General features: G+C 63.1%; 60 protein-coding genes and 1 pseudogene (1 of these 61 only partly in view). 15 read left to right on the top strand and 46 right to left on the bottom strand.

What is annotated here, in order from left to right; all coding sequences use genetic code 11:
• On the bottom strand, positions 1 to 841 hold the 5' portion of the coding sequence (locus tag GC162_10615) for an AAA family ATPase (protein ID MBI1369092.1). It extends 662 nt beyond the left edge of the window; 841 of the gene's 1,503 nt are visible here — the first part of the coding sequence; it begins with the start codon at positions 839 to 841; its stop codon lies beyond the left edge, outside the window.
• A 1,184-nt stretch (positions 842 to 2,025) separates the two neighbouring features.
• Here GC162_10615 and GC162_10610 point away from each other — a divergent pair.
• Positions 2,026 to 2,895: a site-specific DNA-methyltransferase gene (locus GC162_10610; protein MBI1369091.1), complete on the top strand. Its 870-nt coding sequence runs from the start codon at positions 2,026 to 2,028 to the stop codon at positions 2,893 to 2,895.
• Here the strand turns inward: GC162_10610 and GC162_10605 are convergent.
• Positions 2,888 to 3,916, bottom strand: a complete 1,029-nt coding sequence (locus GC162_10605) for a hypothetical protein (protein ID MBI1369090.1) — start codon at positions 3,914 to 3,916, stop codon at positions 2,888 to 2,890. The two genes, GC162_10610 and GC162_10605, sit on opposite strands and share 8 nt — an antisense overlap.
• Entirely contained in the window at positions 3,916 to 4,146 is a 231-nt protein-coding gene (locus GC162_10600) for a helix-turn-helix domain-containing protein (GenBank protein MBI1369089.1), read from the bottom strand. Before GC162_10600 ends, GC162_10605 begins: the two co-directional genes overlap by 1 nt.
• 455 nt (positions 4,147 to 4,601) lie before the next feature.
• Here GC162_10600 and GC162_10595 point away from each other — a divergent pair, with 455 nt between their 5' ends.
• The 7 genes from GC162_10595 to GC162_10565 all read left to right on the top strand — a co-directional run bounded on the left by GC162_10595 (position 4,602) and on the right by GC162_10565 (position 11,460).
• Positions 4,602 to 6,029, top strand: coding sequence for a hypothetical protein (locus tag GC162_10595; GenBank protein MBI1369088.1), 1,428 nt, complete (start codon positions 4,602 to 4,604; stop codon positions 6,027 to 6,029).
• Positions 6,030 to 6,234: 205 nt separating this feature from the next.
• Entirely contained in the window at positions 6,235 to 6,645 is a 411-nt protein-coding gene (locus GC162_10590) for a low affinity iron permease family protein (GenBank protein ID MBI1369087.1), read from the top strand.
• A 119-nt stretch (positions 6,646 to 6,764) separates the two neighbouring features.
• A complete protein-coding gene (locus tag GC162_10585) occupies positions 6,765 to 7,412 on the top strand; it encodes a hypothetical protein (protein MBI1369086.1) in 648 nt (215 codons plus the stop codon).
• Between the two features lie 170 nt (positions 7,413 to 7,582).
• Positions 7,583 to 8,197, top strand: coding sequence for a hypothetical protein (locus GC162_10580; GenBank protein ID MBI1369085.1), 615 nt, complete (start codon positions 7,583 to 7,585; stop codon positions 8,195 to 8,197).
• 4 nt (positions 8,198 to 8,201) lie between these two features.
• Positions 8,202 to 9,290 (top strand): patatin, encoded by a 1,089-nt coding sequence (locus GC162_10575; protein ID MBI1369084.1) that lies wholly within the window; start codon positions 8,202 to 8,204, stop codon positions 9,288 to 9,290.
• Positions 9,291 to 9,520: 230 nt separating this feature from the next.
• A complete protein-coding gene (locus GC162_10570) occupies positions 9,521 to 11,233 on the top strand; it encodes a peroxidase (GenBank protein MBI1369083.1) in 1,713 nt (570 codons plus the stop codon).
• Positions 11,230 to 11,460, top strand: a complete 231-nt coding sequence (locus GC162_10565; GenBank protein MBI1369082.1) for a hypothetical protein — start codon at positions 11,230 to 11,232, stop codon at positions 11,458 to 11,460. The genes GC162_10570 and GC162_10565 overlap by 4 nt, the downstream gene beginning before the upstream one ends.
• An 83-nt stretch (positions 11,461 to 11,543) precedes the next feature.
• Here GC162_10565 and GC162_10560 read toward each other — a convergent pair whose 3' ends face one another.
• Together GC162_10560 and GC162_10555 are read right to left on the bottom strand one after the other, a co-directional pair.
• Positions 11,544 to 11,777: a hypothetical protein gene (locus GC162_10560; protein ID MBI1369081.1), complete on the bottom strand. Its 234-nt coding sequence runs from the start codon at positions 11,775 to 11,777 to the stop codon at positions 11,544 to 11,546.
• Positions 11,778 to 11,823: 46 nt separating this feature from the next.
• Positions 11,824 to 12,303 (bottom strand): hypothetical protein, encoded by a 480-nt coding sequence (locus tag GC162_10555; GenBank protein ID MBI1369080.1) that lies wholly within the window; start codon positions 12,301 to 12,303, stop codon positions 11,824 to 11,826.
• 181 nt (positions 12,304 to 12,484) lie between these two features.
• Here GC162_10555 and GC162_10550 point away from each other — a divergent pair, with 181 nt between their 5' ends.
• The 4 genes from GC162_10550 to GC162_10535 all read left to right on the top strand — a co-directional run bounded on the left by GC162_10550 (position 12,485) and on the right by GC162_10535 (position 18,124).
• Positions 12,485 to 14,203, top strand: a complete 1,719-nt coding sequence (locus tag GC162_10550) for a hypothetical protein (GenBank protein ID MBI1369079.1) — start codon at positions 12,485 to 12,487, stop codon at positions 14,201 to 14,203.
• A gap of 2 nt (positions 14,204 to 14,205) precedes the next feature.
• Entirely contained in the window at positions 14,206 to 15,663 is a 1,458-nt protein-coding gene (locus GC162_10545; GenBank protein MBI1369078.1) for a hypothetical protein, read from the top strand.
• A gap of 107 nt (positions 15,664 to 15,770) precedes the next feature.
• Positions 15,771 to 17,519 carry a Cys/Met metabolism pyridoxal-phosphate-dependent enzyme gene (locus tag GC162_10540; protein ID MBI1369077.1) on the top strand — a complete coding sequence of 583 codons (1,749 nt, stop codon included), beginning with the start codon at positions 15,771 to 15,773 and terminating at the stop codon, positions 17,517 to 17,519.
• 44 nt (positions 17,520 to 17,563) lie between these two features.
• The gene (locus GC162_10535; protein MBI1369076.1) at positions 17,564 to 18,124 is read left to right on the top strand and encodes a transposase; all 561 of its coding nucleotides are present in this window, start codon (positions 17,564 to 17,566) and stop codon (positions 18,122 to 18,124) included.
• Between the two features lie 62 nt (positions 18,125 to 18,186).
• Here GC162_10535 and GC162_10530 read toward each other — a convergent pair whose 3' ends face one another.
• The 16 genes and pseudogenes from GC162_10530 to pduL all read right to left on the bottom strand — a co-directional run bounded on the left by GC162_10530 (position 18,187) and on the right by pduL (position 30,963).
• On the bottom strand, positions 18,187 to 19,209 hold the full coding sequence (locus GC162_10530) for an agmatine deiminase family protein (GenBank protein ID MBI1369075.1): 1,023 nt from the start codon (positions 19,207 to 19,209) through the stop codon (positions 18,187 to 18,189).
• A gap of 190 nt (positions 19,210 to 19,399) precedes the next feature.
• A complete protein-coding gene (locus GC162_10525) occupies positions 19,400 to 20,272 on the bottom strand; it encodes an acyltransferase (GenBank protein MBI1369074.1) in 873 nt (290 codons plus the stop codon).
• Between the two features lie 25 nt (positions 20,273 to 20,297).
• Positions 20,298 to 21,047, bottom strand: coding sequence for a DeoR family transcriptional regulator (locus GC162_10520; protein MBI1369073.1), 750 nt, complete (start codon positions 21,045 to 21,047; stop codon positions 20,298 to 20,300).
• A 148-nt stretch (positions 21,048 to 21,195) separates the two neighbouring features.
• Positions 21,196 to 22,140, bottom strand: a pseudogene (locus tag GC162_10515) (hypothetical protein).
• Entirely contained in the window at positions 22,140 to 23,831 is a 1,692-nt protein-coding gene (locus GC162_10510) for a hypothetical protein (protein ID MBI1369072.1), read from the bottom strand. Before GC162_10510 ends, GC162_10515 begins: the two are co-directional and overlap by 1 nt.
• Positions 23,832 to 23,872: 41 nt before the next feature.
• On the bottom strand, positions 23,873 to 24,736 hold the full coding sequence (locus tag GC162_10505; protein ID MBI1369071.1) for a class II aldolase/adducin family protein: 864 nt from the start codon (positions 24,734 to 24,736) through the stop codon (positions 23,873 to 23,875).
• Positions 24,737 to 24,750: 14 nt separating this feature from the next.
• Entirely contained in the window at positions 24,751 to 25,047 is a 297-nt protein-coding gene (locus GC162_10500; protein MBI1369070.1) for a carbon dioxide concentrating mechanism protein CcmL, read from the bottom strand.
• On the bottom strand, positions 25,038 to 25,877 hold the full coding sequence (locus GC162_10495) for a hypothetical protein (protein ID MBI1369069.1): 840 nt from the start codon (positions 25,875 to 25,877) through the stop codon (positions 25,038 to 25,040). The genes GC162_10500 and GC162_10495 overlap by 10 nt, the downstream gene beginning before the upstream one ends.
• Position 25,878: 1 nt before the next feature.
• Complete coding sequence (locus GC162_10490; protein ID MBI1369068.1) at positions 25,879 to 26,160, bottom strand: ethanolamine utilization protein EutN; 282 nt, start codon at positions 26,158 to 26,160, stop codon at positions 25,879 to 25,881.
• A gap of 22 nt (positions 26,161 to 26,182) precedes the next feature.
• Complete coding sequence (locus GC162_10485; protein ID MBI1369067.1) at positions 26,183 to 27,607, bottom strand: aldehyde dehydrogenase family protein; 1,425 nt, start codon at positions 27,605 to 27,607, stop codon at positions 26,183 to 26,185.
• A gap of 21 nt (positions 27,608 to 27,628) precedes the next feature.
• Entirely contained in the window at positions 27,629 to 27,946 is a 318-nt protein-coding gene (locus GC162_10480; GenBank protein ID MBI1369066.1) for an ethanolamine utilization protein EutN, read from the bottom strand.
• Positions 27,947 to 28,041: 95 nt separating this feature from the next.
• On the bottom strand, positions 28,042 to 28,305 hold the full coding sequence (locus GC162_10475; protein MBI1369065.1) for a BMC domain-containing protein: 264 nt from the start codon (positions 28,303 to 28,305) through the stop codon (positions 28,042 to 28,044).
• A gap of 30 nt (positions 28,306 to 28,335) precedes the next feature.
• The gene (locus GC162_10470) at positions 28,336 to 29,529 is read right to left on the bottom strand and encodes an acetate/propionate family kinase (GenBank protein MBI1369064.1); all 1,194 of its coding nucleotides are present in this window, start codon (positions 29,527 to 29,529) and stop codon (positions 28,336 to 28,338) included.
• Positions 29,530 to 29,603: 74 nt separating this feature from the next.
• Positions 29,604 to 29,864 carry a BMC domain-containing protein gene (locus tag GC162_10465; protein ID MBI1369063.1) on the bottom strand — a complete coding sequence of 87 codons (261 nt, stop codon included), beginning with the start codon at positions 29,862 to 29,864 and terminating at the stop codon, positions 29,604 to 29,606.
• A 36-nt stretch (positions 29,865 to 29,900) separates the two neighbouring features.
• Positions 29,901 to 30,191, bottom strand: coding sequence for a BMC domain-containing protein (locus tag GC162_10460; GenBank protein ID MBI1369062.1), 291 nt, complete (start codon positions 30,189 to 30,191; stop codon positions 29,901 to 29,903).
• A 79-nt stretch (positions 30,192 to 30,270) separates the two neighbouring features.
• Positions 30,271 to 30,963, bottom strand: a complete 693-nt coding sequence (gene pduL, locus GC162_10455) for a phosphate propanoyltransferase (GenBank protein ID MBI1369061.1) — start codon at positions 30,961 to 30,963, stop codon at positions 30,271 to 30,273.
• A 246-nt stretch (positions 30,964 to 31,209) separates the two neighbouring features.
• Here pduL and GC162_10450 point away from each other — a divergent pair, with 246 nt between their 5' ends.
• Positions 31,210 to 31,479, top strand: coding sequence for a MoaD/ThiS family protein (locus tag GC162_10450; GenBank protein MBI1369060.1), 270 nt, complete (start codon positions 31,210 to 31,212; stop codon positions 31,477 to 31,479).
• A gap of 3 nt (positions 31,480 to 31,482) precedes the next feature.
• On the top strand, positions 31,483 to 32,595 hold the full coding sequence (locus GC162_10445; protein MBI1369059.1) for an exo-alpha-sialidase: 1,113 nt from the start codon (positions 31,483 to 31,485) through the stop codon (positions 32,593 to 32,595).
• Positions 32,596 to 32,703: 108 nt separating this feature from the next.
• On the opposite strand, the gene GC162_10440 is transcribed toward GC162_10445, so the two are convergent.
• Positions 32,704 to 36,801 (bottom strand): DnaJ domain-containing protein, encoded by a 4,098-nt coding sequence (locus tag GC162_10440; GenBank protein ID MBI1369058.1) that lies wholly within the window; start codon positions 36,799 to 36,801, stop codon positions 32,704 to 32,706.
• A gap of 237 nt (positions 36,802 to 37,038) precedes the next feature.
• Here GC162_10440 and GC162_10435 point away from each other — a divergent pair, with 237 nt between their 5' ends.
• Positions 37,039 to 37,263, top strand: a complete 225-nt coding sequence (locus GC162_10435) for a hypothetical protein (GenBank protein ID MBI1369057.1) — start codon at positions 37,039 to 37,041, stop codon at positions 37,261 to 37,263.
• A 31-nt stretch (positions 37,264 to 37,294) separates the two neighbouring features.
• On the opposite strand, the gene metF is transcribed toward GC162_10435, so the two are convergent.
• From metF to GC162_10315, 24 genes are all read right to left on the bottom strand, one after another.
• Positions 37,295 to 38,203, bottom strand: coding sequence for a methylenetetrahydrofolate reductase [NAD(P)H] (gene metF / locus GC162_10430; protein MBI1369056.1), 909 nt, complete (start codon positions 38,201 to 38,203; stop codon positions 37,295 to 37,297).
• Positions 38,204 to 38,525: 322 nt separating this feature from the next.
• A complete protein-coding gene (locus GC162_10425) occupies positions 38,526 to 39,680 on the bottom strand; it encodes a hypothetical protein (GenBank protein ID MBI1369055.1) in 1,155 nt (384 codons plus the stop codon).
• The gene (locus GC162_10420) at positions 39,677 to 40,183 is read right to left on the bottom strand and encodes a hypothetical protein (GenBank protein ID MBI1369054.1); all 507 of its coding nucleotides are present in this window, start codon (positions 40,181 to 40,183) and stop codon (positions 39,677 to 39,679) included. Before GC162_10420 ends, GC162_10425 begins: the two co-directional genes overlap by 4 nt.
• Entirely contained in the window at positions 40,180 to 41,700 is a 1,521-nt protein-coding gene (locus tag GC162_10415) for a hypothetical protein (GenBank protein MBI1369053.1), read from the bottom strand. Before GC162_10415 ends, GC162_10420 begins: the two co-directional genes overlap by 4 nt.
• Complete coding sequence (locus GC162_10410; protein MBI1369052.1) at positions 41,697 to 42,068, bottom strand: hypothetical protein; 372 nt, start codon at positions 42,066 to 42,068, stop codon at positions 41,697 to 41,699. Before GC162_10410 ends, GC162_10415 begins: the two co-directional genes overlap by 4 nt.
• Positions 42,065 to 42,466 (bottom strand): hypothetical protein, encoded by a 402-nt coding sequence (locus GC162_10405; GenBank protein ID MBI1369051.1) that lies wholly within the window; start codon positions 42,464 to 42,466, stop codon positions 42,065 to 42,067. The genes GC162_10410 and GC162_10405 overlap by 4 nt, the downstream gene beginning before the upstream one ends.
• Positions 42,467 to 42,608: 142 nt before the next feature.
• Positions 42,609 to 42,932, bottom strand: coding sequence for a hypothetical protein (locus GC162_10400; GenBank protein ID MBI1369050.1), 324 nt, complete (start codon positions 42,930 to 42,932; stop codon positions 42,609 to 42,611).
• Complete coding sequence (locus GC162_10395) at positions 42,932 to 43,360, bottom strand: hypothetical protein (protein MBI1369049.1); 429 nt, start codon at positions 43,358 to 43,360, stop codon at positions 42,932 to 42,934. Before GC162_10395 ends, GC162_10400 begins: the two co-directional genes overlap by 1 nt.
• On the bottom strand, positions 43,357 to 45,069 hold the full coding sequence (locus GC162_10390; GenBank protein MBI1369048.1) for a hypothetical protein: 1,713 nt from the start codon (positions 45,067 to 45,069) through the stop codon (positions 43,357 to 43,359). Before GC162_10390 ends, GC162_10395 begins: the two co-directional genes overlap by 4 nt.
• 189 nt (positions 45,070 to 45,258) lie before the next feature.
• Positions 45,259 to 46,035, bottom strand: a complete 777-nt coding sequence (locus tag GC162_10385; GenBank protein ID MBI1369047.1) for a hypothetical protein — start codon at positions 46,033 to 46,035, stop codon at positions 45,259 to 45,261.
• Positions 46,036 to 46,152: 117 nt separating this feature from the next.
• Entirely contained in the window at positions 46,153 to 46,809 is a 657-nt protein-coding gene (locus GC162_10380; protein MBI1369046.1) for a hypothetical protein, read from the bottom strand.
• Positions 46,810 to 46,823: 14 nt separating this feature from the next.
• Positions 46,824 to 47,426: a hypothetical protein gene (locus tag GC162_10375; protein MBI1369045.1), complete on the bottom strand. Its 603-nt coding sequence runs from the start codon at positions 47,424 to 47,426 to the stop codon at positions 46,824 to 46,826.
• A gap of 11 nt (positions 47,427 to 47,437) precedes the next feature.
• Positions 47,438 to 47,929, bottom strand: coding sequence for a hypothetical protein (locus GC162_10370; protein MBI1369044.1), 492 nt, complete (start codon positions 47,927 to 47,929; stop codon positions 47,438 to 47,440).
• Entirely contained in the window at positions 47,929 to 50,187 is a 2,259-nt protein-coding gene (locus GC162_10365; GenBank protein MBI1369043.1) for a hypothetical protein, read from the bottom strand. The genes GC162_10370 and GC162_10365 overlap by 1 nt, the downstream gene beginning before the upstream one ends.
• Positions 50,166 to 50,576, bottom strand: a complete 411-nt coding sequence (locus GC162_10360) for a hypothetical protein (GenBank protein MBI1369042.1) — start codon at positions 50,574 to 50,576, stop codon at positions 50,166 to 50,168. The genes GC162_10365 and GC162_10360 overlap by 22 nt, the downstream gene beginning before the upstream one ends.
• Positions 50,573 to 51,340, bottom strand: a complete 768-nt coding sequence (locus GC162_10355; GenBank protein ID MBI1369041.1) for a hypothetical protein — start codon at positions 51,338 to 51,340, stop codon at positions 50,573 to 50,575. The genes GC162_10360 and GC162_10355 overlap by 4 nt, the downstream gene beginning before the upstream one ends.
• Positions 51,341 to 52,130: 790 nt before the next feature.
• Positions 52,131 to 52,835: a DUF3486 family protein gene (locus GC162_10350; protein ID MBI1369040.1), complete on the bottom strand. Its 705-nt coding sequence runs from the start codon at positions 52,833 to 52,835 to the stop codon at positions 52,131 to 52,133.
• Positions 52,832 to 53,056 carry a hypothetical protein gene (locus GC162_10345; protein MBI1369039.1) on the bottom strand — a complete coding sequence of 75 codons (225 nt, stop codon included), beginning with the start codon at positions 53,054 to 53,056 and terminating at the stop codon, positions 52,832 to 52,834. The genes GC162_10350 and GC162_10345 overlap by 4 nt, the downstream gene beginning before the upstream one ends.
• A gap of 2 nt (positions 53,057 to 53,058) precedes the next feature.
• On the bottom strand, positions 53,059 to 53,478 hold the full coding sequence (locus GC162_10340; protein ID MBI1369038.1) for a hypothetical protein: 420 nt from the start codon (positions 53,476 to 53,478) through the stop codon (positions 53,059 to 53,061).
• A gap of 88 nt (positions 53,479 to 53,566) precedes the next feature.
• Positions 53,567 to 54,112 carry a hypothetical protein gene (locus GC162_10335; GenBank protein ID MBI1369037.1) on the bottom strand — a complete coding sequence of 182 codons (546 nt, stop codon included), beginning with the start codon at positions 54,110 to 54,112 and terminating at the stop codon, positions 53,567 to 53,569.
• A 44-nt stretch (positions 54,113 to 54,156) separates the two neighbouring features.
• Positions 54,157 to 54,369: a hypothetical protein gene (locus GC162_10330; protein MBI1369036.1), complete on the bottom strand. Its 213-nt coding sequence runs from the start codon at positions 54,367 to 54,369 to the stop codon at positions 54,157 to 54,159.
• The gene (locus GC162_10325) at positions 54,366 to 54,551 is read right to left on the bottom strand and encodes a hypothetical protein (protein MBI1369035.1); all 186 of its coding nucleotides are present in this window, start codon (positions 54,549 to 54,551) and stop codon (positions 54,366 to 54,368) included. Before GC162_10325 ends, GC162_10330 begins: the two co-directional genes overlap by 4 nt.
• Complete coding sequence (locus GC162_10320; GenBank protein ID MBI1369034.1) at positions 54,548 to 55,648, bottom strand: hypothetical protein; 1,101 nt, start codon at positions 55,646 to 55,648, stop codon at positions 54,548 to 54,550. The genes GC162_10325 and GC162_10320 overlap by 4 nt, the downstream gene beginning before the upstream one ends.
• Complete coding sequence (locus GC162_10315) at positions 55,645 to 55,926, bottom strand: hypothetical protein (GenBank protein MBI1369033.1); 282 nt, start codon at positions 55,924 to 55,926, stop codon at positions 55,645 to 55,647. Before GC162_10315 ends, GC162_10320 begins: the two co-directional genes overlap by 4 nt.
• Positions 55,927 to 56,406 lie beyond the last annotated feature (480 nt).

Here is a 56,406-nt window from a genome sequence, read left to right as displayed (position 1 = left end):
CCGGGCTCGGCCTGGTCATGTGCGCGATCGAATCGTCCGTCATCTCCGTCGACTCCGGCGCCGTAAGCCGCTGCGGATGCGGACGCGTCGCCAATAAATGCCGCGCCAGCCGTTCATAATCCTGACACCCCCGGCTCGCCGGATCGTATTCGAGAATGGGCTGCCCGAAGCTCGCCGCTTCCTTGAGCTTGGCGCTGAAATGAATCGGAATCGTCAGCACCCGGTCGCCGAAGTGCTTGCGCAGCTCGTTGACGATCTCCCGCGCCATCTTCGTGCGAACATCGTACATCGTCGGCAGCACGTGGAAACAGACCGCGTGCCCGCACCGATCGGCGAGCACCTGAAGCGTCGTCGCCTGCCGCAGCGAACCGGCGAGGGCGAAATAGCCCGTTTCCACCGGGATAATGACCTCCCCGGCCGCGCGGAGGGCATTGAACGTCAGGAGCCCAATGCTTGGCGGGCAATCGACGATGCAAATCTCGTAATCCCCCGCCACACGGCGAAGCAGCTTCGCCAGCCGCGTGTCACGGTCCGGCGTCGACGCCAGCTTGTGCTCCACGCCCGCAAGCTGCACCCCCGCCGGCGCGAGATCCAAATTCGTCGAAATCTGCCAGAGGATCTCCGCCAGGTCGAAGCGCTCCACGTCCCCCATCAGCGCTTCAGCGATCGTCTTTTCAAGTTGCGTGTCCGGAACCGCCAGCCCCAGTGCACAGTGACCCTGCGGGTCCATGTCCACGAGCAGCGTCTTGTGGCCCAGTTCGGCGAAGGACGCGGCGAGGTTGATGGCCGTCGTCGTCTTGCCGCAGCCGCCCTTCTGATTGATCACCGCAAACGTACGCACGCGCCGGGGCCCTTTCGTCCGTGAAAGTCAGCCGCTTCGTTCACAAATCGTCCCGCCGAATCCATCCGGCGAAACGCGTCCTTTTCCGTGGGGTCACGCCGCCCGCCAACCGCCCGGCAGCGCCACCTCCCGTTCCAGAGTATCGGACGCACCCTCGTCAATTCTTGAAAATGCATTCCCCGACACGCTTAGCGACGCCGCTTCCCGCAGCGAGCCCATCGAATGCGCCGCGGGCTTCTCCCCCTTCCCCACCCCCTCTCCCCCAACCCCCTTCCCCTGATCCCCAAACCCCACCGCGCACGCGCCGATCAACCCGCCGCACCTCGCCAAATCCCATAAAACCCCACCTCACCCACCCCTACCGCGCACATCGGCGCGCCCATGCGCACCGCCGAGCAAGCCGCGACACCCCCATGCGACGCAATTCAAGGACTTACAAGTCCCCATGCGCACCCCCGCGCCCGATCCGTCACCCCCATGCGCCTTTCGCGCCACCCCCATGCGCTGCGCAGAGTGCGGAACGTGGAATTCGGAGCGCGGAATGAAAACCCCCGATCCCCAACGCCTCCCCACTCCACACTCCACACTCCACACTCCTTACGCCCCCGATCCCCGACACCTCCCCCCTCAGCCCCCGGCTCCGCCGGGGGATATTCCCCAACATCCCCACGATCCGCACGCATCAAATCGGCCAATCATGAAACGGGCGAATCTTTTCCATTTCCCTACCAACCACTTCCGCCCCCGTTTTTCCCACTTTTCAGCGAGGTCGGGTGCGTCAAGCGCAGCGGACCCGCCGCGTCGGACGTATGATGATGCGATGTGTGAAGATCGCAGATCGCGCAAAGCGTGACCATCGAATTGATCGAGCGTCGGGGAATTGACGCCATGAGAGATTGAATGAACGAACAACCACCACGCGAACACGCGGCCGCAAGATTCAGCGCCGATTCACCTATCGTAGTGGGTCCGCTGCGCTCGACCCACCATCCCTCGCAGACAGGAAATTTGATTCCAGGCGGGCCGGGATCGGCCCTTGGGGGTGAGGGGTTAGCGAAATTTTCACGACTTGTCTATGATTGCGTTACAAGCCGCGATATGAGTGGTCGCATGAAAGAGTGGCCTCGACATCACGCGGGCTAGCGTGAGATCGCACAACGGCAGAATATTTATATGTTCCCCCGATGATTGACAGAAAATCGCAAGTCATGCGCATAGATGATATTCACGACTGGGTCGACAAAGTTCATTGCATGGAGTGCGTCGAGGGGATGGAAATGCTCCCCGATGACTGCGTGGATCTTGTGGTCACCTCGCCGCCTTACGACGCCGTCCGCAAGTACAACGGTTTTGCTTTCGACTTGCATCAAACCGGCGCTCAGATTCATCGCGTCCTCAAGGACGGGGGCATCGCCGCGATGGTCATCCAGGATCAGACCAAGGACTTCGGCAAGTCGCTGACATCCTTTCGGACCATCATCGATTGGTGCGACTCGTTTGGTTTCAAACTGTTCGAGTGCGTCATCTACCGCAAGAACGGCTCGGAAGGCGCTTGGTGGAAGCATCGGTTCCGGGTGGACCACGAATACATTCCGTTGTTCCTCAAAGGGGATCGACCGGCGTACTTCGACAAGCAGCCGCTTAGAGTCCCCAGCAAGCATGGCGGCAAGGTGATGTCAGGCAGCGGCAATCGTCGCACCGATGGCGCCACAAACGGCACCGTTCGGCGCGAGATCAATGCCACCAAATGCAGGGGTACTATCTGGAACTACCTGATGGCCGGTGACAAGAACCCGCTCAAACGCAAGCACCCAGCCGTGTTCCCCGACGCCATCCCCTCCGACCTGATTCAATGCTTCTGCCCGCCGGGTGGCATCGTGCTGGACCCGTTCATAGGATCGGGATCTACGGCTGTGCAGGCACTCAAACATGAACGACACTTCATCGGTTTCGACATCAGCCAAGAGTATTGCGATCTCTGCAATCAGCGCCTTGAGAAAGACGTTGAAACCGCCACGCTGTTCGAGAGCGTCAGCGCGTCAGATATCAAATGAATGGGTCGGGATCGGTACTCATGACCGTATACTCGACTCGATTTTGAGCGGTGATTGCCAGTGAAATGGGTTGCCGCTCGAACATCGCGTCGTACGACCGAATGTTCGATATCTCTGCACCGACTCCCTTTTCGAATTGCCAGAGCTTCCAGCGGTCCCATCGCCATTTTGAATCGGTATAGGGCCAACCGGTCATCTCGCCCAGCCGCGTTAGGAACCCCAGATTACGCTGCTTCGTTTCCGGATCATAATGCCAGAGTTGATCCGCATCGCGGTGTCGGACCAGATTACGGAGTCCGCCGGCCCCGCCTCGATCGGTGATCGCGATGCGGTCGCCGCGCTGCCCCGTGATGCTGGTTTCATCCCGCATCCGCCAGAACTCAAGCATCTTGGTCATCAACGCATAGACGCTCATGTCGGGGTTGTGGAAATAGCGATGAAGCGGATTCGCTTGATCGGTTACGCCCATGTAACGCATCCAGTCCCAAGCGTTTTCGGTGTATTGCAGCAGCAACTTGTACACACCATCCGCAAACAATAATGGACCTGCGGCGCTTGCGGGTAATTGCAACGCGTACTCCGAAGCGAGGATGACCAACAGGAAATGGATCGAGGCGAAAGGATACTTTCGATCGAATTGCCTTCGGTCGTGGGAGCGCATGTTGTTGGGCGAGATGCAATCTCGCAGCGCTGTGGACCACCCGCTCGGAAGTCGATTGAAATTGAAAGCGAGCATGTGGTTGCCGAAACTTCTCACCCCCTGTCGGAATATCTCTACGTCCACGAAGACCGCGTTCTTAGGGTCGGTGTTTTCATGGCAAACGAGCGCTTTGCCGTCATAGAAACCCACCACCTCCCACCCCAAGATATTCGTGAGCAGCAAGGCGCAAAGTTGACCATCGGCATCCGGGCTGATGATGCACTTGCGCTCCCGCTCGACGATCCAAGGATAGGTCTGTTTAACCTGCTCCACGTTGAAAGTGTCACGCGCCCTCAAGACCCGTTCCAACAGCTTCGCCATCAATCCACCCCGTGTTCCGAGAAAAAGTCGGAGATCGACATGTCGAGCGCACGCGTCAGTTTCTCGATGTTGGCCAGGGAAAGATTGCGGCCACCTTGCTCCAAATCACTGATGTAAGAGCGATTGACCCCGGCTAGCTGTGCAAGCCGCTCTTGCGACATCCCCAGCTCTTGGCGTCGCGATCGCAACGCCGCGCCAAACCGTTTCGCGATCGGTGGCCGTTTCACCATCGGTGTTGTGTATTCGATATGCCTATCGGACACCACCGGATCGGAGTAACATCGGGCTGTGTAAAATTTGGGGGAAGAGAAGGGGGGCATGAGTCGGAATGACGAAAATGGGGTGAATCGTTGGGGTTTTGAGATGCCCGGATGGCGTCGGATTGACAGTGGCGGGTTGGCGTATCGTGTCCTGAATCGGGGGGGATGCCCCGCGGAACGGCTCGGAAAGAATATTTATTTTTTGATTGACAGTCATTCCCCGGCTCTGGATACTCGGGCGTGAATGAGGCGGGCGGCGCTGTGGCTGGTCCGCGTTGAAGTGTCGGAGGTTTTGAGATTCCATTTATGAATTCGGCGTTATGCGTCGAGCGGCATCGCGCGAGGGGTTTCGCGTGGATGTACGGATCTGAGGAGGTCCGATTGTTGGTTCCTTCTGCGTCCGCAGGGCGGACAGGAGCAATGAGATGGCTTTTGTATTCGTGCGCCGGGGTATCGGTCATCGTGGGATGGCGTGGGGTTTGGGATTGTGCATGGCGCTGGCGGGGGGGAGCGCCTGGGCGGATGTGGCGGTGACGGGGGCGACGGGCGGGTCGCAGCCGTTTGATAATCGCCAGCCGTCGCTTGTGCTCAGCGAGCAGGTGCAGGCGAGCGGGCAGTTCCCGGCGCTCGGACCCGGCGGCGTGGGCAGCAATACGAACCTCATCGGCATGGTGCGCAACTTTCCGTACGGCTTGTCGTTCCTTCTGCCGAGCGATCCGAAGGCCGACGGCACCGTTCTGGATGCGGCCAGTTTTCCGCAGTTGTTTTCGGTGACGGGAACCGCCTACGCCGGTGGCAACGGCTCGACGACGTTCGCCATGCCGAACCTCGGCGGGACGGTCGCGGTCGGGGCGAGTGCGACGCATCCTTTGGGCAGCGCGTTCGGCTCGGACTCCCTCACGCTGAGCGTCGCACAGATGCCGGCGCACACGCATACGCTCCCCGGCGGGGGCGACACCGATGCGACCGGCGGCGGGGCGGCCTTCGACAATACGCAGTCGTCGCTGGCGATGCACTACATCATCTCGACCGGCTCGGGCATCTTCCCCAGCGAAGGCGGCGGCACGGCCGACAGCATTTTCCTCGGGCAGGTGTCGCTGTTCGTCGGCGACTTCGCGCCGGAAGGATGGATGTTCGCGGAGGGGCAGTTCTTGCCCATTGTCAGCAACACGGCGCTCTTTTCGCTGCTGGGCACCAAGTACGGCGGCGATGGCGCCGTCACCTTCCGGCTCCCGGATTTGCAGAATCGCACGATCGTCGGCGCGGGCGGAGCGCTCGCGCTCGGTCAGGTCATCGGCGAGGCGGCGACGACGATCACCGAGTCGCAGCTTCCGGCCCATGATCATGACCTGCCGCCGAGTTCGGACATGACCGGCACGACCGGGTCGGGCGCTTCGATCAACAACGATCAGCCGGCCCTCGCGCTCAACTATCTCATCGCCATCGCCGGCGATTTCCCCATCATCGGCGGCCCGCTGGACAACAAGCCGGTGCTCGGCGAAGTCGTCGCCTTCGCCGGCGATTTCGCCCCGGCCGGTTGGGCCTTCGCCAATGGTCAGACTCTTCAGATCAGCACGAACCCGGCGCTCTTTTCGCTGTTGGGTTTCACTTACGGCGGCGACGGGTCCACGACCTTCGCACTGCCGGATCTGCGTGGCCGGGTCATCGTCGGCGCCAACGGGTCCAATCAGGTCGGCGCGACGAACGGCGCGAATTCGTTCACGCTGACGGTCGATCAGCTCCCGGAGCATATGCATACCTATGAAGCGGTAGTCGCCGTGCCCGAGCCCTCGGCGATGGTGATGATGCTCGTGGCGGCGCCGCTGATGGTGCGTCGCCGGCGGGTGGTGTGATTCATTTGAGAAGCATGTTGAACCACCAAGGCACAAAGAACACCAAGGTGAAGATAGAACTGTCTACTGAACAAGGTGTTCCTTGGTGACCTTGGTGTCTTGGTGGTTCACTTTTTCCGCGGTCTTATTCGCCGTTGCGCTTCACCTCGCGCGGCGGGTCCTAAAATGCGGCGGAGTCCCTCCCCTCATACAAGGAGTGCCCGCCATGCGATCCGTCACGTGGTACACGCAATTCGCCAAAGTCGCCGCGCGATTTTGCGGGCGGCCGGTGGTCTTCGCGCTGGCCATCGGGCTAATCCTCGTCTGGCTCATCTCCGGGCCGATCTTCGGGTTTTCCGATACGTGGCAGCTCGTGATCAACACCAGCACGACGATCGTCACGTTCCTGATGGTCTTCCTCATCCAGAACACGCAGAACCGCGACACGGAGGCGATTCAGATCAAGCTCGACGAACTCATCCGCGCCACGCAGGGGGCGCACAATGCGCTGCTCGATCTGGAGGAGCTTGAGGAAAACGACATCGAGGACTTCCGCCAGCGCTACATCTCCCTCGCCAAAATCGCCCGCAAACTCCTCGACGAAGGCGACCGCGACACGGACACGCCGGAAGCGTAAGCCATTTCTCCAACATCTTCGTTTAGCGGCGGGGCAGCGCCCCGCGTGAAACGGAACCGCGCGGACGTCGATGCGTTGAAAAGAGGGTCACACTAGCCGTTTTCACGCCGAGGTGCTCGATGAATGATGTAACCCGGGTTCGACTGGCGCTGGTCGTCGCATATGCATGTTTACTCGTCGGGATCGGGGGATGCGCATCGCAGCGCGAACATCTGCGCACGCAGAGTGTCGATCTGATCGTCCCATTTAATGTGATGAGCGGCTCGCCGATTACGATTCCTGTTCTGAGCGCATCGGAGTCTGAACGGCTGCTCGCCATGCCGCTGCCCGATCCCGACAGCATCGCGCCGGGGTTAAAGACGGAGGAGGTCATCTTCAAGATCACCGGCAAGCGTGTCGTTTGGGTGCCCCGGCCAGTGGAGTCGACCAATACGGCCGTGATTGAGGCGATGAAGAAGTGGGACTATCGATCGGATTACGCGCAGATGCCGCATGATGGCACGACGGCTCTGACGGTCGGGGGCGTGCTGCGCGGATGGATCAGCGGCGACACGGAACTCGGCGGACCGACCATCCGCTGGGTGGGAATTTCCTTTGATGAGGCCTTGGATCGGGCCACGCATGGCCAAGCGCTGGATCCCTCGGGCGATTTCGATGCATTTCGCCCGGAAATGGCGGACACGCTCCTTCTGACAAAAGAGTACATCATCATCATGGCAATCCCCGTCTCATGGACCGGCTCATCACACGGCGATCCGGTCAAATAGCACGTGCTGAAGCGCATCAATCGCTGATTGGACGTGAGCGGCCCGAATTCGACATGAACTGCAAATGAACCTTCGGCCGCGTCGCGTCGTCTGAATTGCATCGGTTGACTGCTTTGCAATTCGAACTTCCGAGGTGTCGCATGGGGCGGTATTCAATCGTTTTGCGTCGCATGGCTTTGATGGTGATGTCGATGGTGTTGTTCGGCGGCTGTGCGGCGGAGAAGCCGCGGCGGAGCCAGACGCAGTTGGACATTCTGTTGCCGCTGGGGCTCAGCGAGGTGTTGCCGGTGCGGCTGCTTGGATCGCGGGAAGGGGAGGATTTGCTGGCGGTTGAACTGCCGGGGCCGGGGACGGTCGAGCCGGGGCGATCGGTGGAGGCGGTGATTGGCGACGTGACGGGCCGGCGGGTCGTGTGGTTGCCGCCGCGTGTCAAGGCGGATGCGGCGACGGGCGGGACAATGGTGAATCAGGATGACTATCGCGCGGAGTTCGCGCAGCTTGAAGAGCGGCTCGGTCGCCGTCCGACTTTGCGCGACATGATTCGCGGGCCCGCCGTGGAGATCAGCGACATCGGCGCGCCGCCCGGACAATGGCGGGGCGAGTCGCTGGCGGCACTGGCGGAGCGCATGACACGGCGCGCGACGGGCGATGCGGGCATGCTCGAATCCGACGAAGCGATGGTCATCCATGTGACGCCCGACGAGATTCAGATCGTGGCGATGCCGATGCCGCGCGTGCCGAAGTCGGGTCATTCGCCCGCTTCATCGAACGATCCCGTAAGATGACCCCATGATGAAGCGCATCCTCAGCCTTGACGGCGGCGGTATTCGCGGGCTTTTGTCGATTGCGGTTGTCAAACGCATCGAGGCGATTCTGCGCGAGACGCATGGGGACGATCAGCTTGTGTTGGCGGATGTGTTCGACCTGTTCGCGGGGACAAGCACGGGGGCGATCATCGCGGCGGGGTTGTGCTGGGGGATGAGCGCGGGCGAGATCGAGAAGCTGTACATCGAACATGGCGCGGAGCTGTTTCGCAAGACGCCGTGGTATCGCCGGCTGCATTCGAAGTATCAGGCGGAGTCGATCGGCGCATACTTTCGGGGCCTGTTTTGCGAAGAGGATGGAACGGCGGCGAAACTCGGAACGAAGAAACTGCGGAAGTTACTGGTGGTGGTGATGCGGAACGCATCGACGGGGTCGCCCTGGCCGGTGTCGAATCATGCGGGGGCGATGTTCAACGATGCATCGCGGGCGGACTGCAATCTGGCGGTGCCGCTGTGGCAACTGTTGCGTGCGAGCACGGCGGCGCCGTCGTTTTTTGAGCCGCAGGAAATCGCACTGGGCGGGGAGAAGCATTTGTTCGTCGACGGCGGAATCACGCCGTTCAATAATCCGGCGCTGCTGGCGGTATTGATGGCGACATTGCCGGCGTATCGGATCGAGTGGCCGACGGGGCGTCAGCGGATTCATGTGGTTTCGATCGGCACGGGGTCGATGCGTTTCAAGCTGCCGCGCAAGATCGCGCGGAAGATCAATCTCATCGATCACCTGGGTTACGTGATCCCCGGCCTGATGCAGTCGGTGGCGGGGGAGCAGGACATGCTCTGCCGCATCCTCGGCGACTGCGTGCACGGCGAGGCGCTGGACACGGAACTGGGCGCGCTGACTTCGCCGACGCTTTTGAGCGGCGCGGAGCAGAAGTTCACGTATGCGCGGTATGACATGCAGCTAGACGATCCGCGGCTTGGCCGGCTGACGAAGCGGCAGACGGCGCTGGATAATCTGGCGATGATCCCGGTGCTTTGCGAACTGGGGGCGACGTATGCGTCGGCGCATGTGCATGTGGAGCATCTGTGGCCACGCGAGATGCGGGCGTGAATGGGTTGCGTCAGGGAATGGTGAAAAAATTGTCAGGGGTCGTGCGCAAATCGGCGGGGGCGGGACGTGATGTGAGAGGAAGAGCCCTGCCTGCTACGGGTCGCGAAGGCGACCTCCCGCCCGGCGGATGGACACAATCGGCTACGCACACAAACCAAGCGTTTCTTTCCCGAGGACGTGCAATGCGTCCGCAGACTTGAGGTGCGCCCATGCATGGTGGCCAACGATGGATGATCGGTTGGGTGACTCTGAGCATGATGATCGGATGGAACGGACGGGGGATCGCGGAGGAGTTCAGAAGTTTCGACGGGACGGGGAACAATCAGACGAATGCGACATGGGGCGGGACGGGCTCGCAGCTTCTGCGTCTTTCGCCGGTCGGTTACGCCGACGGGGTTTCGACGCCCGGCGGCGCGACGCGGCCGAGCGCGCGGGTGATCAGCAACGCGGTGGCGGGCTACGACGACGGCGTCGAGTCGATGCCCAACGCGCGGCGGATGACGGATTTCATTTATGCATGGGGCCAGTTCGTCGATCATGACATCGACCTGACAGAGCCGGGCGGAACGGAAGCGTTCAACATCAGCGTGCCGACGGGCGATCCGTACTTCGATCCGGCATCGACGGGGACGCAGGTCATCAATATGACGCGCTCGGTTTTCGATCCGGCGACGGGGACCGGCCCGGGCAATCCGCGTCAGCAGATCAACGAGATCACGTCGTATCTGGACGGGTCGGTGGTGTACGGCTCGGATGCGACGCGGGCGATGGCGCTGCGCGAAGGGAGCGGCGGGCGACTGGCCACGAGCGCGGGCAATCTTCTGCCGTTCAACACGGCGGGTTTCTACAACGCCAACGATGCGCACATCGTGGGGGATGATCAGCTTTTTCTCGCCGGCGACATCCGCGCCAATGAGAACATCGAGTTGACGAGCATTCAGACGCTGTTCATGCGCGAGCACAACCGCATCGCCGACCAGATCGCCGCGGCGCACAGCGAACTGAGCGATGAGGACATTTATCAATGGACGCGCAAGGTCGTCGGCGCGGAGATACAGGCGATCACGTACAACGAATTTCTTCCGGCCCTGCTCGGCGACAACGCGCTCGGCGCCTACAGCGGATATCACGCCGACGTGAACGCTTCGATCGCCACGGAGTTTTCGACGGCGGGGTACCGGCTGGGGCACAGTCTGCTGGCGGACGATGTGGAGTTTCTCGATAACGATGGCAACGCCGTGCGCGAGGAAGTGCCGTTGGCGCAGGCGTTTTTCAATCCGACGCTCGTTTCGGAAAGCGGGATCGATCCGATTTTGAAGTATCTGGCGTCGGACATGGCGCAGGAAGTGGACTCGAAGGTCGTGGGCAGTGTGCGGAACTTTCTGTTCGGGCCGCCCGGAGCGGGGGGATTCGATCTGGCGTCGCTGAACATTCAGCGCGGGCGGGATCACGGCTTGTCCGACTACAACACGACGCGCCAAGCGTACGGACTCGCGCCGATCGCGAGCTTCTCCGAGATCACCTCCGACACAGCCCTCGCGCAGACGCTGGCCGATCTGTACGACGGGGATGTGAACGACATCGACCTCTGGGTCGGCGCGCTGGCGGAGGATCACATGAATGATGCAAGCGTGGGCGAGACATTGATGGCGATTCTCGTCGATCAGTTCGAGCGGCTGCGCGATGGGGATCGGTTCTTCTATCTCAACGATGCGGACCTGGATTCGCCGATCGTGGCGGGGCTGATCGATTTCGGGTCGCTTTCGCTTTCGGACCTCATCCGTTGGAACACGGGGATCACGAATTTGCAGGACAACGTGTTCATGCTCAGCGTGTCGGCGGTTCCGGAACCGGGCGGATGGGCGATGGTGATGATGAGCGGGTTGATGATGATGTTCGGCCGCCGCGGGAGGGGCTGGCGGCGGGTATACTCGGCGGCATGAGTTTCACGGCTCCGATGTTCGGAAAGATGACGGTGCGCATCGCCGCGGTTCGAGAAGTTTCGATCCACGGCGATGTGTATTTTGATCTGCGGATCGAGACGGAGAGCGGGGAGGGCATGGTGCGCGTGGCGGAGCATGTCTGCGGCGTGCGGCCGGGGGAGGGGCAAGTGGTGGAGATGAGTTTTCTGATGGGTCAGGTGCAGGGGGTCGTGGTGAAAGAACGGTAAGAAAGCACGCCGCCCGTTCGACGGGCTCAGGGCAGGAAGCGGCGTCGCCAAACGGGGGGAGTGGTCGGAGCGGGCATGGGGTGCTAGAGTTGCGGTGGCGCGGTGGGGTTGAGCGCATCGAGTCTGGCCTGCATGGCGGGCGAGAATGCGATGCGAGCGAAGGTGCCACCGAGTCGTTGCACGCTTGTCAGACGGGCCGAAAGCTCGATGAGCTTCCGATCGCTGATCCTGTCTGGTCGCCAGTCGTCGGTTCCCTCTTCCTTGAGGGGACCGGCGAACCGGCTCGCGTGCGACAGAGAACTCGGTTGGCTTCGCATCCGTGCTACCTTCGCCACAGCACCTGGCTGGGCATCCCGGCTGTCCTTAGCCGGCGTCGTTGGCGGGGCCGGGGGTTCGGCTGGGCCAACTCATTTGTCGAGGGTCCTGGAGCAGATCGGGGAGGCGCTGTCGCGCTTCCTGGCGATTTTGCCGCCATCGCTGTGCATCATGCACCTGCAGATGGTCACGGACACCGACGACAGTGACAAGTTTTGCAAGTCCCGCTTCGTCAAGCATCGTGTCGGGTATCCGCACGCGTCCCTGCTTGTCGAAGATCAATCGTTCGGTCTCGGCGTAAAAATGCTGCTCGTAACTGAGCACGAAGTCCGCCGGTTTGCCGGCCCGTTCCAAGGCGTTGGCCCGCTTCTCGTACCCCTCGCGGGTGTAGAGGCAAAGCACGCCGCCACGCACGACCGCATAGAGCTCCGTCGCTCCCGCGGCCGTCAACTCTTCGCGAAACTTGGAAGGGATGGCCAAACGCTGCTTGGCGTCGATCGCATGTTCATGTGTGCCGACGAGAAGCAAGGCATTGGGTCCCCTGGGCGTCCGTGCCCGTCGTTTCCGTGATTGATGAGACGGAATTTATCCCACACCGCTCCCCCTGTCAACCCACTTTTCCCCACTTTTTGACAATATCTTTCCCCATCTTCCACACCATGCCCCATTTTGGCCAAAAAAGCATGTCGCCCCTCCATGTCGCCCCACGATGCGATTGCTGATTCTCCCCACAACGCCCCACCCCGGCCCGGCCGCGCCATTTCCGGTGGGGACGGCGATTTTAACGCAGCCGATTAACGGGTATACTGTTTCACGTAGAGCCGCCCGCCGCCGATCGGTTGAACCGGTCCGACTCACCACTCCAGCCATCGAGGTCATGCTCATGTCGCAACGATGCGTCGCCTCCTTCCTTCTCGTCGCGCTGTGTTCGACGTTCCTCTCCGCACAGACGTTCGTCCGCCCGTCGCATCAGCAGTGCCCGAAGCTCGACACGATCGATCGCGAGATCGTGCTCAACGCCGACCCGGGCAAGATGAAGTTCGACAAGGAGTCGTTCACCGTCAAACCCGGCGAGCGCATTCGGCTGACGCTGCGCAATCCCGATGAGATGGCGCACAACCTGGTGCTCTGTGCGGCGGGCGATCAGACCTGGCTCACCGTCGCGCAGGCGGCGTGGGCGATGGGCGCTGACGGGCTTGACAAGGGCTTCATCCCCGACTCGCCGCTCGTCCTGCATCACACGAAGCTGCTCAATCCGCACGAGTCCGACTCGATCGACTTCATCGCGCCGACCGACGAAGGCGCTTACCCGTATGTGTGCACCTTCCCCGGTCATGCCTTCACGATGCGCGGCGAGATGCTCGTCGGCTCCGGCGCCGCGCCGGTCGGTAATCTCGTCTCGAACCTCAAGTACCGCTACTACGAAGGGTCATGGGGCAATCTGCCGGACTTTGACAAGCTGACGCCCGCCGCCGAGGGCGCGATTGATGACAATCGCATCACGCTCAAGCCGCGCAAGCGCGAGGACGACTTCGGGTTCGTGTATGAAGCGACGCTCACCACGCCGCGCGACGGCACGTACCGCTTTGTGATCAACTCCGACGACGGTTCGCGCGTGCTCGTCGACGGCAAGCGCGTCGTCGACTTCGACGGCTCGCACCCAGCCAACAAGGAAGTGCCCGGCTCCGTGAAGCTCACCGCGGGCGCTCATGCACTGCGTGTCGAATACTTTGAAGGCAAGGTCGATCAATCGCTGGCTGTCCAACTCAGCGGTCCGGGCATCGGCGGCGTCATGCTCACCGATACGCCGCTGCGCGCCGCGCGCAAGGAAGACCCCAACGCGGACAAGTACAAGCTGGTGGTGATGCACGAAGCGCTCGTCGTGCGCGGCAACCTGCCCGACACGTCGTCGCGCTCGATGGCCGTCGGCCTGCCCGTGAACATCAGCTACGTCTTCGACGCGGAGAACTGCGCGGTGCGGTACGGGTGGTGGGGCGCCTTTCTCGACGTCGGTCCGGATCGCGGATTCGGCACGGGGCGCGGCGGCGGCGGGTGCAAACCGCTTGGCGATCTGTTCACCGTCGGCTCCACCGGCAAATGCCCGTTGACCATCGGCGATGCCGAGCCGGTGCTTCGATTCAATGGCTATCGCCGCACGCACGGCCATCACGGCGGGCCGACGTTCATGTTCAACCTCAATGGCGTCGACGTCGAACAGTCGGTCGCCGCGCTCGATGGCAAGCTTGGTTTGCAGTACACGTTCACGTTCGCGCGGACGCCTGATGCCCCCGTGAAGTTCTCGGTCAAACCCGATGGGCTCGACCTGGCCAGTTCGGCCGGTGCGTTTGATGCGAACGGCGTCCTGACCGTCGCGCCCGCCGCGGCGCATTCGTTCACCGTCACGCTGACCTGCAAGGAGGCGAAATGATCATGAAGAAGCTCATCACGCACCTCGTCGCCGCACTGCTGATGGTCACATGCGTCGCGCCGCTCGTCGCCGACGATGACACGCCGTCGATCATTCCGCCGGGGTATACCGTCCAGACGATCCCCAATCCGCCGGGCGTCGAGTTCGGCGTCGCCGGCCTGGACGTCGCCGCCGACGGCGATGTCTACGCCAGCACACGCTACGGCGACGTCTGGCGACTGCACGATGGCAAATGGTCCCTCTTCGCCGACGGGTTGCAGGAATCGACCGGCCTGATGGTCGATCGCAAGACCGGCGAAATCTTCGTCACCCAAAAACCCGAACTCACCCAGCTCATCGACACCGATCACGACGGCGTCGCCGACGTGTACAAGGCGATCAGCAATGCGTGGGGGTTCACCGGCAATTACCACGAATTCTGCTTCGGCCCGGTGCGCGATTCGCACGGCAATTTCTACGGCACGCTCAATCTCGCGCACGGCTCGGGCGAAAAAGTGCTCGGGTCCGTCATGTCCATCGACTCCCCCTACCGCGGCACCTGCTTCAAGGTCACGCCCGACGGAACATTCTCCGTCTTCGCATGGGGCATGCGCTCGCCCTGCGGACTGACGATCAATCACGAGAACGATGAAATCTTCTACACCGACAACCAGGGCGACTGGAACGCCAGCTCGACGCTTCAGCACGTCGTCGAGGGCCGGTTCCATGGTCACCCCTGCTCGCTCAAGTATCACCCCGATTTCGTGAGCCGCGACCTCAACAAGATTCCCATCAGCGAGTACGACAAGCTTCGCACCCCGCCGGCGATCTGGATACCGCACGCCATCATCGCCAACAGCCCCGGCAATCCGATCATCGACACCACCGCCGGGAAGTTCGGCCCGTTCGCCGGCCAGTTCTTCGTCGGCGACCAGACCCGCGCCAATGTCTTCCGCTGCTGGCTCGAAAAAGTCGACGGGTTCTATCAGGGATGCGTCATCAACTTCATCGACCATACCCAGTGCGGCATCGTCCGCTGCGCGTTCGCGCCCGATGGTTCGCTCTGGCTCGGCCAGACCTCGCGCGGCTGGGGCACCGTCGGCAAAAAACCCTACGGCGTGCAGCGCATCGTCTACGATGGCAAGACGACGCCCTTCGAGATGCACCATGTCGAACTGACCAAGACCGGCTTCGACGTCGTGTTCACCCAGCCCGTCGCCAAAGAAGCCGTCAAACCCGAGGCGTTCGCCGTCGAACATTGGCACTACGAGTATCACCCCGCCTACGGTTGCGATCGGCTGGACCTGACGAAGGTCACGCCGACGAGCGCCACGCTCAGCGATGACGGCAAGACCGTGCACATCACGCTGCCCGAGCTTCTTGAGAACAAGGTCTACCACATTCACCCCAACATCCCCGCCGCCGACGGCTCGAAGATGACCAGCCCCGACGCGTACTACACGCTCAATCATTTGAAGTAATAGACCCACGCCGACGCTGAGGCGGCTCTGAGCCGAAGCGTCTGGTACTGCGCGACGATATGATGAAGCGCCAGCCGCTCGCGGCTTCGCAGCATGGAGGCGCCATCATGTCCGATCTCAACGCCATGCGCCGACTTTCCCCGCGGCGCAACACGACGACCGCTCAGAACGTCGATCAGCTCGTCGCCGAGCAGCTCGCGCATTTCGCCATCGACCCCGACACCGACTTCGGCAAGACGCTCGCGCGGCTGGCGGCGCATCTGTATGAATCGCAGGCCGACATCGATGAACTCTGGGCGCTGACGCTGCGCACGATCGACGGGCTCGACCGGGCCGACCGCATCGCTTATTTCAACGCCAAGAAATTCCTCTCGTTCCAGCTCGCCCGTCTGCTCGATACGCTTCAGAATCCGACGCGGCGGACGTATCAGGCGCTCGATTACCGTTACACGAGCCGCTCGGTCAAAGGCCCCTACGCCGTGTTCGACAACGTCACGGCGATCTTCTCGGCGACGCCCGTCATCGCCCGCACCGCGACGTACATTTATGCCTGCGCGGAATGGATCGAAGACGCCTTCAAAGGGCGCGAACTGCTGTTGGAAATTTACTCGCGGCTACTGAATCCGACGAGCGTGGCACTGGCGAATTTCATTGTCGATCTCGAAGCGGGGCCGTACGCGGATCAGTACTTCGCATGGAACTTCAACAGCGGCATGGCGGCGATCGACGGCGTGCTGGCCCATGTGCTCGGCCGCGACGACATCCTCATCACGAGCCGCAACATCTATGGCGGGGCCCATCAGCTCATTCACGACTGGTACGCCAAGGACTCGAACCTCGGCATCGCCGTCGAAAGTTTCGACGGCGACAGCGCCGCGGCGTTCGAGAAATGCCTGCGTCACGTGCAGATCGCGCACGCCGCCCGACTCGCCGCCGATCGCAATATTTACCTGTACCTCGAATCCCCGTGCAATCCGCATGGGTACGTGCTGGACGTGCCCGCCATCTGCGCCGCGGCGCATGCCCATGGCATTCGCGTCATGCTCGACGCCACCGTCGGCACGCCCTTCCTGCATCAGCCGCTCCAGCGCGATGACCCCGCCGAGCGCCCCGACTTCGTCATTCACAGCTACACGAAGGACCTCTCCGGCACCGGCTCCGTCATCGCCGGCTGCGTCATCGGCCGAAACGAAGACATGTTCGTCCCCAAGGGTTCGCCCGGCTGGGAGCAGACGATGTTCTGGAACGTGTACTACGTCAAAGGCGCGTTCCTCAACGCCGACGCCGCGTTCGAAGTGATCCAGGGCATGAAGACGCTCGAAGTCCGTATGCTCGCCAAGTGCATCAATACGAAGATTCTCGCCGAGTTCCTCGCCGCGCATCCGCAGATCAATGTGCACTGCAATGCATTACCCGGCAACGCCAATCACGCGCTCTGCGAGAAACTCCTCTACCTCAATCTCCCCGCCCCGCTCTTCACCATCGACATCGACGGCGTGACGCGCGAATCCTTCCAGCGCTTCTTCGACTCTCTCGCCCCGATGTTCGGCCACATGATCAGTCTCGGCCAGTCCAACACCATCGTCTCCTGCCCCGCCCTCACTACTCATTCGGAACTCGACGAAAACTCCCTCCGAGCCGCCGGCATCGCCCCCACCACCATCCGCTTCGCCATGGGCGACGAAGACCCCCGCGACCTGATCACCCACTTCATCGCCACCGCGAAGCTGACCCTCGACCACGACACACCGGGCTTCTGCGACAAGTTCATGACCACCGACGCGATCAACCAGCTCGTCAACGAAACCTACACCGACACGCACCGAAGGCATATCGAATCCAAACCGCTCACGTAGGGCAGGTCATTGACCTGCCTCTTCAAAATCACAACAATACGTTCATGCCCGAATTTCGCCGCCGACGTGTCGCGGGAGCAACTTATTTCTTCACTGTCGCAACGGCTCGTCGACGCCCAATTCTTACAACGGACCGCGCTCGCACCATTCTCCGCCAATGTATCTCCGACGTACAACAGAGTCGCCCTTTTACAATCGATGCATTTGTCCTTTTACCCGATCATTTTCATGTCATTTGGACGCTGCCGCCCGGCGATTCGGATTATTCAACACGATGGCGACTGATCAAAGGCGCCTTCACGCACATCTGGCTCAACAGCGGCGGAGGCGAAACCTCACTTTATCGTGGGCAAGCTGCGGAAAAGCGTCGCGGGGTGTGGCAACCTCGTTATTATGAACACACCATCCGCAACGAAGACGATCTGAACGAGCACCTCGACTACATTCATTACAACCCCGTAAAGCACGGCCTGACAACCTGCCCCAAAGACTGGAATTGGTCGAGTTTTCATCGATACGTCAAAGACGGGATTTATCCCATCGACTGGTGCTGCGGGAACGAACCTCCGCCCATCATCAGCTTGAACGAACAAAACATGGAATGATGACTGTAGGGCAGGTCATTGACCTGCCTCTTCAATGTGTGGAGGACCAAAGGCATGGCAGGTCAATGACCTGCCCTACGGGGAGCCGGCTGTTGCATCGAAAGGCAATGCAGCGCGCCGAGGCCAACGACTAGATATTCGCTGCGGATGCCGATGGCGGTTTTACCGGTGGTTTTCTCGATGATTTTGAGGGCTTCATCGTCGCGGCTTTGGCCGAAGATGGGGGTGAAGACGTGATCGTTGACGATGAGGAAGTTGGCGTAGCTGGCGGGGACGGGATTGACGCCGCCGGGGCCGAAGCGGTCGGGGGGGAAGTCGTACATGATCGGATCGGGGACGGGCAGCGCGATGATGTTGAGTTTGTCGCCGTCCTGATCGCGGGCTTGCAATAACGCGTCGAAGTTCTCGGCGAGCATGGCGTAGTCGTCGTGACCCTCGGGGGCGCGGCTCGCGAGGATCGTCACGGGATCGACGAAGCGGGCGATGTCGTCGATGTGGCCATCGGTGTCGTCGCCGACGATTCCGCCGGGGAGCCAGATCGTGTGGCGCGTGCCCAGCGCGGCGTGCAGCTCGGCTTCGATCTCGCGGCGCGTCATGTGCGGATTGCGGTTCTTGTTGAGCAGGCACTGGGCGGTAGTCATGACGGTGCCGCGGCCGTTCACGTCGATGCTCCCGCCTTCGAGGACCATCGTATGCTTGAAGAGCGGAATGTTCAGGAGCGGCGCGATGCGCTGCGGGGCGATGTCGTCGTCGGCATACTCGTTGTTGTACTTGCCGCCCCAACCATTGAAGACGAAGTCGTGCGCGGCGAGCCCCCCGGAAGCGTTGACGACGAAGAGCGGGCCATAGTCGCGGATCCATGAGTCGTTGACGGGCCAGTCGTGATCCTCGCCGATGCGGTCGACGCGGATGACCTTGCGCATCGCCGCCGCGAAGGCGTCGTGCTGCGCGAGTGCTTCGTCGAAACAACCGGGCCAGGTCTCTTCGTTCCGCGGGCGCGCGAGCCAGACGGCATCGAGCGGCTCGAACTCACCGGGCATGCGGTAACCCAACTCAGCGGCGGTTTGCGTCATGTTTGAATCCATGGGTCATCGGGGCAATTTAACACGGAGACACGAAGGCACGGAGAGGAAGAGAAATTGCAAAATGACCATTGAGAATTGCAAAATGCAAATTGATGGGAAGGCCCATCTTCATTTTTCAATTTGCATTTTGCAATGGTCAATTTTCAATTCCGCTTCATGTCTCCGTGCCTTCGTGTCTCCGTGCTGAAAATCATTCATCGATCAGGCGCCTCGTCAACTGGTCATACGCATCGATGCGGCGGTCGCGAAGGAAAGGCCAGCCGCGGCGCTGGGGTTCGATGCGTGCGAGGTCCAGGTCGGCGAGTAGGACGGCCGGTTCATTTTCGGGGGCTTCGGCGATGATGGTCCCGGAGGGGTCGGCGACGAAGCTCGTGCCCCAGAAGCGCAGGTCGTTTTCGATCCCGATGCGGTTGCACGCGGCGACGAAGACGCCATTGGCGATGGCGTGCGAGCGCTGCATGGTGATCCATGCCTGTCGCTGGGCGGCCCGGTCTTCGTCGGTCTCGCCGTGGTACCAGCCGATGGCGGTCGGATACAGGAGCAGTTCCGCCCCGCGCAGCGCGGTGAGCCGCGCCGCTTCGGGGTACCACTGGTCCCAGCACACGAGCATGCCGGTCGTCACCTGCGGAAGTTTCTGCGCGCGGAAACCGAGGTCGCCGGGGGTGAAGTAATATTTTTCGTAGAAGCGCGGGTCATCGGGAATGTGCATCTTGCGATAGCGGTCGATGATCGCGCCGTCGGGGCTGATCATGATCGACGTGTTGTGATACACGCCCGGGGCGCGGCGCTCGAACAATGACGCGCTGAGATGGATGTTCAATTCCTTCGCGGTATCGCAGAGCTTTTGCGAAGTCGGCCCGGGGATCGGCTCGGCGAGGGCGAACAGGGATTCATCCTCCACCTGACAGAAATACGGCCCGGCAAAGAGTTCCTGCGTGATGACGAGCGACGCCCCCGCTTCCTTCGCCTCTCGGGCCATGGCGCGGACGGTCTCGATGTTCGTCGCCTTGTCCTGCGAGGAGGCGTGCTGAAGGAGCGCGATGCGGAGGGTGCGATTGGTCATGGGAGCAATGCTAAGCCGCAAGCGGCTACGAAGCAACGACGAGGCGCTCGCCGAGCGATTTGCGCCAGCGGTCGGAGATTCCCGCGTCCGTGACGATCGCCTCGATGTCGTCGACGCTGCATATTTTCGCCAGGGACTTTCGGCCGAACTTACTGGCGTCCATCAGCATCACCGCGCGGGCGGCCTGACGGATCATGACCCGTTCGATCTCCGCCTGATCGATGTTGAGGTTGTACGCCACATCGTCGAAAAGTCCGGCGCCGCTGAACATGAGCAAATCGGCGTGCAGGTTCTCCATGCAGCCCGTGGCGATCGGGCCGACGAGGACGCCGGTGCGCGGATACAGCGCCCCGCCGGTCATGAGGAGTTCGACCTGTTCATCATTGGCGAACAGGCCCGCGATCGTCAGCGAGTTGGTCACGACCTGAAGCGGCCGCGCGGTGATCTGCTGCGCTGCGTAATAGATCGTCGATCCGCCGTCCAGCAGCAGGGTCATGTTCGGCTCCACCAGCGACGCGGCATACTTTCCGATCGCCTTCTTCGCTTCGACCTGTTGGCCCATGCGTTCATCGAAGGCGAGCGGATGGCGGCGCTGACCCTTGAACACCGCCCCGCCGTGCGTGCGCTCCAGTACGCCCTGCTGCTCCAGCGCATCCAGATCGCGGCGGACGGTCGACGCCGAGACGTCGAGACGGGACGCGAGCGAGTCCAGGTCGGCCGCGCCCTGCTCCCGCAGGATGTCGAGCAATCGCTGCTGTCTTTCGAGAATCAGCATCGGTTCAGCGTCCGTAGAGTCGATCGAGGCGTTCGCGCTGGCGGGCGAGGGACATGGGGGTGGTCGAGGCGGGGGGACTTAAGTCCCCCCGCCTTGTGGAGGTCGCGCCGTACGCGCTGGCCGTGTCGGACTTTTGCAGATCATCGTCGAGTTTGCGGTACGGCGTGATGTTCAGCTTCGCCAGATCATTGTGATAGGCCCGCACCGCCTCGGCGGGATCATTGATGTTTCCATCCGCGATGGCGCGGAGATACGTGATGAAGGTCAGTTGATGTTCGGAGTTGTTGATCTTTCGCCCGTAGAGCGCGACGCGGGCGCCGTACTTGCGGGCTTCCCATAATTGGAAGAAGGCGTCGAACGTCGTGCCGGACGATCCGCCGAGGATGCCGGGGATGAGCGTGCGGTCGTAGGACGCGAGGGCTTCCATCGCCGCGGGACCGTGATACGGGATTTTGAGGAAGACGGGGCGCTGGGCGCGCGTCACGCCGGCGAGCGTGCGGGCGATGTGATCATTGAGGAATCGGCCGACGTTTTCGATGGGGCCCTGCGGCTTGTTCGGGTCGAAAAGCTCAAGAAAATGGCGGAATCCGAGCGGTTCGGCTTCGTCGCGGAAGGCCTTGTACGCCTGGAGCGCTTCGAGGTCATGGTCGCGGTCGTTGTTGAACGTGATGGAGTAGAGGCCGAGGTTCACGCCCCGGCCGGCGGCGGTGACATGCTTGAGCGAGGCGGAGCGGAAAGGCCGCGCGGGCTGCGCGGCGTACTGGCCTTCGCAGCCGGCGAGCCAGATGTCGGTCGTGTCATTGGCGCGGATGGCGGGTGTGATGTGCGAATGATCGAACAGCCGCTCGTCGAGCGTCAATACTTCGCTGGTCGAGGCGGACATGAGCATGATGTCGACGAGCCCCTGCGCGACGATGTCGCGCATCATCTGTCGATACTCGGCGAGCGAGCGCGGCTTGGTGGCGCCGGGGTTGAAGCCCGTGGCGTTCAGCCCCGCCGCCATGTCGGCGTCCTTCGCGTCGGCGAGGATGAAGTCCTTGCAGCTCGGGTCCGCGAGAATGCGGGCGATCTTCACGTCGAGCGACTTTTGCATCATGGCGCCACCGCCTTGGCGAAGCGCTCCAGGTTGGCGTAGTCATTGCGCCAGGTGGTGTACATGATCGCATCGACGTTCGCGATCGGCCCGGCCGCGTCGAGCCAGCGCTTCGCGCTCGCTTCGACGTTGCCATCGTCGTAGTAACCGGCGATGACCTGATGATGCCCGCGATTGGCGAAAAATGCGAGGGATTTGGCCGCTTTTCCGCCGTTCCAGTTGGCGATCATCACGGACGGGTCGAGCCCTTCCCACGAACCGGCGAGCGTCGAGCTGACCAGGTAATACTTGTCGACCGCATTGTGGTTCGGGTCGAACATGTCGGACCAGACGATGATGCCCGCATCAGGATCGACCGACTTGATGATCTGCGTGCAATGCCTGACATTTTCGGCGAGAAGCTGACCGGCGGTTTTGTGATCGGCGGTGCACAGGTCGCACCAGCCGGCGACGCGCAGCTCATCGTGCTCCATGAAATACCGCTTGGGCGAAAGATACTTGTGCACCAGTTCGATCTGCCGCTGCATGTGCTGAAACAACTCCGGCGCGACGAGGCACGAGCTGACCTGCTCGTCGTAAATCGTCACGGTATGAAAGTACGACACCTTCAGGTGATCGCCGTCGTGGATGCGGCCGCTCGCCGACATGACCATCGGCGGCTCGGGGGTCATGACATGAAACGACCCCGGATAGGGATCATTCCCGGTTTTCTCGTTCACCCACTTCTCAAAGTCGCGCCCTTCCTCGTACACGACCGACCCGTCCGCATTGGTCACGCGCACCGGGCAGCCGTCGCGGCGGACCAGGTTGATCGCGCCGGCGAGCGTGCAGCTTGCCTCGTCGAGCCAGATCGTGCCGGGGTCTTTGCCTCCGTCCCAGAGGCCCAGATACAGATTCGCCTCGGCGTGATCGAGACTGTTGAAGACGATGTCGTGCTTCGTCCAGTCCTGCGTCGCCTTCACGCCGAGGTTGGCGAAATTGAGGGCGCGGTTGTCGGCGAGAATCATGGCGTGAATTTCACCCGGGTTCGACACGTTCTGGGTTTTGATCCATACCGAAAGGTGATACTGATGCCACGGTTTGAGGGCGAGCTTCTTCACGACGCGGCAGTTGCCCGACTCGTTGCCTTTGCCGAAGTTGGTCATCTTCAACGAGGACGCGCCGGCGTGTTTGACGCTTGTGTCGAGCGACGTGGAGACGCCGAACCCGTCGATCCAGTCCCACCCGGCGGGGGCGTTTTTGCCGGGCTTTTCGAAGTTTCCGCCCGGGAGCAGATTCGCGCGATCGGCGACAGTCGCCTTGCCGTCATGCACGACGAAGTCACAGTCGCGGACGGGGATGCCCTCGGCGAGGTTGGGGTTATTGATGAGAATCGAGGCGGAGTAGCCGATGGGCATGACGCAGGGGATGAGTTCGATGCCGAGGTTTCGGGCGGCGTCGCGCGTGCGGGTCAGATTCGTGTAATAGTTGGCGGGTCGATCATCGATGCGGCCGAATTTGAAGTCGGTGATGACCGCGGCGGAGTACCCGGCGGACTTGGCCCGCTTCAGGAGCGCGATGAGTTTATCGACGGAGGCGTCGACCTGGAAGTTGCACGGGGCGTAGACCCACAGTTCGCGCGGGGCGGCGGCGCGGGCATTGGTGATGCACGCGAGGAGAAGCGCGAGGATGAGGAGCGTGCGTCGGGTCATGGAAAAACACGCCGCAAGCGGCGTCGCTAAACGGGGGCGTTTCAGTGGGCGCTGGTCATGATCTGGTCGGTGATGGTCTGCACCATGGCTTCGAAGGCCGCATCGGTGAGCGTGCTGGTGGTGCTGGACGCTTCGACCTTGCCGCCGTCGCAGTGGCACACGGCCGTGGCGGGGCGCGCCTCGAACGTCGCGAGGAACGGCTGGGCCGCTTCGCCGACGCAACCGGCGGGGCTGCACTTGAGGCGATCGTCGGGCAGGCCGAACTTCTTTTTGACTTCGAGCAGTTCGGTCATCTGCTGCGGGTTGAGCACATTGGCGTGACCAAGCTGTTTGGTCAGGATGAGGATGCGGCAGTAGGCATCGAGGATTTCGAGTTTGTAGTAGGTGTCCATGAGCGAATGCGAGAAGCTCACGGAGCCGTGGTTGCCCATCAGGACGGTGTTCGTCTGCGCGCCGATGAGCGGGATGATGGAGTCGGGCAGGTCCTGCTTGCTGGGCGTGGCGTACGGCGCCGTCGGCACGCGGCCGAGGAACACTTCGGCCTCGGGGTGAATACCTTCGGGCAGCGGAATCTGCGCGATGGCGAAGGCGGTGGCATGCGGCGGATGCGAGTGAATGACGGCCTTCACATCGGGGCGTTTCTTGTAGATCGCCAGGTGCACGAGCACTTCGCTGGTGCGCTTGTACTTGTTGTTCGTGTCGATCTGCTTGCCTTCCATGTCGACGAGGCAGATCATTTCGGGCGTGAGCATGCCCTTGGAGATGCCGGTCGGCGTGGTGAGCACGCGATTGGCGTCGATGCGCACCGAGTGATTGCCTTCGTTGCCGGCGCAGTAGCCGCGCTGCCAGATGCGCTGTCCGATCTCGCACATTTGCTGCTTGATTTTGTAGATCTGTTCGGCCATGGGAAAGCTCCTGTTTATACGGTGACGCGGTCGATGATCGCCGCGCAGTAGGCATCACACGGGACGTCGTCGGGGTAGAACGGACTGGCCGCTTCGCCGCCTTCGGTGAAGGCGATCAGGGAGCCGACGCCGGCCCCGTAGCGGTCGTAGACGATGAGCGATTCGGGCATCGGACTTTTGCGCGGCTTGAAGTGCGAAAGATCGTCAAGCCCCGCGGCGTCGACGGCTTCGCAGATCAGATAGCTGCCGGCACGAAGCTGCGCATCGCGCTGACTGAGCGTCAGATTGCCCATGACCCAAGCTAGACGCATGACGCCGCCTCCTGCATCCGCCGCGCGATCGCGCCGAGGTCGGGGCGGGGCTGCGCGATGAAACGCTCGACGAGCGCCCGCATCGCCGCCGGGCCGTGCCAGTTGTATTCGATGATCAGCACGTTCGCCGCCACCTGCGCGATCGCATCATCGACCGCCGCGGGCGACATGGCGACGACCGCCCGCAGCACCGGGCAGCGATTGGCCAGGCACGTCGCCGCGGCGGCGGACTCGACGAAGAGTACGCCGCCGGCCGCTTTGCCGCTCGTGATGAACTTCGCCATCGACGCGATCGCTTCGATCAGACCGGTCGGCTGGCGACGCGCGGCGAGCGGGGTCAGCGATGAACGAAGCTGCGCTGCGACATGATCGACGCCATCATTGCGGCCGTCGATCCACCATGCCCATTTGTCTGAGGTGCGGGTCACGCCGCCCGTCGATTTCCCGGCCGAACTACCGGCTGTCGCACGCTCGAACGTAAGCTTCTTTTCCTTGGCGTAGTCCGTCGCGGCGGGCGTCAGCTTCGCACATGACGCGAGACGGATCACGGCGCCCGATGCGGCCGCGGCGGCGAGACGGTTGGCGGTCACGAAACCGCGCAGCGCCGGCAGGCGCGATGACGATGAACTTCCGGGGGCGATGGTGTCCTGTCGCGGCTCGCCGACGTTCGACTTCGCGGCCGGGTCCTTGAACTTCGAGTAGTCGCCGGTGCAGGTGCCGACGGGCGGATGGATCGGCGCGGGCGAAGCGAGCGTACCCGATTCAGCGCGCATCGCGGCGAGCACCTGCTCGGTGATCCTGGCAATCAGCGCTGTCGGATCGTTGGCCACGTCAATGACTCTTCACAAGTGTTTCGCCGCCGTCGACGAGTCCGATGGTGAACCAGCGGACGGGGGTGGTGTTGTCCTTGATGCGTTCGCGGACGCCTTTGCCGTCGGAGCTGATGAGGACGACTTCGCCCACGCCGGCGCCCATCGCATCGATGACCAGCAGCGGATCGCCGCCGGGTTTTCCCGCCGCGTCGAGCTGGAGCACGATGAGCAGCTTCTTGCCGTCAAGCGAAGCGTGCTTGACGGTGCTGGTCGCGCGGCCTTTGACGAGAGCAAGCTGCATGATGATCCGTGTTGCGAGCTGTTCAAATCACACGCAGCGACCCGCTGATCGCGGCGCGACGGAAGCGTGTGAAGGTCAGCGGATTGGTGATGCCTTCGCCGGTCGGCGTGGCGATGGAGAAGCTGGGGTAGCCCTCGCCGCCGAGGCCCAGGCCGGCGGTGCACGGGCCGTTGACGACGAAGATCGTCGTGTTGCATGCGCGGCCCATCTTCGTGATGTTCGCGAGATTGTTGGAGTGAATGATCGCGGTGTGGCCGAACCCGTGCTCGTGCTTGACCGCCAGACGAATCGCCTCGTCGACATCGCGGACGCGCACGAACGGCACGAAGGGCATCATCTGCTCCTCCGGCACGAACGGATTGCTCTCGTCCGTCTCGCCGTAGAGCAGGTCCACGTTCTTGCCGCAGCTTGTCCCCGCCGCAGCGGCGAGTTCCGCGCAGCCCTTGCCGACGAGTTCCTTCTGCACCGCGTAGTGATCATCCTTCCATGCGAACGCCGCCTTGGTGAGCCGATCGACCTGCCCGTTGTTGAGCCGCACCGCGCCGTTGCGCGACATGGCGTCCATCACGGCGTCGAACACGCTATTGACGACGAAGACTTCCTTTTCGCCGATGCACAGCAGATTGTTGTCGAACCCGCCGCCGGCGATGATCGACTTGGCCGCGTTGTCCAGGTCGGCGGTTTCGTCGATGACGACCGGCGGATTGCCCGGCCCAGCGACGATCGCGCGCTTGGCCTGTTTCATCGCCGCCCGCGCCACCGCCGGTCCGCCCGTCACGACGAGCATCGGAATGTCCGGGTGCTGGAAGATTTCTTCGGCGCTGCGGAGCGTCGGCGGATCGATCACGCAGATCAGATCGCTGATGCCGAAGCGGTCGGCGATCGCGCGGTTGTAGGTCTGCACGGCCATGGCGGCGCACTTGTAGCCCGATGGATGGGCGTTGACGACCATCGAATTTCCGGCGGCGATCATGTTGATGGCGTTGGCGGTCAGCGTCGGGATCGAATGGGTCACGGGCGTGACGCAGCCGATGACGCCCCACGGGGCGAATTCATCGAGACTGACGCCCTGATCGCCGCTGTGCGCGATCGTTTGCAGATACTCGACGCCGGGGATTTTCACGAGCAGTTCGAGCTTGGCGATCTTGTGATCGAGCCGGCCGACTTTCGTTTCCTCCAGCTCGATGCGGCCCCACTCGGCGGCGTTCTTCTTGGGAATCTCGCGGAGCATCGTGCAGATGTCGCGCCGCGTCTGAAGATCGGCGGCGACGAGCTGGCGATGCGAGCGCGTCGCCGCTTCGACGGCGGCGTTCACATCGCTGTAGATGCCGAATGCGCCGGCGGCGGTTTTGGGCGATGAGGCCGCGCCGGATTTGCCGAGCTGGGCCATCACTTGCTTGACTACTGCTTCGACGAGTGTCGCCTGGTCCATGTCGCTGATTCCCATGCGGCCGATCGAGCCGCGTGTTTACATATTGCTCAGGTCGATCTTTTTGCCTTTGACCATCGCTTCGTTGACGAGGCCGACGACGACGGCGTCGACGGGCATCTTGTTGCAACCGTCGGCCATGCGGGCGCTGGAGCCCTGCACGATCATCACAAGCTGTCCCTCGCCGGCGCCGATGCGGTCGATGGCGACGATCGCGCGGCCGGTCGCACTGAACGAGCCGCCCCCCTCGGCGGGGTAGTCGACCTTGAGCGGTTCGACGATGACGAGCCGCATGCCATTGAGCGCCGCGTCTTTCTGCGATGCGACGATCTGTCCTTGAACTTTCGCGAGGAACATGGGTCGGCCTCCGGCCGAAGTTGTCAGGTTTCAGCCGTCAGGCGTCAGCATGAAAGAGCTGACCGCTGAAAGCCGATCGCTGACACCTTCCGTTCTCAGAGCTTGGCGACGTCTTCGTGCGGACGGGCGATGACGTTGACGCTGACGACTTCGCCGATGCGGCCGGCGGCTTCGGCGGCGGCGTCGATGGCGGCCTTCACGGCGGCGACGTCGCCGGTGAAGCTCACCGCGAACATCCCGCTGCCGACTTTCGCCGAGCCGGCGTACTTGACGTTCGCCGCTTTGAGGGCCGCATCCGCCGCTTCGATCCCGGCGACAAGACCCTTCGTTTCGATCATGCCCAATGCTTCCTGTGCCATGGTGTGGCTCCGAAAAAGAGTTTCTGGTTTCTAGTTTCTGGTTGCATGCGCCAGCGTGTCGACGGTCTGGCGCGCCACGATGAGTTCTTCATTGGTCGGCAGCGCCCAGATCTGCACGCGGCTGCCGGCGGCGTCGAGGCGCGATTCCTCGCTGCCCTTCGCCGCTTCGTTTTTCTTTGCGTCCAGCTTCACGCCGGTCCATTCGAGATTCGCGCACACGGCGGCGCGGAGGTCGGGGTTGTGCTGGCCGATGCCGCCGGTGAAGGTGATCGCGTCGGCGCCGCCGAGCAGCACCATGTAGGCGCCGAGGTAGTCACGGATGGACTGCACGAACACGTCAATGGCGAGCTGCGCCTGCGTGTTGCCCTTGGCCGCCGCGGCCTTGATGTCGCGCAGGTCGGCGCTGACGCCGCTGATGCCCAGCAGGCCGCCCTGTTTGCCGAGGGCATTGAGCACCTGATCCGCATCCAGGCCGGCGGACTTGAGCTTGAGCAGCGCGAAGATGTCGATGTCGCCGACGCGCCCCGACTGCGGCAACCCCGTCTGCGGCGTGAGGCCCATGCTCGTCGCCATGCTCTTGCCCTCGCGCACCGCGCAGATGCTCGACGACCCGCCGAGGTGGCAGTTGATGAGCGTCTTGACGGCCGGCGCCAGTTCGCTCATGCGCGTGGCGATGTAGCGATGCGACGCGCCGTGAAATCCGTACCGCCGCACGCCCAGCTTGCTCGTCCATTCGTAGGGGACGGCGTACGTGGTGCGAGCGGGCGCGTTCGTCTGATGAAACGCCGTCTCGAACGCCGCGACCTGCGGGACGCCCGGAAGTTTGACGGCGAACGCTTTCATGGCTGCGATGTACGGCGGGTTGTGAGCGGGCGCGACGTCGGCGAACTGCTGCATGGTGGCGAGCACATGATCATCGACGACGACCGCCCCGCTGATCGGCCCGCCGTGCACGGCCTTGAACCCGATCGCCTCAACAGCGTCGATCGAAGCGATGACGCCGGCATCGGCGAGTTTCGCCAGGTGCAGTTCGATCGCCGCGCCATGATCGGATAGCGCCGCTTCGCCCGATTGCCTGTCGCCGCCCGCTTCGATCGACCAGGCGCTGGACGCCTGTCCGATCCGATCGGCCGCGCCGATGGCAAGCACGCGCTCGTTCGATGACATATCGAAGAGCTTGTACTTGAAGCTGGTGGAGCCGAGGTTGGCGACGAGGGTGATCATCGGAAGCTTACAGCCATCAGCTTTCAGCGATCAGCGGGAAGCTGACGGCTGACACCTGACCGCTGACACCTTTTTCAGAACGAATCGAGCAGACCTTCGCTGGGGCGGGGCATCACGTGCGAGGCGACGAGTTCGCCGACTTTGGCGGCGGCTTCGGCGCCGGCGGCGACCGCGGCCTTCACCGAGCCGACGTCGCCCTGCACGATGACGGTCAGGTAGGCGCCGCCGATGGCGATCTGGCGGACGAGTTGGACGTTGGCGGCCTTGAGCATGGCGTCGGTGGCTTCCACCAGCGGCGTCTGCCCGCGCGTTTCAATCATGCCGAGAGCGTTCATGGGGGAGTTCCTGGTTTCTGGTTTCTGGTTGGGGTTTTACTTCGATGCCTTCTTGGTCTTGGGCATGAGCTGCGTCAGTTCATCGTGCGGGCGGGGGATGACATGCACGCTGACAACTTGTCCGATGCGGCCGGCCGCGTCGGCGCCGGCGTCAACGGCCGCTTTGACGGCCGCGACGTCGCCGGTGACGAAACCGGTGACGAAACCGCTGCCGACCTTGTCCCAGCCGATCATCTGCACATTCGCCGCCTTGAGCATCGCATCCGATGCCTCCAGCAGCGCCACGAGACCCTTGGTCTCGACCATTCCCAGCGCTTGACTCGCCATTGCTTGGCTCCAGAAAAAGAGTGTGGTTCGATCCAATCGAAACCCACGCTTTCAAAGCGTGGGCTTCATGCGTGTTCGTTTACTTGATCAGTTCCATGCGCGTCGCGGTCGACAGATCGCAGGCGTTGCCCTCATCGGTGTCGATGTGCACTTCGAGACGGACCTTGGGATGCTCGCGGACTTTGACCCGGTCAAAGAGCAGGCCGCAGGGCCCGTCGATCTTCAGCTTCATGTAGTCGCCGTCCTTGACGGAGAAGTGGGCGAGGTCAGCGGGACTCATGTGCACATGGCGCTCGGCGCGGATGACGCCCTGCTTGAGCGTGACCGCGCCGGCGGGGCCGACGAGAATGCACCCGGGCGTGCCTTCGTGGTTGCCGCTGATGCGCAGGGGCAGGTCGATGCCCATGAAGATGCCATCGGTGTACGAAAGCTCGAGCTGCGTGTAGTTGCGCGTCGGGCCGAGGATGCGCACGCCCGGAATCATCCGATTGCGTGGCCCGATGACGTTGACCACCTGTTCCGACGCGAACTCGCCTTCCTGGTAGAGGTCCTTGAGCTTCGTCAGCTTCGCGCCCGGACCGAAGAGCACTTCGAGATCCGCCTGCGTGACGTGGGCGTGGCGGGCGGAGACGTTGACGACGAGCGGATTGGGCCCGCCGTTGTGATTGGTCGGCTTGAACGTGGTCTGGGCCTGTTGAAGCTGCCCCCGCAAAACCTGCCGCACCAACTGCTCGACCTGCGAGCGGGTCATGTTCTGTGTCCCTGCAATCATCGCGTACCTCGGGCCTGAGTGAAGGAGTCGGAGGTAGATTACCATCCAAAACGATCAAAGTCAATCATATTCCGCCACGTGATTATCCACAAAACGCCAGCAATATGGCAATTATTGCGCGATTCAAATCCAAAACTCGCCGCCAATTGATCATTTTCGCCCAGTGCCACCCCGGAGGCACTCCCGCGTCGATTGACGTAATAATCGCCATTGCATGAGTTTGCGGCCGCGGATACGATGGCCGACATGCCGCTGGTGCGCTTGACAGCCAATCTCCGTCGGCACGGGGCGCCCCCGGAGTGCCGCGCCCCCGGCCAGACCGTCGCCGCGGCGCTCGAATCGCTTTTTCAACAGCACCCCACGCTCCGCACCTACATCCTCGATGATCAGGGCGCGGTCCGGCAGCACATGGCCATCTTCCTCAACGGCCAGCGCATCAGCGACCGATTGACCCAGTGCGACCCGTGCGGCGATGATGACGAAATCGACATCCTCCAATCCCTTTCAGGCGGTTGAACCATGAGTCACTCCCTCCATGTCGCCACGCGCAAAGGCCTCTTCACCATCACCCCCACCCCCGGAAGCGCCCGCACATGGTCCATCACGCAGACCGCCTTCCTCGGCGACAACGTCTCGATGGTTCTCCCCCGCAACAAGACCATCTTCGCCGGGCTCAACCACGGACACTTCGGCGTCAAGATGCACCGCTCGACCGACGGCGGCCGAACATGGGAGCTGATCGCCGCCCCGGCCTTCCCGCCCAAACCGGAAAACGAACCGGACACGCTGTGCCCGATGCGCGGGATCGTGATCCCCTGGTCCGTGCAGCTCATCTGGGCGCTCGAAGCCGGGCCGGATGGCAAACTCTGGTGCGGCACCATCCCCGGCGGACTGTTCACCAGTACCGACGACGGCTCAACATGGTCCCTCGTCGATTCCCTATGGAACAAACCCGAACGCAAAAAATGGTTCGGCGGCGGATATGACTATCCGGGCATTCATTCGATCTGTCTCAATGCCGCGACGCCGAAGCGCATCACGCTCGGCGTGAGCTGCGGGGGCGTGTGGGTGTCCGAAGACGGCGGGGCCACATGGGCCTGTCGGGCGGACGGGATGCGCAACGAATACACGCCGCCCGATCAGGCGCAGGACCCCAACACGCAGGATGCGCATCGCCTCGTGCAGTGTGCGGCGAAACCCGATCACTTCTGGGTCCAGCATCACAACGGCATCTTCCGTTCGACCGACAACAGCGCTTCATGGCAGGAAGTCACATTCAACGCCAAGCCGGCCGCGTTCGGGTTCGCCGTGGCGGTGCATCCGCAGGATCCGGACACCGCATGGTTCGTCCCCGCGATCAAGGATGAGAAGCGCATCCCGGTCGATGGCAAACTCGTCGTGAGCCGCACGCGCGACGGCGGGCGCACGTTCGACATTCTCACGACCGGCCTGCCGCAGCAGCATGCGTATGACATCGCGTATCGTCATTGCCTGGAAGTCGCCCCCGACGGCCGCACGCTGGCGATGGGCACGACGACCGGCTCGCTCTACCTCAGCGACAACGCCGGCGAAAGCTGGCAATGCGTGTCGAATCATCTGCCGCCGGTGCATGCGGTGCGCTTCGCGGAATAAGGGGAATTGAAAATTGGCCATTGCAAATTGCAAAATGCAAATTGATCGGGCGCTCCGCATCAATTTGCAATTGGAAATGGTCAATTTTCATTTTTCAATTCCCCGACCTCACACATGCGCCGGGCGCAGCGCGTAGGGGAACAGTCGCCAGTTGGCGCCGGCGGCGCTGGTGATCAGGGCGGTCGGTTCGTCGGGCAGGCGGCTGGTCAGGTCGGTCCAGAACATGATCGGGTTCGACTCGCCGTGCACGCCGTCGAAGAAGTTGGAGTCGAGGAGTTCAAAGTGCGGGAGCGTGTTGGCGACGTAGTGGCGCCAGCGCGCCCCATCGACATGCGAGTAATGCTGATAGAACAGGTGCCATTGACCGGCGTGTCGAACGATGCGCGGCATCTCGCCGCCGCCGCGCACTTCAAGAATCGGCGTCGGGCGCACGGTGAAGTTCAGGTCCTTGAGATTCGCCGTGGCATATCCGAGCACGCGATGATCGAGACTGCGGGCGTCGTCGTAGGCGGTGTAAAACAAGTGGACGGTGTCATCCTCGATCGCCGCGGCGGGGTAGTCGAGGCGGAGGTTGCCCCATGATTCGTTCAGGTCGACGACGACGCCGCGCTTGGCGAACGTACCGACGGGCGAGCCGACGCTGTCGGTGTGCGCGACGGCGAGCATGATGCGGCTCGGCAGATAACCGGGGCTGCCCGGACGCGCGAGGATGTTCGGCGAAGCGCCCGGCTCCAGATCGCCGCGGCCGGCGTAGAACATGAGCAGTCGATGATTGGCCTGCACGATCGCCGGGCTCGCGGCGCCGTAGCCGTCGGCGGCGTTTTCACCCGCCGGCCCGCGCTCGATCGCCGTCTGCACCCAGTCCCATGCCTTGCCGTTCTTGGACCGGTAGTAGCGGATCTCCGCGCCCCAGCTATTGACCGTGTTGAGCTTCTGATCGATGTAATCGACGAACAGATGATACGCGCCCTTGCGGTCGATGTAGCCGGCGGCGGTGCGGATGTGATGCGGCGTAAGATCGACCAGCGCCCGATTGTCCGCGCGGACAAGCTGGAAATGCGGGGCGGCGGAATCGGTCGTTTCCACCACCGCGTCCTCGCTCGGCGTTTGGATCGTCTCCTCCGCACCGGGCGGCGGACCGAGCAGCGACGGGGCGGGCGAAGGCGGCGCTTCGATTTGGACCGGGGCAACGGGCTCGAGCTTCACCGCCTCGACCGGCTCCGGCTCGGCGGCCGCCTCGGCACGAAGCCGCTCGATCTCCGCACGCTGTTCGTCGAGCATACGCTGCTTTTGAGCCAGCTCCGCCAACGTCCGCACCTGCTCGGCCGCCTGGGCCTCCATCATGCGGCGCTGCTCGGCGATCTGGTTCTTCTGCGATTCGAGTTCCGCCGCCGCTTCGCGCATCTGCTTCTGCGCCGCATCAAGCTGGCGCTGCTGCTCGGACGCTTCCTCCTGCTTTTTCTGCACGCGCTGGAGAAATGCGTCGAGCTCGGCCTGTCGCTCGATGAGCTGTTGATGCAGCGACTCGGTGGCGAGCCGCTGCTCGCCGAGGCGGCGAAGATGCTCGGGCAGATCGTTGAGCTGTTTGGTGAGCCGCTGCTCGCGCTGATCGAGAATGCTCGAGCGGCGTATCAGCTCCATCTGCTCCTGCTGATGCGTCTGCTCATCCGCAGCCAGCTTGGCGACACGCTCGTCGAGCTCCCGCCGCTGCACTTCGAGCTTCGCGCGCTCGTCGGCCAGCGCGGCGGACTGAGCATCGGCGACGGCCTTGACCTGCGCCGCTTCGTTGACGCGCGCTTCGGCCGCTTCGACTTCCTTGAGACGCCGCTCCATGTCCGACGCCCGGCCGTCGAGCTGCGCCTGGCGCTGATTCAGTTCGGCCGCGCGATGCTCAAGCTCTTCGCTGCGCCGCTGCGCGGTTTCAAGCTGACGATCCGCGTGCTGCTGCGCCTTCGATGCCTCGCGCTGCTGATGCTCGAGCAGGGCCAGACGCTCCTGAATGTCGGCGTGGCGCGTCTCAAGGGCGATGCGGTCCGACTCGACCGCCTGCCGATCGGTCCGGCACTGGGCACGCTCGGCTTCGACCTTGCGGTGCGACTCCTCCAGCTCCGCCGCCCTGTGGTCGAGTTGCGCCTGTCGCGCGGCCTGCTGGTCGCGCTGCTGATGAAGCGAAGTGCGTTCCGCTTCGAGCGCCGCGCTGGTCGCCGCCAGCGCCGCCGCGGCGGCGTCCGTGCGCGCCTTGTGTTCGTCCGCCGCGCGGCGCTGCTGCGAAAGGTCATCGACGTGACGGGCATGATCCTGCTGCTGCTGATCGAGGCGGCGCTGAAGCTGATCCAGTTCCTGCGCACGCGTGTCCAGCGACTGCCGCTGCGCGACGAGGTCGACCTGCTGCCGCTCCACCTCCCGTCGCGCTTCGGCGAGGGCGGTCCGGTCGGCGTCGAGGTCCGTCGCCTGCCCGCTGGCCTTTTCGCGCTGTTCGTGCAGCGAGAGACGCAGGGCATCAAGCTCCGCCTTGTGCGTTTCGTGACGGCGCTGCTGCTCGGCGAGCGAGCGCGTGCGGTCCTCCAGTTCGGTCCGCTGCTGCTCGATCTTTGACCGCTGCGCATCGAGCGCCGCCGCCGCCTGATCGACTTCCGCGCGGCGCTGTGCAACCTGCTGCATCTGCTGACCCGCCGCATCGGACTGACGCGCCAGCGCGGCGCGCTCTTCGTCCACCCGCTGCCGATCGCGCTGAAGCTGCGCCGCCGCCTCGTCGACTTCTCGCCGCTGCTCGGCAAGCGCGGCTTCGCCATCGGCGAGCCGCTGCGCCTGGGCCTGCATCTGGTCCTGATTTTTTCGGTGATTGACGAATTCGTGATACGCCGCCACCGCCGCCGCCGAGTACACGATGGGGTCCGCATCACCGGGCACGGTGGACGGAGGGACTTTCATCTGCGCCGGCTCCCCGCCGAGCGTCAGCCCGAGGTACACCGCGCCGATGTGGATGACGTCGCCGGCCTTGAGGGGCGATTCGCTGACGCGCTGATCGTTGACGAGGACGCCGTTGCTTGATTGCAGATCGCGCACGAAGAATTGCCCGTCGCGGAAGTCGATCTGGCAGTGCTCGCGCGAGATGCTGGTGAGCGGGATGGATAGTTCGCACGATCCCCGCCGACCGATCACGGTGACGGGCTTGGCCAGCGGAAAGGTGCGGCGCTGATTGTCCTGATCGACCATGACGAGCATGGCATGCTGGGCGAGCACTTCGCGCTGCTGACCGGAACTGTGCGACTCGACTTCGAGACGATTGAGCCGGCGGCGCAGGGCGGCCCGGAATCCGGCGAGTCGGCGGTGCCGCACGTCAAGACGACCGGCCATGCGATCGAGCCGCGCCTGCCGCTGGGCCAGGTCATCTTCGGTTTCCTCGGGCGCGAGGCGAAGGGCCGGCTCGTCGTCCGTCGACGCCGGGGGCGCCGACGGCGCTTCGACGGGGGCGTCGGCGGCCATCTGCTGCGCCCGCTGGCTGACGGTCTTGGGGATTCGGACGCGCACCACGGCGTAGAGGTCGCCGAACTGGTTGTCGTTATTCTTGAGTCCGGCCGCGCGAACGCGCAGCTTCTCGCCGCCGGTCGTGCCCGGCGGAATTTCCACATCGACTTCGCCGTCAAGCGTCGGAGCCGACACGCGTCCGCCGAGCATCGCCACGTCGACCGGCACATCGACGTCGACATGCAGGTCCAGCCCGTCGCGTCGGAACACACGGTGCGGCTCGACGGAGACGACGATGAGCAGGTCGCCGTGCGGCCCGCTGGGCGACGACGCGCCACCTTGTCCGCGCAGGCGCAGGCGCGCCCCATCTTCGACCGCCCGGGGCACGTTGACGTCGAGCTGACGCGCCTCGCCGCGCGGGCCCATGCGCGTGATCGTCACGCGCCCGCCGCGCGCCGCCTGATCGAAACGCAGGCGGAGCATCTGATACACGTCGATCCCCGCCCCGGCGCGCGCGGCCGGGCCGAGCTCGAGTCGGCCCTGGTCGTACTGCATCTTGAGGCGCGGCGAACTGAGTACCTCGTACGCTTCCTGAATCTGCCGAAAGCGCAGCACATCGTTCTGATCGGGGCGCTGATCGGGGTGATACCGGCGCGCCAGCAGGCGGTAGGCCTTGTCGATCAGGTCGTCGTCAGCCGCGGGGGTCAGGCCCAGTATCTGGTAATAATCGCTTCCCATGTGTACGCATTTTTCCGCAGATGCGGTGGCCCGCGCCTCTCAAATGTCCCCGGCCGATCTTCACAGAGCATTGTAACGTATAGACCTTATCGGTGTTCGCGACGGGCCACTGAAAGTCGCCGGCGATTGACCCGGCCGGTCCGGTCCGGAAATATTCGGACTTTTGATGCAACCGGCGCCCGGTCCCGCGCCGATAAGTCTGAAGGTGAAAGGCGACGCGGAATGCGAGCGTGCCCCATGAGCCAAACCCCCCGTCGTTTCGGACCTGAACCGACCCATGTGACCACCGCCGGCGAGTGGGCCGTGCTGCTGGTCATCATCCTCCTCTGGGGCCTGATCACCGGGTCGCCGTACATGCGCTCCATGCGCACCGAACCATTGTGCCTCACGCCCACGCCTCAACCGACCCAGATCGCCGACGTGCCCACCGACCCCCCGCCGGGTTTGTCCGCCGCGGAGTGATGTCGTGAATTGAAGTTCAGCGGCGATGCGGTTAACCGCGCGCCATGTGCGCCAGCGCCTGCGAATCTCTGGCGCCGAGCCGGCGGTAGATTTCGATGGTCGCGCTCGAGCGGTTGAGCGTGTAAAAATGAATCCCGCGCACCTGATGGTCGAGCAGGTCGCGGCACTGCTGGGTCGCCCAGTCGATGCCGATCTTCGCCACCTGCTCATCATCCGTCGCCGCCACGAGCCGCCGCAGCAGCTTCGCCGGCAGGCGCGCCCCGCACAGACCCGCCATGCGCATGATGCCCGAGCGCGAGACGATGGGCATGATCCCCGCCACGACCGGCACGCGGATGCCGACGATCTGGCAGCGCTCCACAAAATCGTAAAAGTCGCGGTTGTCGAAAAACAACTGCGTCACCACCACGTCCGCCCCCGCGTCCACCTTCCGCTTCAAATGATCGAGGTCCGTCAGCTTGCAGCGCGTGTCCGTGTGCCCCTCCGGGTAACCGGCCACGGCAATGCCGAACGCGTCGCCGAACCGCTTGCGGATCAAGCCCACCAGTTCACCGGCATAACGCAGCCCCTCCGGATGCGGCGTGAAGGTCGACTGGTCCGCCGGGGCGTCGCCGCGCAAGGCGACGATGTTGGCGATGCCCATCTTCCGATAGCCCTCGAGCACTTCGACAAGCTGGTCGCACGAGTGCCCGACGCAGGTCAGGTGCGCCGCCGTCGGCACCGCCAGTTCCTTGCCGAGCTTAGCCACGATGTCGCCGGTCTGCTGCCGCGTCGATCCGCCCGCCCCGTAGGTGCATGTCACAAACGACGGGCTCAGGGTCTTCAGTTCCGCCACCTGCTGGTGGAGCCGGCCCTGGGCCTCGGGCGTCTTGGGCGGGAAAAACTCGAAGGAAAACGTCGCCCCCGCCTGCTCGAAAATCTCTGGAAACCGACGCTGCATGAAATCGCTCCATCCATATATCCGGATGAATAGATGATAGCACCCGTCGTCCGTCCCGGCAAATGAGGGCGATTTTCATCCGGGCGGGGTGTAGCGGCGCGATCAAAATGGGATTTTGGGGCGCTAAATGGGATTCGCGATCGGCGCACGAAAACAAGCGTCCCAGCCCTGACGCCTGATTTCCTGCCCCGCCCGGCGATGGCCGGGCTGCTGGCGTGATAGGGCTGGCTGATCCGATCCGAGCACAAACTGGACCGATTCAGCCGCCAGCAGAGGGGTGTTTATTCGGTTGTCAAAGACCCATCGAAGGTCGTTCAAACGGTCAGTACATGGTGCCCCGGTAGCCCGCGACCACCACGTTGGTCCCCACTTTCAAAATGCGTTCAAAGCTGCCGGGCGCGAACCCGACCGGCTTGAAGGTCCAGAGCACGGCCCCGGTGAATCGTGAGATCGCGAAGACGATCCCCTCCGCTGCGGCGTCATGGCCCGCGCAAATCACCTCGTTGCCAATGACGAGGAAGTCCCGAGCGACGAGGCCCGCATCGGCATGGCGCCAGAGCGGCAAGGCCGAGTCGAAATCGATGCGGGACACGGCGGCCACGTTGTAAGGTCCACTCCCCACGCCGTCGCTCTGCATGGCGCCGCCGGTCTCGGCGAACTGAACGATCACACGACCGCTCGCCTCCGCCGCCCAGATCGGCGGCTGCATAAACGACGAGATGAATGTGTGCGCATTGGCGCGATCGATCACATCGCCAGAGCTCGGGTCGACCACAGCGACCGTGGCGATCTCGCTCGTGCTGCCAGGCGAGTAAATCGAGCCGTCGGTCCCGAACCGCGAAGACGTCGCCGGGAGGGCATCGAAGGCGCCCCATACCAAGTGGCCATTGGCGGTATAGCGGCCGACCCCAAATACATCGAGAAGGCCGCCGTCGCGCAGGACCGGCCCCCCGAATCCGGTGAGAATCAGATCACCATTCGGCGCCGCAATGACGTCGCCGGCATTCACGCCCTTCTGCCCCGACGGCGCCGGATAGGGCTGCATGTCGGTCCCGACGTAATCGCGCAGGACCTGTCCGGTTGTCCCGGAGATCTTCACCATGCGATAGGTGACGCCAGGCCCTGGCCCCTGGATGGATGCATAGAGCTGACCGCCAGAGCATGCCATCGAGAAGATGCGACCGGGATCGCTCGACCAGATCAGATCGCCGCCCGCTCCATTGAACTTAAAAAGTGATGCGGGCGTGCTGCGCTTCACAGCGTCGCCGGCCGTGCCGGGCTCGCCAGCGACGTAGACCGATGTGCCATCCGTGGCGAGCGCGAACGTCGACGCCTTGTGCGTCTCGCCCTCCCATAACAGCAGCCGTGTCGTCGGATCGAAACAATACAGGCAGGGCTGGAGGTACCCGCCCGCGAGCAGGAGCGAGGCCGTGCCGGCGCCGAGTCGAGAGACGAGCTCGCGATTCGTCATCGTCATATGCCACCCCGCTTTTGTTTCCAGCAGCGACCGTCGATGTTCATGTCCTGCCAGGTCACCAGCTCGTCGCCGACCAGCGTGACGCCAGTCGTGCTAATCTCCATTGCGAGAATCAGCGTGTAGATTTCATCCTCGCCCGCTCGCACGTAGGGAGGCTCAATGACCTGCTGCTCATTTCGGACGCCGTCGGTGGCGTTGCGCCCCGTGGGGTTGGCAGCGTACGTCACGCCGTCGATCGTCTTGTGATCGTAATCGCTCGCGCGCAGCAGCGGCGGCATGGCGATCTTCACAAGGTCGCCAATCGGCGTCTGAGTTGCCCAATCCCACTCATTGCACACCAGATGATCGCCTTCAAAGGACAGCACGGCGAACCATTTCACGGGGGCGCCCGCGCCGCCCGGCTCAGGGATGCCATCGCGAAGCTCGATCGACCGCAGCTCCGCCTGCTGCCGCGCACGATCGGCGACGCTGATCTGATGACGCTCTACGCCTGGCTGGATCATTCGCGTGTGACCTCCACAGCCAGGCCCGTCGGCTGATCGGGCGCCGACGCGTCGACGACGATCGAGGCGATGCGCTTCGCCACCTGAGCAATGCCGTCGGCCGAGACGCTCTCCACAGCTACGCGCACGCGCGTGCCATGCGCGTAAGTGCCGATCGCCTGGCTGAACTGCCGCGAAGGCGAATAGCTAACCGCAGCATCGACTGTGCCGAAATCGAACGCGTCATCGCCCGTCGTGATGTAGACGTTGAAGCGATCCGGCGCGACGGACTGGCCGTTCTCACGATACAGCCAGACGGCGGTGACCTCGCCGCCGGCAGCGACCTTCAGCCGCAGCTCGATGACCGTGTTCGGTGCCGGCAGGATCAAATTACCGTCGTCATCGAAGCTGACCTGGCGGACCGGCGCCGCGTCGTCGTCTTCGACGCCGCAACGATTGACGGACCGCACGCTCACAAGTTGCGTCGAGCCAGCGGCGAAGTCGGTCAGGTCGATCGAGTTCACGCCGGCCGGAGCAACGGCGATCAGTTCGTCCTCCGCCGTGTCCGTCGGCCGAGCGTAGATGTTGTAGCCCTGACGAGGCATGAGAACGCGAGCGATCGGATCACCAATCATCCGCACATTCGTGTTCATCTTCGGCGTGGCGATCGCCAGCGATTCCGCCAGCGTCCATCCCTCGCGCAGGCCCGCCATCAGAGCCGCGGGATTGATCAGCTCATCACCAGCAACCTCCCCCACATGACCGATCGCCGCCGGATACCCCGCCACCACCGCCGCCCGCACCAGGTTCGCCGCCGGCGGCGGCTCGCTCGTCAGAAATCCAATCACCCGATTCCGCGACCGGAACATCGCGAACGGATCAGCGAAAAGCTGTCGGATCATATTCTGCGACAACCCCACCCGCCAGCGAGCGCAATAGATGAAATCGCCGCGGAAAATCGTTCCCCCGACGTTCGCCCCGAAGGCGAAAACATTGGTCGTGATCGCCGTCGGGTCATACGTGAAACTCGTGTCGAGCACACCATCAATCCAAATCTCCCCCGTCGTGCCCCGCACCGCGACCACGACCGTGTGCCTCGATCCCACCACCGTCGCCGTGCTCGTCGCGGCCGTCATATCAAACCCGGCATCATTGCGACGATTGAACTTCAGCGCACCCGCATCCACCGGCACCAGCGTCATGTTCGCAAAACCGCCGCTGTTCCACGCCGACCAGATCGTGCGATTCGACATATCCAGAAACTGCACTGCCACCGTCCACCCCGGCAGATTGGCGATCGGCGTCTGCGCGTTCATCGTCAGCGACATCGTCGCGCCCGTCGTCAACATCTTGCCCGTCGTCGTCACCGCCTTCGTCGCCGACCCGCCCAGCGTCGCCGCCGTCGGCGATCCGGAGATGTTCGCCTTCGCCAGATTCGCCAGCGTCCGCCCCGGCAAAAAATAGCCATCGAGGCCAAACGCCAACGGATGGCGAGTGTCAAGCTCGAGCGATGCGGGCTGTCCAGCGTAAAACGTCATGCCGTCGCCAGATTCGTCAGCTCATGGCCGGTCGCCTCAACCGTCACCGCCTGCCCCGTGTTCCCGCTGAACACCGTGCGGACATACATCCACTCCGGCCCGATCGTGGCAATGAACTCCGTCACCGCCGCGTTGCCCGTGTCCGCCAGATAGCTGCAAAAGGTTTTCCAGGCCGAGTTGTCATTCGACACCTCCACCTTGAATGTGCAGCCGACCGTCGGTCCGGTCGCCCCATTCGTCACCTTCGCCGTGATGCCCAGCCCAAGCGCCGTCCGCAGATCGAACGCCGAGCCCGTCGTCGTCCCGCCTGCCGAATTGCTCGCCGACGCCTGCAAGGCGCGGGCGGTTTTCACCGCTGTGATATTCATGCCATGCTCCAAGCGTAATTGATGTCCTCAACCGTCAAACCCGCGAACTCCAGCTCGTCGACTTCCTCCGTCGCTCCCGCCGCCGCCGCGATCGCCTGCGCCTCCCCCAGCGTGATCCAACCCTTCGCCACGCCGACCTTCACCCACCCCGCGATCGAGTCCGCATCGCCCTCCCGCACCGCCCGGCCGACGTCCGACAACACGACATCCGAAATCTTCGCCAGCGATTCCTGCGACAGCAGCGAAAGCAGATCATCCACCTGTAGCCGCTTCGCAACCGTCACCTTCTGCGTGCGCGCCGACAGCGTCAGCCAGGCCGCCTCCACCTGCTCCGCCGTCAACGCCGGCGCCGCCTCATATGTCGCGTGAAGCTGCGTGTGGAGTTTCTGATAATCCATGACCCTGCTCATTTCTGGCCGATGCCGGCCGTATGTCTGACGGGTTCAATGGCGCAGCCCGATCCTCGTTTGGGCTGGCCTGAATAGTTTCGATTCACCCCGCACCACAGCGGGGCGAGGATGACGATCAGTGCAACGATCTTCATAGTGCCCTCCATCGAATCTGGGCGTCATGCGGGCGCTGAATGCCGTACCGTTTGATGCCCAACTCGCGCAGCTTGGCACGCAGCGCCGACCAGACGATGCGCTCCTCATGCCGACGCGCGTCTGAATCGGGCTGGGGCTGATGACGCATGAACCCACAAATCGCTGCCATGTCGTCGATGATTTGAATCGTTGCGACGCCCGACGGCGGCTCGCCCGGCTCGCCCGGCTGCCACGGACTGCGCCCCTGCGTCCAGACGTACATCGAGAACGTCAGGACCGCGAAGCCGACCGCGATGTCGCCGAATCGGTGTACATCCATCAGCGCATCCCCCACACCGGCAGGAGCAGGTTGCGGCCGGTCAACAATTCGACGACCTTGAGCATCCAAAGGAATGCGCCCAGCCACCGCAGCTGCTTTTTGTCGGTCGCCTTGACGCCAATCGCGATCGTTCCGATGCCGAGCCTGCGCGATGTTCTGAGCACAAACGGAATCGCCCGCAGGTCGCGCCAGATGAGCCGCCACGCGCTGCGTGTTTCTTCGTTGAACCATGGCGCGTCGACGACGATGTGGTCGCAATCGTTGGCCTGAGCCGCGAGCGCTGCCGCGAGGATTTCAGTGTGCTGTTTGCCGTCGAAGGTCAGGCAAGTCACGGACCAGCCATCGGCAATGAGCGACGCCAGCGCCGCGTGCGAGTCGGCCCCGCCGGAAAGCAGAAGCAATACACGTGATGATCCGCGTCGAATCATGTGGCCACCTCATCCGCACCGTTGTTGCCCACGCCGACGAACAAGGCGCGGGTTTGTCCGTCCGTGTCGAAGTCCCCGTGATCCGCATCCGTCATCTCGATCGCGCTCCCGTGCGAGCTGCCGTCGTAATCCGCATCGAGCGGGAGGCGTGCCTGTTGCTGACTCACCGTGCCGAGCCAGGCCGTCAAGTCCGACCAGTCGTCGGCCGCAGCCGCGATGCGGTCGATCGACGCATCGAGCACGCCGAACTCGCGATCGACCGCGTCGGTGTGCACCATCCCGGCGCCGAGCGTCGTGATTGCCTTGGCGATGACGAGCGTCGGAGCGTTGATCTCGGCGACGAGGTAGCGGCCGGCCGCAATGAGCGAGGACCGATCGGGCAGATCGTCGGTGTCGACGACGCCCGCCATGTAGAGCGGGTTCGCCAGGTCGGCCGTGGCGTCGCTCAGATCAGCCAGGCAGCTCTGCAGCGACTGCGACCCGTCGAAGGTGCCGGGGCAGCCGTAGCCCAGCAGAATCGATTTAATGAACGGCGCGAGGTAGTTGTCGGCGATGTAAGCCGCGACGGCCGTGCGCAGGTTGCCGGCGGCGGTCGCGTCGACGTCCTCGTCGGTGCCCAGCGCGAGGCCGACCAGGTTGGCGTAGGGCACGCCGTGGTAATCGCGATACCACTGTGCCCATTCGATTGACTCCGCATCGTCGAGGTTGTACACGACCAGCAAACGCCTGGCGTCGCCGGCGTGGTCCTCGATCGGGAACACGCGCACCGGCGCGATGTAGCGGTTGGCCATGATCCATTCGTCGAGGTAGAAGTCACCCGTCGCGGCCGTGGCCTTGGTCACGGCGCCAATCTGCACGTAACGAGCGGCGAGCGTGGCACTGATGCCCGTGTCGCTGTCGGCACGGATGCCGTTGATCCAAAGCTCGAGCGCACCGGTGATCGCGTTCACCTCCAGCTCGATGCAATGCCAGTCGAGCCCGGCGACGAGCGTCGCCGACAGACTTTCGCCGGTGCTCGTGGCCACGGCGATCGCCCGCGTCGAAGGCGTGTAGGTGATGCGCCACCGCTCGACGATGTCGCTGCCCTTGCCCATGACGATCGTCACGGCGCCGCCGCTGAGGGTGGCGGGCGCGAACATGATGCGTGTGAAGAGAATCGTCTGCGCACTGCCCAGATCGTGCTGCACAGATCCGTCGCCGGCGCCGGCCGTCATCGACACGAGGAGTCCGATCGCTCCGCGATCTGGCATGGCGGCCGTCGCCGACTGCGTGATCGTCACCGTGCCCGACTGCGCCGGCCCCGCGGCGAGCTCGCCGAATGCCGGCGGCTCGAAGTCCACCCATTTGAGCACGTCCGCGATGCCGGCATGCGAAGCACTGACCAGCGCATCCGTGCCCTTGAGAAACAGCGTCGACGCAAGATGAATGTCGAGCACCATTGTGGCGCTGGCGATCGACGACATGATCGCGGATCCCGAGAGCGAAACCAGATCATCGAGATTTGCCAGGGCATGCGTCGTCGTCGTGACGATCGCCGAGCCCGAAAGCCACACGGGCACGCCCAACGCGGCCGTAGATGCCATCGTGACGATCGCCGAACCGGAGAGCGAGACGTCTTTCCCGATCAGCGCGTGAGCCGACGACTCGATGATGGCACTGCCGGAGAGGAATCGTTCTATCGACGAAGCGCCATGCGTTGGCGTTGCCATGATCGCCGAGCCCGACAGGAACACATCCGGACCAGGTCCGCCGGCGGGCGCCCATAGGCTGCCGTTGATCCGGCGCACGAACATCGGTGACGCCGTGCGAAGCAGCGAGACGACTGAATCCACGCCGCGCGTAGATGCTGTGCGTGTCACCACCGGAAGATCAGTGAATGTGATCGTCAGATACGCCATTTATTCCCACAGCATCGCAAGCGTGAAGCCGGGCGCACTATTGATCGAAACGTTCGTCGTCCCGAGCGCCAGATACGTGCGACTCGTGCCGTACATCGAGAGCGAAAACGTCGAGTACTCCGGCGTGTCAGCGTGAAAATACCCCACGAGCGAAACAATCGGATTGATGACGATCCCCCACCACGGGAAGATCGGGAACATGCCCCAATTCGAACCGTTCATGGCAGACGTGACCCCCGCCGATTGCAATGGCGGGATCACCATCGGCCAAGGCGTTAATATCGTGCCCGTTGTGTTGGTCTTGCCCAGAATCGGCGTCCCGCTCGTCGGCAGATATTGATGCGCGAAATAGGATTTCGATGCTGCGCTTTCCGCCGCGCCGTATGTGCCGACTCCATCCGAAACAGGATCACCGGTCGCATCTCGCAGCCGCTCAATATCGATGAGCATGCACCCCGAACCGCCGGTGAACAGCGCCATTGTCAGACGACCCTCATCGCCGCTGAGATAGGAGGTGCGCACCGTCGAGCCCGTGCTCGGGCTCAAGAAGGTGAAGACCGCACCGATCTGCGTCCCCGATAATGACCCCGCCCCATCCGTCGCCGTCGCGAGCTGCGCCGTGATCTTCGGCGTGCCTGACCCGCCACCGGAACTACCGTATGTGATCTTCAAAAATAGATCGGTGAGCCCGTCGTCCGTCTGCCAGATTTCAAAGCCCGCGGGATCACCGCGCGAGACCGTTGTCCAGTTGATCTCGCCGATCCCGGTGAGCTTCACCCATCCCAGTGCCGCAATCGCCGTGCTGATCGCCGAGCCCCATGCGCGAAACGCCGCATCGCTGGAGTTGTCCGGGGCCGTTGAAAGTGTCTGCGTTGACATGAGGATTACTCGCTTTTAGAAGACGGTCTTCGCCCCGACCTTCACGTCGCCGGCGTTCATCTTGATGGTGTCGCCGGTGCCGATGTCCTTGGTAGTGTCCAGCGTGCCCTTGTCGATGATGGCGCCAAGCAACCAAACCGTGCCGTCGACCGTCGCATCGCTCACTGCTTCTTCGACATTGATCGTGGTGTTGGGTGCCGAATATGACGACCCTGATCGGATGTGATAGACGCCGTCATTGCCCGTGCTGTCGCGGATCAAGATCAGTTCGCCGACCACGAGCTGAGCCGTGATGTTGCCCGCCACCTTAAACGCGCCCGCACCGGCAATGCCCGTGGTCAAAGCGGCGACGGCGTAGTCAGCGGCGTCACGGTTCATAACGGCGAAGTGCGACACGTTGCCGATATCCGTTGCGGCGGTGCCGAAGTTCAAAAGATTGACGTTGGTGCTCTGGACGACGCCGCTGGCCACCGCCGGCGTGTTCCAGTCGCCCGCATCGGCCTGCACACGCGCATAGCCGCTGTCTTCGAGCGGCTCGTCAAACGCCGAATCGTCCTCACCGGGATCGGCCCGGAGGATGGCGATGAAGAAGGTCGACCCGAGCGACGGGATTGATCCATCGATCAACAGGTCGTTCAGGAATTTGGCGGCGGACTGGCGGCTGAAAGGCATGGGGATGCTCCTGATTAGCTGGCCATGAGGCCCGCGTCGATGAGTGCCTGGATGAGCTCGTTGATCTTGTTCTGGATGTTGGTGACCTGCGTCTGCGTCGGCGTAGAGCTGATACTCTGCGTGAGCTTGGCGACGGCCGCGGACTGACGGTAGTTGGTGATCATCACCGCGGGCCGGCGATCGATGATGTCGGTCTCGGTGAAGTCGCCGCCAGAGAGCGTGACCTCGGCGAGCTTGATGTGCGCGACGCCTGGCCAGCCGGCCCCGTCCGCCCCCTTGCCGATCGTCGCCACGCCGCTGCTGACATAGACCCAAACGTAAGCGGTGTCGTTGTTGTAGGCCGCAAGATCGACGGTGCCGCCGGCGTAGGAGAGCTCCGTACCGTTGATCGTGCAGCGGCCTGGCAGCACGGCGATCGTCGTGTTATTGGTAGTCGCCTTTCGTACCTGCAGGAACCCCGCCGAGCCCTTGGACAGGTGATAGAGCAGCGCATTGGCCTCGTCGCTCCAGGGCTGCGTGCCGGGCGCGATCGGTCCGCCGCCGGTGTTGGCGAACTCGAACGTGTCGTCGTTGAGCATGTCGAGTATCTGTGCTGATGTCGGGTCTTTAACGGTCATGCGAAGCCCCTTCAAACGTCCGGTGAAAGCGTCCAGGTGAGTCGCGCTTCGAGCGGCTGCCCCGTCGATGCGATCGACGGATCGAGCGGGCCGCTCGGGCGGTCATCGAGCCCGACGAGTGTTTCGGTCACGTCGCTCACGTTGCCGATCGCGTCGATCGTGCGGGCGCCGATCGGCAGGACCGCGCATCGATCCTCCGGCAGCACGCGTGCCTCCACGAGCGTGCGCGGCACGTCGTTGACGCCGAAGAGCCCGTAGCCGAACTCGCCCTGGCCAAAGCCCCACCCTTCGCGTGAATAGCCGAAGGGCGCCTCGCCCAGCGCGTCGGAGCCGAAGCCGCCCTTGGTGTTGCCGGGCCAGAGCTCGACCTCGTTGGTCACCTCGCCGCCGGCGGGCGAGCTGTCGGCCAGGCTCTCGACGTTCTCCGAGCCGATGACCATCTGCAGCTTGTCTTCCTGCTGCCAGTCCGGATCGGTGAGCACTTTGAGTTTCAGGTCGGCCATCAGCGTCTCCCCACCAGGCGGTGATCGTCGAGCGACAGCTCGATTGACTGATCCTTCTCGCCGAGGTTGTAGGTGATGCCGACGACGTCCGGGTAGACCGGCGGCGTCGACGAGCTCGTGTTAAAGCTGATGTTGCGGCCGCGAATGCCGCCGATGCGATCGCCCAGGTGATATTGCTGGAAGTTCATGATCGCGGTGTCCGCGTGGAAGCTGAAACGAGCATCGCGAAGGAGCGCCTGCCGCTCGTCGGCGATCTGCTGAAGGGACTTGCCGGTCTTCAGCTCGTCGCCGCCGTCGGTGACGCGTGCAGCGATCTCCAGCCATTTCTTTTCGTCGGTGTTGAAGAGCGTGTTGGGAGCGACCCACGTCTGTTCCATGTTGACCGATGACCACTGCGTCATCGGATATACCGTACCGACGCCTGCCTTCGATTTTGCATCGGCGCGGTAAGCATGATCGGCGATGATCGAGCAGGTGATGCGGAAGCGCAGATCACCGGAGAGGATCAATGCCCACCAGGATTTGCTCACGTCGGTCAAGGCGACTTTGGTGCGCAGATAATTATTGTTGACCGCTGCGAGATTTTGGAGATTGAACCGAATGCCGAAGAAGTCGCGAAGCGTTGTAATGTCCGCGTTGCATCGCAGCCAGTTTTCACCAGCATCCTCACTGACTTCCAGCCAAAGAAGAATCCCATAAGCGCGAGCGAGTGGGCTACGCAACGTCAGGATATGGCGCAGGCGCTTCGTCCATTTGATCGGTTCGATGATGCCGGCGTTCGTGCGGCGAGCGACCGGCGTGGCGTCCGGATCATTGAGCCCCAGCGCCGCGACGAAGTCGAAGCCGTCGGGATCGTGAGCATAGGCCGGCGTGGAGGTCTCGTAGCCCTTGAAGCCGCCGACGCAATCGATGCCCCAGAGACGGCCGACGTGCGCGTAGTTCTGATTCAGCACGCCGCCGAGCACGTACTTGGCGTGATAGCCGGTGGTGTCGGTTTCGACCTTCTTGGTTTGAGCGTACTCCGCCGTCGGCGTGGTCGTGTCGATTTGCGCCGGGGACCACAGCGGCTTCAGATCGAAGCGAGCTTCGATGTAGCACGGCGCGACGGCCATCACCTGAGTGATGATCTCGCTCGAATCCTTGATGCCCATGTACCGACCGACGTTGTTGGCGCGCGTCAGAGAATCCGCGGATGCAAACGACGAGCCCGTCTTCGCCAGATCGAAGTAAAAGACGTTGCCCGTGCGTTTGCGGCCGATCGACAGCCAATAGCGGCGATCGCTGAAGCCGGTCTCGCCGGTGCTGTCATCCTGAAGGCACTCGACAGTCATGAGGAAGCCGGCCGCGTCGCAGACCTTGTTCAATGCATCGATCGCCCCCAGCCCCTGCACGTTGACCTCGGGCAGTTGGTCGTCGAGCCCATGGAATCGATCGGACCGTTTGCCCGCCTGATCCGCGGTCATGTTGAGCTGCTCGACGACGAGGTAGTCGACGTCGATCGTGCGCGGCAAGTGGAAACCCAGATACTGATCGCCGAACACACGCTCGACGAGGATGCTGGCGATCGCCTCGCGAGCGGTCCATGGCTGCGCCTTGGGGTCGTCGTCGTGCGTCCACAGCGGCGCCGTGAGCGTCTGTTTCATCTGAGCGACCTGGGCGTAGATCGTCTCGGAGCCATGACGATTCGGCCGCCCTCGGAAGTTGAAGACCGCCGGCAGGTCGGGCGTCTCGATCATGCCCACCTGCGATCCCGTCTTCATCCACCGGCCGAAGATTTGTCGCCAGTACAGGCGGTTGTCCATGTACGGCATGGCGCGTGAGGTGAACGTGAGGAACTCGCCGCCGCTCTCTCCGGTCTGAATGCTTTGATTCTGCGTGTGCATCACGCCTTCGAAGAGCACGATGCCTGAGGTGCCGGACGCGAATGGTCCGGTCTGCTTCACGCCTGGATCGTTGACCGGATCGACGACGACCTTCACCTGATCGTCCGTCGAGTAGATCGCGAGCATCCGCTCAAGCGTGGCATTGGCCTTGTCCTCGGGGATGTATTTAAGCTGTGCGACGTGATTCCCCGCACCGGCTTCGATCCGCACAAAGTCACATTGCAATGCCGGGTCGAATGTCCAGGAGCCGTGCTCGCCGTTCATGAAGGCGCGGCGCGTCTGACGCAGACGGCGCGTGTAGACGCGATGCTTCACGGGGCGGATGATGCGGGATGTGATGCGGTGCGTGCCCATCAGCGCTTCAGCTGCCTCCATGACCACCGAGCGAGTCGCTGGACCTTGATCGTGCCGGCGGCCGGATCGACCGTCTCCACCGGGCCGATCACTTCGAAGCTCGCGAGTTCGCAGTTCGCGAATGTGTAGCCGTGAATGGCGACGCTGTGCGTCGAGCTGCTGCCGCGCAGGTTCGCGTGCGTGAGCACCTGTCCGATGAGCGACTGATTCGCGAGTTCCGCCGTCGTCGACGAGCCCTCCAGGTAACCCATCACGACCAAATCCGGCGGCATCGCCGGGCCGGTGAAGACGATGCGTTCGGCAATGCCGGGGAAGCCGTCTTCGCGGCGGTTCTGAGCCGGACCGGGCAGCGGCGTGTGCTGCCAATCGGTGCGGCTGTTCACGGCGACTCCGTCGATCGTGTAGCTCATGGCAGGTCATCCCTTCCAATGAGCTCGGTCGTGCGACTCGTGCCGTCGTTATTGAGGTTGTTCTGGTTGGCGATGTTGGTGATGTTGATTTCGAGCCGTCCGAGACTCGCGGCCTGCTTAGTTTCGAGCGGGGTGGGATTGCGGGGAACAGTCGCCCCGCCCGCTTCGCCGAAATCGACATATTCAGTTGGATAAAGCAATTGCTGGCGACGGGCTTCGATGAGTTCGACCGCCTTGTTCAAAGCATTCCGACGACCGACTCCTGTGCCAAACTCGAATTGAAGTTTGGAAATCTGCGATGCAAATGCTCCCTGGCCTGCCTGCTGCAAGGCGGCCACGAGTTGATCGCGGATGGCGCCGCCCTGACCGCCAGGCAGGTCCTCGTTCGCGAGCTGCTCTTGTGTGGCGGCGAAGGCGCGATTGACGGCCGCGTTCTGCTCGACGGCGCCAGAGCCAAGCTGCCGAAGTTGATCCGCCGCCTGAGCTCGCAATGAATCGGCGTTGCCGAACTTGGCGAGATTCTGTGCGAAATAGGACGCCGTGCCTGAGTTCCTGTTGAGCAGCAGTTCGCGGATCGAGGCGAGGCTCTTTTTCTCGAATGTCGCGCCCGCCAAAAACTGATTCGCCAGGGCGGGATTGCGCTGCAAGGCCGCGATCGCCTGGGCGCCCGCAAGCGGACTGCCGCGCGAGGCGAAGAACTCCTTGAGCTGCTCGCCAAAGCTGATCGCGGCCGTGCCAGTCTGCTCGCCGGTGACATCAGCCATGCCGAAGAATCCATCGCCGGAATGCCGAGGTACTCCTGCTTCCACTGATCCTCGTTGCGGCATCGATCCCGACAGCTTTTGATGAACTGCTCGCGCGTGAAGCTCGTCCCCTTCATCTCGTTGATGCGCTCGACCAGTCCCTGGTCGACCGCGTCGAGAATGCTGACGAAGTGGCGCGAGAATCGATAGTCGGATGAGCCGAGTGAGCGACCGTCGTAAGGCACCGACTTCTTGACGAGCTGATGAAACAACCGGCCTTCGCCGTTATAGGTTGACAGCACTCTGATCCATCCGCCCCATGTGGTCGTCGGCGATGCCGCGTCCCACATCAGCCCAGGATCATCGTGGTAATCGAATTCGTCGAGACCGACATCGCCGCCCTTGGATCGGAAACGCTTCGGATTGGCGGGCATCGCCACCATGCGCTTGCCGCATTCATAGCGAACGCAATAGGCCGAGCCGGTGTTCGAATCCGACGTATCGAATCGGAAGTAATCGACAACGCTGTTGATCACCTTCGCCCAAAAGCGGCAATACTCGGCGAACTCGTAGGCGGCGGATTCGTCTGCGGAAGCGAACCAGTAGTCTTCATGCCGCGCCCCCAGATGACCCGCGGGCAAGCTGCGCGTCATCGACACATCGGCGGCTTCAACGTAGGTCGCGCCAATACGTCGCGACTTGGGCCAGATCTTCGCGGGCGACCGATCGCGGCGCCATGCTTCCTGGTAGGGAAGCAGAATGCGCCCGGCTCGGGTCTTCGGCGAAGTGAGAATGTCCGGCCCGGTGTCGATCACATTTCCCCCTTCATCGCTTTATCGAGCACGTCGAGAATGTCGGCCTTGGTCATGCGGCCGTCGGTAGCGTCGGCCTTCGTCTCGACGATCTTCTTCGCCGACTCGATCGCCCGGCGACGCTGATCCAGATCGAGCTTGAGCCGCTCGATCTCCGTCGCGAGCTTCTCCGCTCGCTGTTCCGCTTCGCGCTTTGAAATCTCCAAGGCGTCCTGCGCCACCTGCGTCGCCTGGGCGCGACGCACGACGAGGGCGAGCGTGTTGAGTTCCTTCGGATCGATCTCTTCCACGTCGCGGTCGAGCATGCGCTCGGTCGCCGCTTCGATGAGCATGTGCTGCGCGGCTCGCGTCATGTTGCGAATCGTCGCATCGTCGGCGCCGAGCACCTTCGATCGCATCACGGATCGAGCGACCTCGGACCGCACCTGGTCGTAGAGCCGGCGGAAGTGTTTTGAAAATCGGTAAACCGCGTTGTCGTCGACGACCTGATTCTCCTCATCGCCGCCGAGCTCCTTGTTGAGCCAGTCGTGCGCCATCGCCACCGACACGGCGCGGTCGACGAGGCGAATGCACAGATCGCGCAGCGTGGCGCCGTCGAGCTCCAGCATTTGCGAGCGAATGCCCGCGGTGTCGAGGCGACCGATCGCCATCGCCACCAGCTCGGGCCGACTCGGCATTCCGGTATGCGCGATCGCGTCGGTCAACGCAGTTCCTCCAGACGCGCCCGCATCTCAATGCCCTGACGCTGCAGCTCGTAGTAACGATTGGCCAGGAACACCACGCCCTTGCCGTCGGTGTCCAAGTGCGATCTGAGCGCGAGCAGCTTGTCGCCCATGCTCTCCGAGAGACTCTTGAGCTCGGTCTCGATCCGCTCGATTTCAGATTCCAGGTGCGAGATCGCACCGAGGCGTTTCAGGTCCGGCATGTTCAACCTCCGAATGCCACTTTCCAAAGGGCCTGCATCGCCGGGGCAGCCACGAACTGCGCGACGGTCCAGATGGCCAGTGCGATCCCGCCGTACTTCGCGAGCGTGGTCTTGATCGCCACCACGTCGGCGTCCAGCCGATCGATGTCCGCCTCGATCTGGGCGCCGTCGATGAGCTTGGTCGGCAGGCTGCGGTCCACACCACCGCGCCAAACCTCCAGCGACTTGAGCCGACCTTCATGGTCTTCGAGCATGCGATCGACTTTGCGGTCGAGCTTCTCCGCTTCGGCGATGTGGCGGCGCGTGACGGTGGTGTACTCCGTGACCTGCCGCGTCAGATCGCGAATGTCATGACGCATCTCTTCGTGCGCCTTGCGCGTCTCGCTGGTGAGCTGCTCGATCTGCGTGTGTTCGTCAGGCATCGTGGCCTCCGGGTTTGAAAATCCCCGCGGGCATTTCTGCCGGCGAGGATGGGTGGATCGGCCAGGCAAGCCCGGCCCGGTGAAGGTGTCATTGCGAAGCCGTCGGCGTGCCGACGGAAAGGTTCGAGCCCGCGCCGGGGGTGAGATTGATGGGGATCGAGATCGGCGTCTGCGGGCCGGTCGGCGTCTGCGTCGATTGGCCGGGCGAGGCGGCGGAGGAACTGCCCGTCGCGGCGATCGAAAGACTCAGGTTCCCGCCGACGAAAAACACCTGGCCGCCGGAGGCGACGATCGTCTTCGCCTGCTGCAGCTTGGCGATCTCGGCGGTGAGCGTCTTCACCTGGGCGGCGTCGCCGGCATCGCTGGCGGACTTCAGCGCGGTACTGAGCGCTTCGATCTTCGCATCAATCGCCTCGGCCGCGACATTGGCGGTCTGCGCGTCGATCGACTGATCGGGCGTCTGCGTGGCGGTGCCGTTGTTGATGCCGATGGTGATCGGCGACTGCTGACGCTGGTCGCCCCACGAGCCGCGATCTTCGGCGGCGCTGGTGCAGCCGGAGAGCGGAAGGCACACCGCCATCATGGCGACGATCGCGAGGAAGGCACGGGATTGGAAGCACGGTTTGCGAAGCATGTTCGAAGTCCTTTCGAATGGGCGTTATTGCCCGGTTGAGGGGTTCACTTGAGCGTGATCTTTTTGCTCGCCTTCACGCGGCCGATGATCGTCCAGAGCGACAGCAGGCCGAGCACGATCGCCTCGACGTGGCCGCTGGCTTCCATCGAGTCGGATTCGCTGAGCGAGTAGCCGAAGTAGCGGGCGATCGCCACGGCGGCGACGCCGACGGCGGCCCAGAATGTGTGTGACGTGTAGAAGGGTTTGGTGTCGTTCATGACTTGCCTTTCAGGGTGTTCACGATCGTGCGATGCAATTCGATCTTGGTTCGGATCGCTAGCACTTCCTTGTAGTGCGCGAGGTTCAATTCGGTGATCTTGGATTCCAGCCGTCGCATCGCGGATTCGCGACGATTGATTTCTCGCGTGACCGGGTCGATCACTTCACGACGGCGCTTCATGGCAACACCTCACTGTTGGCGGCAAAGTAAAAACGGCGGGAAGACTGCGATTTGGTGCCACATTCGGCGGCCCTGTTTACGTGGGCCTGGTACGCAGCGATCGGCGCCGTGTGAATGCTGCCGCCGGTGAGGCGACCGGACGGCAGCGGTACGAAAGATGTGGTCGGCAGATGAAACGTCTCGATCGTCGCGCGCCACCAAGGCGACTGCGCGTCCCATGTCAGACGCCCGCCCTTGGGCAGCACGCCGCCCCAGATGCCGACGCCGGCGACGCCCGCGTCGATCGTCGTGTCGAGTTGCGTCTGCCAGAACGCTCCGTCGATCAGCGTGTGATGCAGCGCGGCATTCGAGTCGTGGTACTGCGGCCAGAGGAACGCGATGACCGGCTTGCCGAACCGCGCGGCCTCGGCGATGTTCGCCCGCGCGTAGATCACCCATGCATCGGGCTTGTCGTAGAACGTGTAGAGCGAGGGGAAGATCACATCGACGTGCTCGGCGAGTCGCGCGAACTTCGCGTTGCGGGCGTGCCACTTGGCGAGCTGGTCGGGCTTCGCCTGAACGGGCGTCCAGTAGTCGCGGATCGGCATGATCGCGTAGAAGCCGACCTTCGCCGTCGGCGCCGCAGCGTGCGCCCAGTCGGCGACCGCGATGAGCTTGTCGATCGTCGCCTCGATGTTCGCATCGTCGACGGGCCAGTGCTCGATGTCGAAACACAGCACCGCACCGGGCGCGACCTTCGCCGCGATCGCCTTGACGCGCGTTTCGTCGGCCTGCGAATCGTCGGAGCCCGCCGGCCAGAGTTCGGATTTGTACACCATCCGAATCGGCCGCATGCCGAGCTCGGCCGTGGTCGGCTTGTCCGCGAACAGCATCGCGTCATAGAGCGCGGGCAAGGCGGGAAGCGACGGCACGACGGGCGCGATTTCGATCGGCGTCGCGATCTCCGTCGGCATCGTGCGCGGCTTGGCGCGATCGACGTGCGAGCAGCCAGAGAGCATCGCATCGAGCGCCGCGACCCAGAGGATCATCGCCAGGCATGCGACGAGCATGCACACGATCCAGAGCACCATGTTGCGCCAATCCTGCCACTCGTTCACGCGGCACCTCCGTGCTCGCGCACGAGCCGCTGGCAGAGTTCGATCACTTCGGCGACGGTTTCGACGCCGGCCCATGCGTCGTCGTCGATCACGACGCCGAGCGCATCTTCGAGGTCGATGACGCACTCGACGTGATCGAGCGAATCGAAACTGAGATCGGCGGAAAGGTAAACGGAAGCCGCGTTGGAGCGCAGCTCGTCAACGTCGAAGTTGTGCCCGCCGTAGTCGGCGAGGATGCGGAAGACGATCCCTGAAACATCCGTGTCCGAGAGGGCCATCCGTGGCTCCTTGAGTCACGGCGGCCCTGCCAAAGCAAAAGGCCGCCGAACGTTCCATTCGCGATGAAACGTTCGGCGGCCTTGATAGTCTTTTAATTTCCAACCAGCCTTGGCACCCGCTTTCGCGGGCCGCAGTCAGGCGCCACCACGCGCCCCTGCGATCTGGAGAACAGTATCGGCCGCGTCGGCCGATGTCAATTCACTTTTCTATTTCGTTCATTCTGGAGGCTCTAATCCGGGACAATGATCACGGCACCAATTGTCAAAAATCTCGGGATTTTTATAGAAAATATTATATGCCAATGCAATTTGAGACCAACGATTGGTGACCTCCCGAAATTCCGCGGTCAAGTCCCTGTCGTGCTGTAAATTCGTGAAGGGGCGGGTGTCTGGACGGCGGGTTGGTGTTGGGTGTTGAAGGTCTGATTCAGTTCCTTTCGGATCGCATCGATCTGTTGACGGTCGAAGCTCGTCATCTTG

Source organism: Planctomycetota bacterium, assembly GCA_016125255.1.
Classification (GTDB): domain Bacteria; phylum Planctomycetota; class Phycisphaerae; order Phycisphaerales; family Zrk34; genus RI-421.
The sequence above is the reverse complement of the archived record's forward strand: the minus strand, read 5'-3'. Positions and strand labels throughout refer to the sequence as shown.

Coding starts and splice junctions, on each gene's coding strand:
- GC162_10610 (MBI1369091.1), top strand. CDS start 2,026: ATGATTGACAGAAAATCGCAAGTCATGCGCATAGATGATATTCACGAC.
- GC162_10605 (MBI1369090.1), bottom strand. CDS start 3,916: ATGGCGAAGCTGTTGGAACGGGTCTTGAGGGCGCGTGACACTTTCAAC.
- GC162_10600 (MBI1369089.1), bottom strand. CDS start 4,146: ATGGTGAAACGGCCACCGATCGCGAAACGGTTTGGCGCGGCGTTGCGA.
- GC162_10595 (MBI1369088.1), top strand. CDS start 4,602: ATGGCTTTTGTATTCGTGCGCCGGGGTATCGGTCATCGTGGGATGGCG.
- GC162_10590 (MBI1369087.1), top strand. CDS start 6,235: ATGCGATCCGTCACGTGGTACACGCAATTCGCCAAAGTCGCCGCGCGA.
- GC162_10585 (MBI1369086.1), top strand. CDS start 6,765: ATGAATGATGTAACCCGGGTTCGACTGGCGCTGGTCGTCGCATATGCA.
- GC162_10580 (MBI1369085.1), top strand. CDS start 7,583: ATGGCTTTGATGGTGATGTCGATGGTGTTGTTCGGCGGCTGTGCGGCG.
- GC162_10575 (MBI1369084.1), top strand. CDS start 8,202: ATGATGAAGCGCATCCTCAGCCTTGACGGCGGCGGTATTCGCGGGCTT.
- GC162_10570 (MBI1369083.1), top strand. CDS start 9,521: ATGATCGGTTGGGTGACTCTGAGCATGATGATCGGATGGAACGGACGG.
- GC162_10565 (MBI1369082.1), top strand. CDS start 11,230: ATGAGTTTCACGGCTCCGATGTTCGGAAAGATGACGGTGCGCATCGCC.
- GC162_10560 (MBI1369081.1), bottom strand. CDS start 11,777: ATGCGAAGCCAACCGAGTTCTCTGTCGCACGCGAGCCGGTTCGCCGGT.
- GC162_10550 (MBI1369079.1), top strand. CDS start 12,485: ATGCGATTGCTGATTCTCCCCACAACGCCCCACCCCGGCCCGGCCGCG.
- GC162_10545 (MBI1369078.1), top strand. CDS start 14,206: ATGAAGAAGCTCATCACGCACCTCGTCGCCGCACTGCTGATGGTCACA.
- GC162_10540 (MBI1369077.1), top strand. CDS start 15,771: ATGTCCGATCTCAACGCCATGCGCCGACTTTCCCCGCGGCGCAACACG.
- GC162_10535 (MBI1369076.1), top strand. CDS start 17,564: ATGCCCGAATTTCGCCGCCGACGTGTCGCGGGAGCAACTTATTTCTTC.
- GC162_10530 (MBI1369075.1), bottom strand. CDS start 19,209: ATGGATTCAAACATGACGCAAACCGCCGCTGAGTTGGGTTACCGCATG.
- GC162_10525 (MBI1369074.1), bottom strand. CDS start 20,272: ATGACCAATCGCACCCTCCGCATCGCGCTCCTTCAGCACGCCTCCTCG.
- GC162_10520 (MBI1369073.1), bottom strand. CDS start 21,047: ATGCTGATTCTCGAAAGACAGCAGCGATTGCTCGACATCCTGCGGGAG.
- GC162_10510 (MBI1369072.1), bottom strand. CDS start 23,831: ATGACCCGACGCACGCTCCTCATCCTCGCGCTTCTCCTCGCGTGCATC.
- GC162_10505 (MBI1369071.1), bottom strand. CDS start 24,736: ATGGCCGAACAGATCTACAAAATCAAGCAGCAAATGTGCGAGATCGGA.
- GC162_10500 (MBI1369070.1), bottom strand. CDS start 25,047: ATGCGTCTAGCTTGGGTCATGGGCAATCTGACGCTCAGTCAGCGCGAT.
- GC162_10490 (MBI1369068.1), bottom strand. CDS start 26,160: ATGCAGCTTGCTCTCGTCAAAGGCCGCGCGACCAGCACCGTCAAGCAC.
- GC162_10485 (MBI1369067.1), bottom strand. CDS start 27,607: ATGGGAATCAGCGACATGGACCAGGCGACACTCGTCGAAGCAGTAGTC.
- GC162_10480 (MBI1369066.1), bottom strand. CDS start 27,946: ATGTTCCTCGCGAAAGTTCAAGGACAGATCGTCGCATCGCAGAAAGAC.
- GC162_10475 (MBI1369065.1), bottom strand. CDS start 28,305: ATGGCACAGGAAGCATTGGGCATGATCGAAACGAAGGGTCTTGTCGCC.
- GC162_10470 (MBI1369064.1), bottom strand. CDS start 29,529: ATGATCACCCTCGTCGCCAACCTCGGCTCCACCAGCTTCAAGTACAAG.
- GC162_10465 (MBI1369063.1), bottom strand. CDS start 29,864: ATGAACGCTCTCGGCATGATTGAAACGCGCGGGCAGACGCCGCTGGTG.
- GC162_10460 (MBI1369062.1), bottom strand. CDS start 30,191: ATGGCGAGTCAAGCGCTGGGAATGGTCGAGACCAAGGGTCTCGTGGCG.
- pduL (MBI1369061.1), bottom strand. CDS start 30,963: ATGATTGCAGGGACACAGAACATGACCCGCTCGCAGGTCGAGCAGTTG.
- GC162_10450 (MBI1369060.1), top strand. CDS start 31,210: ATGCCGCTGGTGCGCTTGACAGCCAATCTCCGTCGGCACGGGGCGCCC.
- GC162_10445 (MBI1369059.1), top strand. CDS start 31,483: ATGAGTCACTCCCTCCATGTCGCCACGCGCAAAGGCCTCTTCACCATC.
- GC162_10440 (MBI1369058.1), bottom strand. CDS start 36,801: ATGGGAAGCGATTATTACCAGATACTGGGCCTGACCCCCGCGGCTGAC.
- GC162_10435 (MBI1369057.1), top strand. CDS start 37,039: ATGAGCCAAACCCCCCGTCGTTTCGGACCTGAACCGACCCATGTGACC.
- metF (MBI1369056.1), bottom strand. CDS start 38,203: ATGCAGCGTCGGTTTCCAGAGATTTTCGAGCAGGCGGGGGCGACGTTT.
- GC162_10425 (MBI1369055.1), bottom strand. CDS start 39,680: ATGACGATGACGAATCGCGAGCTCGTCTCTCGACTCGGCGCCGGCACG.
- GC162_10420 (MBI1369054.1), bottom strand. CDS start 40,183: ATGATCCAGCCAGGCGTAGAGCGTCATCAGATCAGCGTCGCCGATCGT.
- GC162_10415 (MBI1369053.1), bottom strand. CDS start 41,700: ATGACGTTTTACGCTGGACAGCCCGCATCGCTCGAGCTTGACACTCGC.
- GC162_10410 (MBI1369052.1), bottom strand. CDS start 42,068: ATGAATATCACAGCGGTGAAAACCGCCCGCGCCTTGCAGGCGTCGGCG.
- GC162_10405 (MBI1369051.1), bottom strand. CDS start 42,466: ATGGATTATCAGAAACTCCACACGCAGCTTCACGCGACATATGAGGCG.
- GC162_10400 (MBI1369050.1), bottom strand. CDS start 42,932: ATGGATGTACACCGATTCGGCGACATCGCGGTCGGCTTCGCGGTCCTG.
- GC162_10395 (MBI1369049.1), bottom strand. CDS start 43,360: ATGATTCGACGCGGATCATCACGTGTATTGCTTCTGCTTTCCGGCGGG.
- GC162_10390 (MBI1369048.1), bottom strand. CDS start 45,069: ATGGCAACGCCAACGCATGGCGCTTCGTCGATAGAACGATTCCTCTCC.
- GC162_10380 (MBI1369046.1), bottom strand. CDS start 46,809: ATGCCTTTCAGCCGCCAGTCCGCCGCCAAATTCCTGAACGACCTGTTG.
- GC162_10375 (MBI1369045.1), bottom strand. CDS start 47,426: ATGACCGTTAAAGACCCGACATCAGCACAGATACTCGACATGCTCAAC.
- GC162_10370 (MBI1369044.1), bottom strand. CDS start 47,929: ATGGCCGACCTGAAACTCAAAGTGCTCACCGATCCGGACTGGCAGCAG.
- GC162_10365 (MBI1369043.1), bottom strand. CDS start 50,187: ATGGAGGCAGCTGAAGCGCTGATGGGCACGCACCGCATCACATCCCGC.
- GC162_10360 (MBI1369042.1), bottom strand. CDS start 50,576: ATGAGCTACACGATCGACGGAGTCGCCGTGAACAGCCGCACCGATTGG.
- GC162_10355 (MBI1369041.1), bottom strand. CDS start 51,340: ATGGCTGATGTCACCGGCGAGCAGACTGGCACGGCCGCGATCAGCTTT.
- GC162_10345 (MBI1369039.1), bottom strand. CDS start 53,056: ATGCCGGACCTGAAACGCCTCGGTGCGATCTCGCACCTGGAATCTGAA.
- GC162_10340 (MBI1369038.1), bottom strand. CDS start 53,478: ATGCCTGACGAACACACGCAGATCGAGCAGCTCACCAGCGAGACGCGC.
- GC162_10335 (MBI1369037.1), bottom strand. CDS start 54,112: ATGCTTCGCAAACCGTGCTTCCAATCCCGTGCCTTCCTCGCGATCGTC.
- GC162_10330 (MBI1369036.1), bottom strand. CDS start 54,369: ATGAACGACACCAAACCCTTCTACACGTCACACACATTCTGGGCCGCC.
- GC162_10325 (MBI1369035.1), bottom strand. CDS start 54,551: ATGAAGCGCCGTCGTGAAGTGATCGACCCGGTCACGCGAGAAATCAAT.
- GC162_10315 (MBI1369033.1), bottom strand. CDS start 55,926: ATGGCCCTCTCGGACACGGATGTTTCAGGGATCGTCTTCCGCATCCTC.